Annotated in this window: 53 protein-coding genes (2 of these 53 cut by a window edge); 16 read left to right on the forward strand and 37 right to left on the reverse strand. The window is 46.6% G+C overall.

The features are described 5' to 3' along the window. The 8 genes from PG915_RS11175 to htpX all read right to left on the reverse strand — a co-directional run. Positions 1–409, reverse strand: the 5' portion of a protein-coding gene (locus PG915_RS11175; RefSeq protein ID WP_353496599.1) for a chalcone isomerase family protein. 146 nt of this gene lie to the left of the window's left edge; only the first 409 of its 555 coding nucleotides appear in the window; it begins with the start codon at positions 407–409; the stop codon falls past the left edge of the window. Then, positions 399–914, reverse strand: a complete 516-nt coding sequence (locus PG915_RS11180; protein WP_353496600.1) for a DUF2878 domain-containing protein — start codon at positions 912–914, stop codon at positions 399–401. The genes PG915_RS11175 and PG915_RS11180 overlap by 11 nt, the downstream gene beginning before the upstream one ends. Positions 915–940: 26 nt before the next feature. Then, positions 941–2,197 carry a cyclopropane-fatty-acyl-phospholipid synthase family protein gene (locus PG915_RS11185; protein ID WP_353496601.1) on the reverse strand — a complete coding sequence of 419 codons (1,257 nt, stop codon included), beginning with the start codon at positions 2,195–2,197 and terminating at the stop codon, positions 941–943. Between the two features lie 11 nt (positions 2,198–2,208). Beyond that, a complete protein-coding gene (locus PG915_RS11190; protein WP_353496602.1) occupies positions 2,209–2,982 on the reverse strand; it encodes a DUF1365 domain-containing protein in 774 nt (257 codons plus the stop codon). Next, entirely contained in the window at positions 2,982–4,280 is a 1,299-nt protein-coding gene (locus tag PG915_RS11195; RefSeq protein WP_353496603.1) for an NAD(P)/FAD-dependent oxidoreductase, read from the reverse strand. The genes PG915_RS11190 and PG915_RS11195 overlap by 1 nt, the downstream gene beginning before the upstream one ends. Before the next feature lie 18 nt (positions 4,281–4,298). Beyond that, a complete protein-coding gene (locus tag PG915_RS11200) occupies positions 4,299–5,024 on the reverse strand; it encodes an SDR family NAD(P)-dependent oxidoreductase (protein ID WP_353496604.1) in 726 nt (241 codons plus the stop codon). Positions 5,025–5,028: 4 nt separating this feature from the next. Beyond that, positions 5,029–5,448: a nuclear transport factor 2 family protein gene (locus PG915_RS11205; RefSeq protein ID WP_353496605.1), complete on the reverse strand. Its 420-nt coding sequence runs from the start codon at positions 5,446–5,448 to the stop codon at positions 5,029–5,031. Positions 5,449–5,634: 186 nt separating this feature from the next. After that, the gene (htpX, locus tag PG915_RS11210; RefSeq protein WP_112477852.1) at positions 5,635–6,510 is read right to left on the reverse strand and encodes a protease HtpX; all 876 of its coding nucleotides are present in this window, start codon (positions 6,508–6,510) and stop codon (positions 5,635–5,637) included. Between the two features lie 417 nt (positions 6,511–6,927). Between htpX and PG915_RS11215 the strand changes: the two genes are divergently transcribed. Beyond that, the gene (locus PG915_RS11215; RefSeq protein ID WP_353496606.1) at positions 6,928–7,095 is read left to right on the forward strand and encodes a hypothetical protein; all 168 of its coding nucleotides are present in this window, start codon (positions 6,928–6,930) and stop codon (positions 7,093–7,095) included. Positions 7,096–7,257: 162 nt separating this feature from the next. Here PG915_RS11215 and topA read toward each other — a convergent pair whose 3' ends face one another. After that, on the reverse strand, positions 7,258–9,894 hold the full coding sequence (gene topA, locus PG915_RS11220; RefSeq protein ID WP_353496607.1) for a type I DNA topoisomerase: 2,637 nt from the start codon (positions 9,892–9,894) through the stop codon (positions 7,258–7,260). Positions 9,895–10,228: 334 nt separating this feature from the next. Here topA and PG915_RS11225 point away from each other — a divergent pair, with 334 nt between their 5' ends. Continuing rightward, positions 10,229–10,474 (forward strand): YciN family protein, encoded by a 246-nt coding sequence (locus tag PG915_RS11225; protein ID WP_353496608.1) that lies wholly within the window; start codon positions 10,229–10,231, stop codon positions 10,472–10,474. Between the two features lie 131 nt (positions 10,475–10,605). On the opposite strand, the gene aroA is transcribed toward PG915_RS11225, so the two are convergent. Continuing rightward, entirely contained in the window at positions 10,606–11,886 is a 1,281-nt protein-coding gene (aroA, locus tag PG915_RS11230) for a 3-phosphoshikimate 1-carboxyvinyltransferase (RefSeq protein WP_353496609.1), read from the reverse strand. A gap of 192 nt (positions 11,887–12,078) precedes the next feature. Between aroA and aat the strand changes: the two genes are divergently transcribed. The 3 genes from aat (at position 12,079) to infA (ending at position 13,802) form a co-directional block, all read left to right on the forward strand. Continuing rightward, the gene (gene aat / locus PG915_RS11235) at positions 12,079–12,807 is read left to right on the forward strand and encodes a leucyl/phenylalanyl-tRNA--protein transferase (RefSeq protein ID WP_353496610.1); all 729 of its coding nucleotides are present in this window, start codon (positions 12,079–12,081) and stop codon (positions 12,805–12,807) included. Then, the gene (locus PG915_RS11240) at positions 12,804–13,502 is read left to right on the forward strand and encodes an arginyltransferase (protein ID WP_353496611.1); all 699 of its coding nucleotides are present in this window, start codon (positions 12,804–12,806) and stop codon (positions 13,500–13,502) included. Before aat ends, PG915_RS11240 begins: the two co-directional genes overlap by 4 nt. Before the next feature lie 81 nt (positions 13,503–13,583). Then, positions 13,584–13,802 carry a translation initiation factor IF-1 gene (infA, locus tag PG915_RS11245; RefSeq protein WP_001040192.1) on the forward strand — a complete coding sequence of 73 codons (219 nt, stop codon included), beginning with the start codon at positions 13,584–13,586 and terminating at the stop codon, positions 13,800–13,802. Positions 13,803–13,965: 163 nt separating this feature from the next. Here the strand turns inward: infA and clpA are convergent, their stop codons facing one another. Beyond that, a complete protein-coding gene (gene clpA / locus PG915_RS11250) occupies positions 13,966–16,248 on the reverse strand; it encodes an ATP-dependent Clp protease ATP-binding subunit ClpA (protein ID WP_353496612.1) in 2,283 nt (760 codons plus the stop codon). A gap of 41 nt (positions 16,249–16,289) precedes the next feature. Then, positions 16,290–16,610: an ATP-dependent Clp protease adapter ClpS gene (gene clpS / locus PG915_RS11255; protein ID WP_042501817.1), complete on the reverse strand. Its 321-nt coding sequence runs from the start codon at positions 16,608–16,610 to the stop codon at positions 16,290–16,292. Positions 16,611–17,195: 585 nt separating this feature from the next. On the opposite strand from clpS, the gene cspD reads away from it, so the two are divergent. Then, the gene (gene cspD, locus PG915_RS11260; RefSeq protein WP_162631321.1) at positions 17,196–17,417 is read left to right on the forward strand and encodes a cold shock domain-containing protein CspD; all 222 of its coding nucleotides are present in this window, start codon (positions 17,196–17,198) and stop codon (positions 17,415–17,417) included. Positions 17,418–17,507: 90 nt separating this feature from the next. Here cspD and PG915_RS11265 read toward each other — a convergent pair whose 3' ends face one another. Continuing rightward, positions 17,508–19,730 (reverse strand): NADP-dependent isocitrate dehydrogenase, encoded by a 2,223-nt coding sequence (locus tag PG915_RS11265; RefSeq protein WP_353496613.1) that lies wholly within the window; start codon positions 19,728–19,730, stop codon positions 17,508–17,510. Between the two features lie 311 nt (positions 19,731–20,041). Here PG915_RS11265 and PG915_RS11270 point away from each other — a divergent pair, with 311 nt between their 5' ends. Further along, on the forward strand, positions 20,042–20,755 hold the full coding sequence (locus tag PG915_RS11270) for a pseudouridine synthase (RefSeq protein WP_353496614.1): 714 nt from the start codon (positions 20,042–20,044) through the stop codon (positions 20,753–20,755). Between the two features lie 67 nt (positions 20,756–20,822). Here PG915_RS11270 and kdsB read toward each other — a convergent pair whose 3' ends face one another. From kdsB to PG915_RS11295, 5 genes are read right to left on the reverse strand one after another with little or no spacing between them, the layout of a single operon-like run. Next, a complete protein-coding gene (gene kdsB / locus PG915_RS11275; protein ID WP_353496615.1) occupies positions 20,823–21,575 on the reverse strand; it encodes a 3-deoxy-manno-octulosonate cytidylyltransferase in 753 nt (250 codons plus the stop codon). Further along, positions 21,576–21,755 carry a Trm112 family protein gene (locus PG915_RS11280; protein ID WP_006075338.1) on the reverse strand — a complete coding sequence of 60 codons (180 nt, stop codon included), beginning with the start codon at positions 21,753–21,755 and terminating at the stop codon, positions 21,576–21,578. After that, positions 21,745–22,749, reverse strand: a complete 1,005-nt coding sequence (gene lpxK / locus PG915_RS11285) for a tetraacyldisaccharide 4'-kinase (RefSeq protein WP_353496616.1) — start codon at positions 22,747–22,749, stop codon at positions 21,745–21,747. The genes PG915_RS11280 and lpxK overlap by 11 nt, the downstream gene beginning before the upstream one ends. Further along, complete coding sequence (gene msbA, locus PG915_RS11290; RefSeq protein ID WP_353496617.1) at positions 22,749–24,500, reverse strand: lipid A ABC transporter ATP-binding protein/permease MsbA; 1,752 nt, start codon at positions 24,498–24,500, stop codon at positions 22,749–22,751. Before msbA ends, lpxK begins: the two co-directional genes overlap by 1 nt. A 30-nt stretch (positions 24,501–24,530) precedes the next feature. Further along, a complete protein-coding gene (locus PG915_RS11295; RefSeq protein ID WP_353496618.1) occupies positions 24,531–26,813 on the reverse strand; it encodes a DNA internalization-related competence protein ComEC/Rec2 in 2,283 nt (760 codons plus the stop codon). 8 nt (positions 26,814–26,821) lie between these two features. Here PG915_RS11295 and PG915_RS11300 point away from each other — a divergent pair, with 8 nt between their 5' ends. Continuing rightward, complete coding sequence (locus PG915_RS11300) at positions 26,822–27,331, forward strand: DUF2062 domain-containing protein (RefSeq protein WP_353496619.1); 510 nt, start codon at positions 26,822–26,824, stop codon at positions 27,329–27,331. Between the two features lie 224 nt (positions 27,332–27,555). Here PG915_RS11300 and lolE read toward each other — a convergent pair whose 3' ends face one another. Genes lolE through lolC form a run of 3 tightly spaced genes read right to left on the reverse strand, consistent with a single transcriptional unit; the run spans position 27,556 to position 30,716 of the window. Further along, positions 27,556–28,794 (reverse strand): lipoprotein-releasing ABC transporter permease subunit LolE, encoded by a 1,239-nt coding sequence (gene lolE / locus PG915_RS11305; RefSeq protein WP_353496620.1) that lies wholly within the window; start codon positions 28,792–28,794, stop codon positions 27,556–27,558. A 13-nt stretch (positions 28,795–28,807) separates the two neighbouring features. Beyond that, complete coding sequence (lolD, locus tag PG915_RS11310; RefSeq protein ID WP_353496621.1) at positions 28,808–29,515, reverse strand: lipoprotein-releasing ABC transporter ATP-binding protein LolD; 708 nt, start codon at positions 29,513–29,515, stop codon at positions 28,808–28,810. Further along, entirely contained in the window at positions 29,508–30,716 is a 1,209-nt protein-coding gene (gene lolC, locus PG915_RS11315; RefSeq protein WP_353496622.1) for a lipoprotein-releasing ABC transporter permease subunit LolC, read from the reverse strand. Before lolC ends, lolD begins: the two co-directional genes overlap by 8 nt. A gap of 176 nt (positions 30,717–30,892) precedes the next feature. On the opposite strand from lolC, the gene PG915_RS11320 reads away from it, so the two are divergent. From PG915_RS11320 to PG915_RS11335, 4 genes are all read left to right on the forward strand, one after another. Beyond that, the gene (locus PG915_RS11320; RefSeq protein ID WP_353496623.1) at positions 30,893–31,462 is read left to right on the forward strand and encodes a PilZ domain-containing protein; all 570 of its coding nucleotides are present in this window, start codon (positions 30,893–30,895) and stop codon (positions 31,460–31,462) included. A 6-nt stretch (positions 31,463–31,468) separates the two neighbouring features. Next, on the forward strand, positions 31,469–34,924 hold the full coding sequence (mfd, locus tag PG915_RS11325; protein ID WP_353496624.1) for a transcription-repair coupling factor: 3,456 nt from the start codon (positions 31,469–31,471) through the stop codon (positions 34,922–34,924). A 124-nt stretch (positions 34,925–35,048) separates the two neighbouring features. Next, positions 35,049–35,849 carry a peptidoglycan binding protein CsiV gene (locus tag PG915_RS11330; RefSeq protein ID WP_353496625.1) on the forward strand — a complete coding sequence of 267 codons (801 nt, stop codon included), beginning with the start codon at positions 35,049–35,051 and terminating at the stop codon, positions 35,847–35,849. 132 nt (positions 35,850–35,981) lie between these two features. After that, positions 35,982–36,533, forward strand: coding sequence for a GNAT family N-acetyltransferase (locus PG915_RS11335; RefSeq protein ID WP_353498713.1), 552 nt, complete (start codon positions 35,982–35,984; stop codon positions 36,531–36,533). A gap of 98 nt (positions 36,534–36,631) precedes the next feature. On the opposite strand, the gene ptsG is transcribed toward PG915_RS11335, so the two are convergent. From ptsG to yceD, 14 genes are all read right to left on the reverse strand, one after another. Further along, complete coding sequence (gene ptsG, locus PG915_RS11340) at positions 36,632–38,065, reverse strand: PTS glucose transporter subunit IIBC (protein ID WP_353496626.1); 1,434 nt, start codon at positions 38,063–38,065, stop codon at positions 36,632–36,634. Positions 38,066–38,520: 455 nt separating this feature from the next. Next, entirely contained in the window at positions 38,521–39,288 is a 768-nt protein-coding gene (locus tag PG915_RS11345; protein ID WP_353496627.1) for a TatD family hydrolase, read from the reverse strand. Positions 39,289–39,421: 133 nt separating this feature from the next. Next, positions 39,422–40,375 (reverse strand): DNA polymerase III subunit delta', encoded by a 954-nt coding sequence (gene holB, locus PG915_RS11350; RefSeq protein WP_353496628.1) that lies wholly within the window; start codon positions 40,373–40,375, stop codon positions 39,422–39,424. 8 nt (positions 40,376–40,383) lie between these two features. Then, positions 40,384–41,034: a dTMP kinase gene (gene tmk, locus PG915_RS11355; protein WP_353496629.1), complete on the reverse strand. Its 651-nt coding sequence runs from the start codon at positions 41,032–41,034 to the stop codon at positions 40,384–40,386. Beyond that, positions 41,031–42,047 (reverse strand): endolytic transglycosylase MltG, encoded by a 1,017-nt coding sequence (gene mltG / locus PG915_RS11360; protein WP_353496630.1) that lies wholly within the window; start codon positions 42,045–42,047, stop codon positions 41,031–41,033. The genes tmk and mltG overlap by 4 nt, the downstream gene beginning before the upstream one ends. Beyond that, entirely contained in the window at positions 42,041–42,847 is an 807-nt protein-coding gene (pabC, locus tag PG915_RS11365; protein WP_353496631.1) for an aminodeoxychorismate lyase, read from the reverse strand. Before pabC ends, mltG begins: the two co-directional genes overlap by 7 nt. A gap of 83 nt (positions 42,848–42,930) precedes the next feature. Next, on the reverse strand, positions 42,931–44,172 hold the full coding sequence (gene fabF / locus PG915_RS11370; protein WP_353496632.1) for a beta-ketoacyl-ACP synthase II: 1,242 nt from the start codon (positions 44,170–44,172) through the stop codon (positions 42,931–42,933). A gap of 95 nt (positions 44,173–44,267) precedes the next feature. Further along, a complete protein-coding gene (gene acpP, locus PG915_RS11375; protein WP_004406112.1) occupies positions 44,268–44,501 on the reverse strand; it encodes an acyl carrier protein in 234 nt (77 codons plus the stop codon). Between the two features lie 162 nt (positions 44,502–44,663). Further along, positions 44,664–45,398: a 3-oxoacyl-ACP reductase FabG gene (gene fabG / locus PG915_RS11380; protein WP_353498714.1), complete on the reverse strand. Its 735-nt coding sequence runs from the start codon at positions 45,396–45,398 to the stop codon at positions 44,664–44,666. Between the two features lie 16 nt (positions 45,399–45,414). Beyond that, positions 45,415–46,338 (reverse strand): ACP S-malonyltransferase, encoded by a 924-nt coding sequence (fabD, locus tag PG915_RS11385; protein WP_353496633.1) that lies wholly within the window; start codon positions 46,336–46,338, stop codon positions 45,415–45,417. Positions 46,339–46,395: 57 nt separating this feature from the next. Then, on the reverse strand, positions 46,396–47,346 hold the full coding sequence (locus PG915_RS11390; RefSeq protein WP_112478343.1) for a beta-ketoacyl-ACP synthase III: 951 nt from the start codon (positions 47,344–47,346) through the stop codon (positions 46,396–46,398). Between the two features lie 5 nt (positions 47,347–47,351). Continuing rightward, a complete protein-coding gene (gene plsX / locus PG915_RS11395; protein WP_353496634.1) occupies positions 47,352–48,377 on the reverse strand; it encodes a phosphate acyltransferase PlsX in 1,026 nt (341 codons plus the stop codon). Positions 48,378–48,386: 9 nt separating this feature from the next. Continuing rightward, positions 48,387–48,557: a 50S ribosomal protein L32 gene (rpmF, locus tag PG915_RS11400; protein WP_031493499.1), complete on the reverse strand. Its 171-nt coding sequence runs from the start codon at positions 48,555–48,557 to the stop codon at positions 48,387–48,389. Positions 48,558–48,601: 44 nt separating this feature from the next. Next, positions 48,602–49,129: a 23S rRNA accumulation protein YceD gene (gene yceD / locus PG915_RS11405; protein ID WP_353496635.1), complete on the reverse strand. Its 528-nt coding sequence runs from the start codon at positions 49,127–49,129 to the stop codon at positions 48,602–48,604. 135 nt (positions 49,130–49,264) lie between these two features. Here yceD and PG915_RS11410 point away from each other — a divergent pair, with 135 nt between their 5' ends. Beyond that, complete coding sequence (locus PG915_RS11410) at positions 49,265–49,849, forward strand: Maf family protein (protein WP_353496636.1); 585 nt, start codon at positions 49,265–49,267, stop codon at positions 49,847–49,849. 76 nt (positions 49,850–49,925) lie between these two features. Here the strand turns inward: PG915_RS11410 and rluC are convergent, their stop codons facing one another. Then, on the reverse strand, positions 49,926–50,873 hold the full coding sequence (rluC, locus tag PG915_RS11415; protein WP_353496637.1) for a 23S rRNA pseudouridine(955/2504/2580) synthase RluC: 948 nt from the start codon (positions 50,871–50,873) through the stop codon (positions 49,926–49,928). A gap of 615 nt (positions 50,874–51,488) precedes the next feature. Here rluC and rne point away from each other — a divergent pair. Together rne and PG915_RS11425 are read left to right on the forward strand one after the other, a co-directional pair. Then, entirely contained in the window at positions 51,489–54,473 is a 2,985-nt protein-coding gene (rne, locus tag PG915_RS11420) for a ribonuclease E (protein ID WP_353496638.1), read from the forward strand. Positions 54,474–54,813: 340 nt separating this feature from the next. Further along, complete coding sequence (locus PG915_RS11425) at positions 54,814–56,373, forward strand: SulP family inorganic anion transporter (protein WP_353496639.1); 1,560 nt, start codon at positions 54,814–54,816, stop codon at positions 56,371–56,373. A 107-nt stretch (positions 56,374–56,480) separates the two neighbouring features. Here the strand turns inward: PG915_RS11425 and PG915_RS11430 are convergent, their stop codons facing one another. Further along, positions 56,481–56,762, reverse strand: a complete 282-nt coding sequence (locus tag PG915_RS11430) for a YeaC family protein (protein WP_353496640.1) — start codon at positions 56,760–56,762, stop codon at positions 56,481–56,483. Positions 56,763–56,903: 141 nt separating this feature from the next. Between PG915_RS11430 and PG915_RS11435 the strand changes: the two genes are divergently transcribed. Further along, on the forward strand, positions 56,904–57,671 hold the 5' portion of the coding sequence (locus PG915_RS11435; protein ID WP_353496641.1) for a DUF2989 domain-containing protein. The gene runs 45 nt beyond the window's last position; the window shows 768 of its 813 coding nt (coding positions 1–768); the start codon lies at positions 56,904–56,906; its stop codon lies off the right edge, out of view.

Genomic DNA, 57,671 nt, shown 5'->3' on the forward strand with positions numbered 1-57,671 from the left:
AGAAATTACCCGAAGCACCGTCGGTCACGTATATCAGCTGATGGCCATCGGCGACACTTGGAAAAATGTCATACAGCTTCGCAATCCAACGACTTCGTGTCTCTTTATCGATGCCCATTTTCTCCCATTGATCGAGCGTCGCTTCCAGTAACTGGTCTCGGCTAATATCACGCTGGTACTCAATGCGCAGCGCGATAGGATGAGGAGACACATCGCTTCCCAACGCATAAGTGCCTTGGGGCGCAAGCAGCTGTGAGCGGTATATATCAAAGAACAGCCATGAGAGCTGAGCCTCTCCGACGACTTTCCACTGTCCCCAACCTTCATAACTCACGGGTCTGTCGCTGGTTGCAGAGGCGCTGCCCACTGCCAACGCTAAACCTAATCCAAGTAACCCTTTAGCTTTCATGACTCACCTTCCGCTCCGAGTATGTGCTCAATCGAAGAACAACGAACACGATGGCAACCCATTGCAAAAAAAGTAGCGCCATCATCGTAAAAATAGAAAGGTGTGTATCCACAGCGCCGAGTTTGAATCCTGCGAAGTAACTTAGCGCTCCTCCCACACCACCCACTATTACTACGATGGAAATCGGATAAGATGTCAGAAAACTAGCAAGAAAGTTCGCATACCAAGAAAAAATAAGCCATAGAGCCACTAGCCATATAGGAATCAACGTCGAATCAAAGACCAACACACCAGCCAGTGCGTTCGCACTATCCACGACTAAACCCAGCCCAACAATAGCTCCCCAGATAGGCAGTGACAGGTTGAGCTGTTTGAAGGTAGTCACAACGGTGATCGCTGCGATGGCAAGTGCGAGCCATTGAAAACGCTCCTGACCCAATACGGATAGCGCCCACATCAGTTGGAACCAAGTACTCACTATCAACAACTTCCATCCACGACTCATGATCGCTCTACTCCATTTAGCTGATACTATTGGCCGCGCTGAAACGTGACATGGACAGTACTGATGCTCTTCGCTCTAAAGCCACCTTCGCAGTAGCAGAAGTAATAACGCCACATACGGATAAAACGTTCGTCGTATCCGAGCTCACGCACGCGTGTTAACGCCGCTTCAAAACGAAGGCGCCAGTCCACTAAGGTTTTCGCGTAATCCTGGCCAATGTCGAATAAGTCGCGGACGATCAAATCGGTGTGCTTAGTGGTGTTTGATGTTAGCGCGGTAATGGAAGGCAAGAAGCCACCAGGGAAAATGTATTTCTGGATAAAGTCGACGTTGTCAGAGTAATAATCATAGCGCTGGTCGGCGATAGTAATCGCTTGTATCGCCATCAAACCTTTGGGTTTCAGTAGCGATTGGCACTTCTTAAGGTAGGAAACTAAAAACTGCTTACCCACTGCCTCAATCATTTCAATTGAAACTAACTTGTCGAATTGCCCCTCAAGCAGACGATAATCTTGTTTAAGCAGGATAATTTTATCTGTCAGCCCCTCTTCGGCAACCCTTTGCTGCGCATATGCATACTGCTCTTCAGAGATGGTGGTGGTTGTGACACGGCAGCCATAATGTTTCGCCATGTAAATCGCCATGCCGCCCCAACCTGTGCCAATTTCCATCACATGGTCGCTCGGTTGCAGTTTCAGTTGCTGGCACAAACGATCCATTTTATTGATCTGCGCTTGCTCTAAGGTGTCTGTGTCTTGTTGATAGACGCCTGATGAGTACAGCATTCGGTCATCGAGGAAAGTTTCATAAAGGCTGTTCCCTAGGTCATAGTGCGCCTCAATGTTCTCTTTCGATTTAGTAACCGTGTTACGATTCACCCAGTGACCCAGCTTGTACATGATTCGGGTCAGCAGGCTCGATTTATCTTCAATCGAATCCAAGGCGGCAAGGTTAAGTGCCATCAGCTCCATTAACGCAGAAAGATCTGGGCTATCCCACCAATCATCCATATACGCCTCACCAGCGGCAATACTCCCACCTTGAAGCAAGCGTCGGTAAAATTCAGGATGCTTCACTTCGATGACGGCCGCTGGTTCATTTGATCGTGGTGAGCCAAAGCGCTCTTCCACTTGGCGTGTACTCGCACCGTCGCTATAAAAGCTCTCGATGATAGTTAACGTACCAATTTCCAATTTCTGCAAACACCCAAAGGCAACACCTTTCGCGGTTTTCTGTAAGCCTGTGAGCGTCTTTGGCACGTCTAGGGACGTAGTTTGTAACATTGGAATTCTCCCTAATTCTTAGAATTCGATTGCTGCGAAAATTCTTTTTTGGTTTTTCCTGGATGGTCGTATATTGGTACCCCCTTTCGCCATAGCTTAAAGGCGTGCCAATATATTCCAGCCACAACTTTTACGGCCATTATGGGTGTTTTGACCAATTGTTTTAGTAAAGAAGATGACGTGAACGGCTGCGCTTTCATCTGAAGTGTCGCGTCGAAGACTTTGTTGGGTTTATGACACTCCAAGTGGACAAATAGCCGTTCATTCAAAGGTTTAAGCTTCCAGTGGTAACGTTGGTCAACCGGATTAAACGGTGACACATGAAACGCTTTGTCATGCTGCCAATTGACGTTTTCGTCACCAGATTCAGCGGTTAAGGCATAATAATGTCTTTCATTCCAAGGTGTATTACTCACCTCTGCCAGTAAATATCGCCATTGGTTCTTCTCATCATATAAATAGTAGAAGTTGACCGGACTAAAATACAAACCCATGTAACGAAGGTGACATACTGCTATGACTTTGCCGCTAACCTTTTCGCCGGTCAGTTCAAGGACTTTGTCTTGAACCGCTAACTTTAAGTCACCATCACCAATGTAATCCTCACGCTTAAACCGAGCCCAATGCCACCAGCGACGTCCAAAACCCCACACTCGACGTTGGAGGGTATCGACCTCATCAAGATCGATAGCGGGCATAAACAGCGGATAAGAGAGGTGGTGCTTAGTCGGTGTAAACCGCCGATGTCCGACCTCACCAATCATCAAGCGGCTTGAAACAGACATTACGCCGCTCCTCGCGCCAGCGTTTCCGCAACTGGCGCTGTTTGCGAAGCCTCTTGTTCGATTCCTTTCACCACATCTAGTGCGCTGCGAACGCCATCCTCATGGAAACCGTTGTACCAGTAGGCACCACAGAACCAAGTGTTACTCTTGCCCCATAACTCCTCTCGTCGCTGCTGAGCGGCAATGCTCTCGGTAGTAAAGACTGGGTGGCTGTAATTGAAGGTACGCAGTATTTTATCTTGCTGGATCTTGTCTGCTGAGTTCAGAGACACGCAGAAGGTGGTTTCTGATTCGATGTGCTGCAAGATGTTCATGTTGTACGTTAATGTCGGTAAGCGTTGCTGCTCGCCCTCACCACCATCTAATGCGTAATTCCATGAAGCCCAAGCCGCTTGGCGCTTTGGCAATACGCTAGTGTCTCGATGCAGAACGACTTCATTATCTTGGTATGCCATTGCGCCTAGAATTTCGCGCTCTTCATCTGAAACATCCTCTATCATCGCCAAAGCCTGATCGCTATGACAGGCAAAGATGACTCTGTCAAAACGTTCGGTCTCGCCGTTTGATGTGACACTGACGCCATTATCATGACGTTCAACACGACTTACTGGTGAGTTCAGTCGTATGCATTCCGAAAAACCTCGAGTCAAAGGTTCAATGTATGCGCGCGAACCACCCTCAATCACATACCATTGCGGGCGATCCACCACGTCAAGTAAGCCGTGATTCAAGAAAAAGCGCAGGAAGAAGCGTAACGGGAACGCACGCATGTCTGCCAACGTCGACGACCAAATCGCTGCGCCCATTGGCAAGATATAGTTTTGAGTGAAGTAATCCGAAAAGCCGTTCGATTGTAAAAACTCACCCAGAGTTTGCTCTACTAAGCTGTCGTCATCGGCAGACGCTTTAGCCAGTTTGTTAAACCTTAAAATCTCGAAGATGAAGCGGTAGAAGGTTGGGTTGAGTAGATTGCGTTTTTGAGCAAATAGAGTTGGAATAGTATGCCCGTTATATTCAAGACCATTTGCCGCATTCTTTACACTAAAGCTCATTTGAGTTGGGTTACCTTTCACCCCAACTTCGTTCATCATTTTGATGAAATTTGGATAAGTGCGGTCGTTGTAGACGATAAAGCCAGTGTCAACAGCGTACTGCTTACCCTCGTGTTCAACATCGATGGTCGCTGTGTGGCCACCTATATAGTCGTTGGCCTCGTATAACGTTACTTCGTGGTCTTTATGTAGATAATGCCCGCACGTTAGGCCTGATATTCCGGTTCCTACAATTGCAATCTTCATTATTATCCTTAATTTCTTTTATAGAAGTTTAGCCACTATTTTGGTTTGCCAACGATAGGGCAAAGCTGCAATTGCCCTAAGAATAGAGGTAAACTTTTTCGGGAAGTAAATCGTCGCTTGGCGCTTATCAATGCCTTCACGTATTGCCACTGATGCCTCTTCTGACGAGACTATCATTGGCATGTCAAAATCGTTTTTGTCGGTGAGTGGTGTTTTTACAAAGCCAGGAAACACACAACTCACCAATACGCCTTTGTGCTGCCAATCAAGCTGCAATGTTCTGGTTAAATAAGTAATTGCGGCTTTTGATGCACCATAGGCTTCAGAGCGTGGCAAAGCCAATTCACCTGCAATAGAGCTCACGACAACAACGTGGTGACGTTCATCGAGTCTGTCTTGGATAGCCGCTAACACATTCACGCTGCCGTTGACGTTGACGTTCATCACTCGCGCAATCAGACCAGCATCAAGCGCGCCATTATCAATATATTCACAGTCCCCAGCGTTCACTAACCAAAGCGTCGGGGGATCTGTTAGAGCACTGATGGCTTGGTTGACCTGCTCTATGTCAGTCACGTCGAAGCTCAGGGTAGTAATATTGTCTCGGCCGGCTTTCACTTCTTCTAGTTTTATTTCCGAACGACCGCACGCGTAGACATGTATACCCGTTGCGGCATAGTCTTCAGCCAACTGCCGTCCTATTCCTGAGGAAGCGCCTGTGATGAATACCGACTGATGCTCCATAACGTTACTTCCCTAACCTTTGCTTAATATTTCTGATGACCACACCAAGCAGCGGTATGTTCTCATACAGCATTTCGCCTAAATCGAAATAATCGCGATGGTAAATCACGCGGTCTCCGCTAAAGCGGATCTGACTGACCCCGTTAACCTCAACAGGCTGCCCGCCGTTGAGTTTTGGGTGCTCAAGCTTCATCGTCCAAGTAAGAAAACCCGTGTCTTCTACTTGTTGGTGATGACGGATGTGAAAGTCGCATTGAATGACGTTAGTATATAGAGAGTCGAAATACGCAGAGAGCTGATCCCAGCCTTCGAAACGGTGAGCAGAGTCCTCAAACACCACGTCCTTGTGATAAATGTCTTCGAGCAAATACAGGTTGTCTTTGCTCAGTTTTCCGTAAACCTCACTGACGGCTTCGATATTCATAACAACCCTTTGTTAGTTATACATTTGTTCCTACTGTACACGTTAGTACATCCCAAAACTTATACAAGTTTTTGCATTTCCAATTTTTTGTATAACTATTACGGGTCGCAATTTTGAAAGGATCAAAAAAAAGCCTGGAAAATTTTCCAAGCTTTTTAATAGGTTCGAGTTGTTTGGGGTTCAGTACTAGTACTGTTCGCTACGTAGTGCGTTAATGCGTTTTTCTAGCGGCGGGTGGCTCATCAATAGCTCTGTGATAGAACGCTTACCATTGATACCAAATGCCATCATTGACCCCTCAAGCTGAGATTCTTGGCTCATTTTAAGACGTTCAAGCGCCGCAATCATCTTCTGCTTACCAACTAGGCTTGCCGCTCCAGCATCAGCATGGAACTCACGATGACGGCTGTACCACATGGTGATAAAGCTCGCTAGGAAGCCGAACACCATTTCAAGAACAAACGAGACGCCGAAGTAAACCATCATGTTGCTGCCACCCTCGCCTTCTTCATCCGAGTTGTTTGAAGCGACGATATTGGCAATAAAACGCGATAGGAAGATAACAAACGTGTTAACCACACCTTGCATCAGTGTCATGGTGACCATGTCACCATTGGCGATGTGGCTCACTTCGTGCGCAAGAACCGCTTCTGCTTCATCACGAGTCATGTTGTGCAGCAGACCTGAAGATACCGCGACTAGTGAATCATCACGCTTTGCGCCCGTCGCAAATGCGTTGATGTCAGGCGAGTCATAAATAGCAACCGTTGGCATACCAATACCCGCTTGCTGTGATTGACGGCTCACTGTTTCTAATAGCCAGTGCTCTGTCTCGTTGCGTGGGCTTTCAATCACCATTCCGCCTACTGAGCGCAGCGCCATGCTCTTTGACATCATCAAAGAGATAAACGAGCCACCAAAGCCAAATACTGCAGCCATAATGAGTAACCCTGATAGGCTGCCAGGCTGCATACCTGTCACCGCGTAGACGATATTGAGGACAATACTCAATACCAAAACTACAGCAAGGTTAGTCGCTAAAAAGAGTGCTACTCGCTTCATTTACATTTCTCCAGATTAAGAAGCTATTTTTCTATCTACTCAATGTTACTTGAGTATCATGCCTTTGTGTTTTTCTCTTGGTGATTGTTATCTTGCTCGCAGTATCAACACTACTTTGAGATCCAAGTGGCATTTTTCACATTCAATATATACATAGTGTCGTGGATTTGAAATTCAAGGTTAAGCTTTAAATTGCAACAAAGCATTAATCTTTTGACTACTTTATAAAGAATAACGTATTGAAATAGTGAAGCTATTATAGGCACATCCACTGCGTGCTGCACAAGTCACTTAATGCGGAATGCTTGTATGAGGAGATGCTTGGGAAAAGTCTTAGACTTTAGTCTTATTGTGACTCTAGCAATGACGAGATAAAGTCCGTATCAGTCCCAAAGCCCATAGGAAAAGGAAACCACCATGGTAGAGAACAACAACTTTCAGATGGCCATCGATTTGCTGTGCTGCCACTTGGGAATCAGTGAAGATGAGGCTCGTGAGCAACTAGGTATCAGCAATACTAGCGATATTGATGCTCATATTATGGAAACTCAGTCGGCGCTTGTTGGTTTGTCAGAAGACAAGTAACTCTGCTCGAAAGACAGAGCAAGCGAAACACAAAAGAGCCGCAGTGATGCGGCTCTTTTGCTTTTTGTGTTCTGTATAGCAGGATGTTTTCAATCCAATAAAAAACCTGATGTATCAAACGACACATCAGGTTTTTGGTCACTTTAGAATCACTAAGCGCTGTTACGCCTTTGACTCTTTTGGCTTCTTGCGTTTGTCAGTGATTTCCCACTTACCATCAACATAAAGACCAGTCCAGCCAGACGGCTTGCCATCGATCTCTGAACGAATGTAGTTCTCTTTGGTCTTACGACTGAAGCGAACGACGGTTGGACGACCATCAGGGTCTTCTGCTGGCGCATCGGCTAAGTAAACAAACTTAGGTGATAAACGCTCTTTAAAGCGAGCAAGCTCACTGACCAATGGCGCACGTGTTTCACGTGATTTAGGGAAGTTACTTGCGGCCATAAACAGACCAGAAGCACCATCACGCAATACAAAGTAAGCATCTGAGTTTTCACAAGGTAACTCAGGGAAATGCACAGGATCTTCTTTAGGCGGTGCGATTTCACCGTTCTTAAGGATCTTACGCGTGTTCTTACAGGTTTCGCTGGTGCAATCCATGTATTTACCAAAACGGCCGTTTTTCAACACCATCTCAGAACCACATTTATCACATTCAACGGTTGGGCCATCGTAGCCTTTCACCTTGAACTCGCCGTGCTCAACCACATAACCCTCACAGTTCGGGTTGTTACCACACACGTGAAGCTTACGTTTGTCATCAATCAAGTACGCGTCCATTGCCGTTTCACAGATTGGACAACGCTTCTTAGCACGAAGTGCAGCGGTTTCAACGTCTTCTTCTAGAACATTGATAATGCCTTCTTCATCACCAAGGTTGATGGTCGTTTTGCAACGCTCTTTCGGCGGCAGCGCATAACCAGAACATCCCAGGAATACACCAGTTGATGCTGTGCGGATGCCCATTGGGCGACCACAGGTTGGACACTCGATGTCAGTTTCAACGATATGATTTGGCTTCATACCGCCGTGGTCTTCATCAAGCTCCGCTTTGCCAAGATCGGTGGTGAACTCGGCAAAGAAGTCATTCAGAACTTGCTTCCAGTTCGTCTCACCTTCGGCGATTTGGTCTAGCTTCTGCTCCATACGAGCGGTGAAGTCATAGTTCATCAAATCGGTAAAGCTGTCATCTAGACGGTCAGTAACGATCTCGCCCATCTTCTCTGCGTAGAAACGACGCTGTTCCACTTTCACGTAACCGCGATCTTGGATCGTAGAGATGATAGAAGCATAGGTCGACGGACGGCCAATGCCACGTTTCTCAAGCTCTTTAACCAATGCAGCTTCAGTGAAACGCGCTGGCGGCTTGGTGAAGTGCTGTTTTGGATCCAGTGCGATTAAGTCGAGCTTATCGCCCAACTGAACAGCTGGAAGAATCGCATCTTCATTTTTGCCCATTGGACGCTGTACGCGAGTCCAACCATCAAACTTAAGAATACGGCCTTTCGCTTTTAGCGTGTAGTCATCCGCTTTAACACTGATGGTCGTCGAATCGTATTTAGCTGGCGTCATTTGACACGCAACAAATTGATTCCAAATCAACGCATACAGTTTATGAGCGTCCGCTTCCATCCCTGTCAGATCGTCAACTTTAACATTCACGTCTGATGGACGGATCGCTTCGTGCGCTTCTTGCGCCCCTTCTTTGCTACCGTAGAAGTTTGGCTTAGCCGGTAGGTAAGCGTCACCGAATTCACTATCAATAAAGCCACGTAACGCATCCACAGCTTCTGCACTGAGGTTAGTCGAGTCAGTACGCATATAAGTGATGTAACCCGCCTCATAGAGCCTTTGAGCGAGCATCATGGTCTTTTTCACACCATAGCCTAGACGTGTACTTGCCGCCTGCTGCAGTGTTGACGTGATATATGGCGCCGACGGTTTGCTCTGTGTTGGTCTGTCTTCACGTTTGCAAACTTCGTACACGGCCTTATCTAGTGTTGCGACCGCTGCTTTCGCTTCCGCCTCGTTAACAGGCTTAAACGCCTTACCTTGCTTCTGAGCAACAAGTAAACGGAAGTCGGTTTTATCTGTTGTTTTGGTGTCTGCATGAATATCCCAGAACTCTTCTGGAATAAATGCATTAATTTCACGCTCACGCTCTACCAACAGCTTTACTGCCACCGACTGTACGCGGCCAGCAGACAAGCCCCTGGCTACTTTTTTCCAAAGTAGCGGAGACACCATAAAGCCCACAACTCGGTCGAGGAAACGACGCGCCTGCTGAGCATTAACACCATCCATATTCAGCTCACCAGGATCCTGGAACGCTTGTTGGATAGCATTTTTAGTAATCTCGTTAAAGACCACACGCTTGTATCGCTCTTCATCGCCACCGATGATCTCACGAAGGTGCCATGCGATAGCTTCTCCTTCGCGGTCCAAATCGGTTGCGAGATAAACGTGGTCAGCGTCTTTGGCAAGCTTTTGCAGCTCTGCAACTACCTTTTCTTTACCAGGTAGCACTTGATAGTTTGCTGCCCAGTCGTCGAATGGGTTGATGCCCATCTTTTTGATGAGTGCCTTACGGTCTTTTTCTTTTTTAATGCGTGCTTTTTCTTCAGCACTTAAGCCTTTGGTAGACACCGCAGCCGCTTTTTTACCTGTACTCTGACCGGCAGTTGGCAAATCACGCACGTGACCCACACTCGACTTAACAATAAAGTCTTTACCGAGGTACTTATTAATGGTTTTAGCTTTAGCAGGTGACTCCACTATAACTAGTGACTTTCCCATAATGACACTAACGTCCTATATCACACTGCGACATTTAATCGCACGATGTTCGAAATGTATGCTTCTTTTTTTACTATTGAGCGAGAACAAAAGAAGATCAACCTGTTTTTTTACAATCAGAAGCTAATTGGTCGACAAATGTCCGATCGAAACAGGCTCGCTATTTGAAAAATGGCGCAATATTAAACTTCATTTACCCAGCTTGACCAGCAACATTAAGCAAAGTTTGTCGCAAATCACAAATTGCTGCTAACTATAGCTGAGATATTTACCCTTGCAAAATGTGCTGTCGCTCATACACTACGGCAAAGCCATATATATAGAGGACATCAATATGTCACAAAAAACGCCTATCTCGCCATTCGACCTATTGTTAATTGCCAACCAAGTCATCCAAGAGCATGACGACTACCTAGATGGCATGCGCGCAGATAGCGTGGAAGAGAAAGACGGAGTGTTGGTCTTTAAAGGTAACTATTTTTTGGATGACAATAGTTTACCGACAGAAAAAACGACCGCAGTTTTTAATATGTTCAAATACCTAGCTCACCATCTTTCTAAAGAGTTCACGCTCAAATAATTGTCGAAATCGGTAAAAACGAATTCTTTGAAAGCCACGTCTTTGAAAACAACGTCTTCAAAATCTAGGTCTTCAAAATCTAGGTTTTCAAAAATCAAAGCGCCCTATCTTTCGATAAGGCGCTTTAAAAATTACTGGCTAAGTCCGGCTAGTTTGTCAAAGTAATCCGGGAAGGTTTTTGACGTACATTTAGGGTCATTGATCGTCACGGGTGTATCGCTCAATGCGACCAGCGAGAAACACATCGCCATACGGTGATCATCATAAGTATCAATGGCTGCGTGTTTAAGATCCGATGTTGGTTCGACAATAATATAATCTTCCCCTTCTTCGACTTTGGCACCTACTTTACGTAGTTCTGTCGCCATCGCAGCGAGTCGATCGGTTTCTTTTACGCGCCAGTTGTAAACATTACGAATCGCCGTGGTGCCTTTTGCAAATAGCGCTGTTGTCGCTATAGTCATCGCAGCATCAGGGATATGGTTATAGTCCATATCAATGCCGACTAACTCACCTTTACGACACAAAATGTAATCATCACCCCACTCAATGTCTGCGCCCATTTTCTCCAGCGCGTCAGCGAAGTGAATATCACCTTGGATGCTGTTTTTACCAATGCCTGTGACTTTAATTTCACCGCCTTTGATTGCCGCAGCAGCAAGAAAGTAAGAGGCCGATGATGCATCACCTTCCACCAAGAACTGACCCGGTGAGCGGTATTGTTGACCACTTTTCACAACAAATTGCTGATAGTTTTGGTTTTCAACTTCAACGCCAAACTGCTTCATGATGTGCAGAGTAATATCAATGTATGGCTTAGACACTAAGTCACCAACAATCTCAATCGTCACATCCGCTTTCGCAAGAGGCGCCGACATCAAAAAAGCTGTCAGGAACTGGCTTGAGATTGAACCATCGATTTTAACGTGACCACCTTTCAAGCCGGTGCCGTTAATTTTTAATGGTGGGTAGTGCTCGTTTTCAAGATAGGTAATATCCGCGCCGGCTTCGACAAGTGCATCGACAAGATGACCAATTGGTCGCTCTTTCATGCGAGGCTCGCCAGTGAGTACAAACTCACCTTGACCTAGACAAAGCGCAGCAGCGAGCGGACGCATAGCGGTTCCCGCATTACCTAAAAACAACTCAGTCGCTGCATCTACGGTAAACGCCTTACCTAAACCTTTGACCACACATTGAGTTTTGTCGTCAGATAACTGATACTCAACGCCAAGTTGAGTAAGCGCGTTAAGCATATGACGAATGTCATCACTATCAAGTAAGTTAGTCAGTGTTGTCGTGCCCTCAGCGAGTGCTGCAAGAAGCAAGGCACGGTTGGAAACGCTTTTCGAACCAGGAAGATTAACGGTTCCCGATACTTTCTGAATAGGTTGTAATGTTAAGCTTTCCATTGGGGTGTTTAATCCTTTGTCGATACTTCGATCCTAACGTGAAGTATCCTCTATAATTCTTCGTACTGGCAGACTATCGAAAATAGTGACCAAGCGCTACCCCTAATCATGCCATTGCGGGTCAAAAATCAACCAAACAAATACTAGCTAACTAGTACACCGCAAAAACCGAGAACACAGAGCCACTTTCGTATGACCATTTATCTTCCAGAGTTGGATGTAGAAGACTTAAGCTTCCCCTCTCCATATGAAGCATTAGAGGAACCCAACGGACTGCTTGCCTTTGGCGGTGATTTGCGTCCAGAGCGTCTAATCAGTGCTTATAAGCATGGTGTATTTCCGTGGTTTGGACCCAATGAGCCACTTCTTTGGTGGAGCCCGTCTCCGCGCGCTGTATTTGAACCTCAAATCTACAAGCCATCAAAAAGCCTTAAAAAGTTTCAACGCAAGCACCAGTATCGCGTCACTATCAATCACAGAACTCAAGCAGTTATTGGTTATTGCTCAAGCACCCGTCCACTTGAGGAAACATGGCTCAACGCTGACATGCGCGCTGCCTATATCCAACTGGCCAAGATGGGCTATTGCCACTCTGTAGAGGTATGGCGAGACGACGAACTCATTGGCGGACTATATGGACTTTCAATTGGCCAAGTTTTCTGTGGTGAATCCATGTTCTCCCTTGCCCCCAATGCGTCAAAGATCGCCCTATGGTACTTCTGCCATCATTTTACCCAGTCAGGAGGGAAGCTGATTGACTGCCAAGTTATGAACCCGCATTTAGAGTCCCTCGGCGCGATAGAAATGAGTCGCGATGACTTCCTATCACGTTTGCAGCAACATCAACAATCTGCCTTGGAACTTTCCTGTTTTTCACCGCAAACGCTATCATTGGCTATAGACGGAGGTGAGAATCGATGACAATAGCCGTGCAACAAATCCGAATTGGGCTTAGCCGCAAACAGCCTTGCAGTTACATTAAATCCAAGGAAGAGCGGGTCGCTATCGTGCTTGAGAAAGAGATGCACAATAGAGACAATTTCGAAATGCTGCTCGCTAATGGGTTTCGTCGCAGCGGTAATACCTTGTACAAACCACAGTGCGACACATGTCAGGCATGCCAAGCTCTGCGTGTCTCAGTGCCCGACTTTAAACCAACGCAAAGCCAAAAGCGCTTGCGTTCTAAAGGCAAGCATCTGCGCTGGGAAATACGAACAGAGCTCGATGAGAATTGGTTCTCGCTTTACACTAAGTACATTGAAGCACGACACTCAAGCGGATCGATGTACCCACCGCGAGAAACGGAGTTTTTTGATTTTGCGCAGTGCCAATGGCTAACCATGCACTACCTACACATCTTTGATGACGATACCTTGATTGCCATCGCTATCACCGATGTTCTAGACAACAGCGCGAGCGCTTTCTATACCTTTTTTGACCCAGATTACGCACTCTCGCTAGGTACCTTCGCCGTACTGTGTCAGCTTGATTACTGTCAGCAATATCAAAAGCAGTGGCTTTATCTCGGTTATCAAATCGATGATTGTGCAGCGATGAACTACAAAACCCGCTTTGGACGTCATCAAAGGCTAGTAAATCAGCGTTGGCAAGGGTAGAATACACCGCAACTTTACTTATTAAGATTTTAACGGCACAATGCGCGCCGTTAAAAGCGCCACATTTCGAAAGAGGATTAAATGGCTAAAGAAGACGTAATTGAGATGCAAGGCACTGTCCTTGATACTCTACCAAACACAATGTTCCGTGTTGAACTAGAAAACGGTCACGTAGTAACTGCACACATCTCTGGTAAGATGCGCAAAAACTACATCCGTATCCTTACTGGTGACAAAGTAACTGTAGAGATGACTCCATACGACCTGTCTAAAGGCCGCATCGTCTTCCGCGCTCGTTAATCTACGATTGCCGAATGCAATAAAAAACGGAGCCTGTCGCTCCGTTTTTATTGCGCTTTGTCTTAAAAACTCTAAGTCTCGTCAAGACCTAACGAAAGCTGGGCACAAAAAAAGCGTACGATTTCTCGCACGCTTTTTGCAAATAGAGCTAGTCCAATTTCAATCAGTGATGAACTTCAGCTGCTTCTTTCGCTCCTACGTATTCGAACTCAAGATCATCATCTTTAAGCGATACGCGTACCGTCCCACCGTCAACCAGGCTGCCAAACAGAAGTTCGTTGGCCAGTGGCTTCTTAAGCTTATCTTGGATAACGCGACCCATTGGACGTGCACCCATGGTTTTGTCATAACCCTTAACCGCAAGCCAATCACGCGCTTCATCAGAAACCTCCAGCGATACGCCACGCGTATCAAGCTGAGCTTGAAGCTCTACAATGAACTTATCAACAACTTGGTGGATAACAACATCATCTAGGCTATTGAACCAGATAATTCCGTCAAGACGGTTGCGGAACTCTGGCGTGAACACACGCTTGATAGCGCCCATCGCATCCGGCTTGTGATCTTGTTGGATCAGGCCAATCGATTTCTTCTCAGTTTCCGTCACACCAGCGTTACTGGTCATGACTAGGATAACATTGCGGAAATCGGCTTTACGTCCGTTGTTGTCCGTTAACGTGCCGTTATCCATAACCTGAAGGAGCAAGTTGAAGATATCTGGGTGTGCTTTCTCAATTTCATCAAGAAGTACCACTGAATGAGGGTGCTTAATGACCGCATCAGTAAGAAGGCCGCCTTGGTCATAACCTACGTAACCAGGAGGCGCACCAATTAGGCGGCTGACAGAGTGACGCTCACCGTATTCAGACATATCAAAACGAAGTAACTCAATACCAAGCAGTTTCGATAGCTGAACTGTAACTTCAGTCTTACCAACACCGGTAGGACCTGCAAACAAGAAAGAGCCCACAGGCCTATCATCATTGCCAAGGCCTGCACGAGTCATCTTGATAGCCTCAGACAAGACATCGATGGCTTGGTCTTGACCAAACACCAGCATCTTCATCTTCTCATCAAGGTTCTGAAGAATGTCTTTATCAGACGATGAGACAGATTTTTCTGGAATACGAGCCATCTTAGCCACCATAGCTTCGATATCGGCAACACCTACCGTTTTCTTACGGCGGCTTGCTGGTACCAATCGGCTGCGTGCGCCCGCTTCATCAATCACGTCAATAGCTTTATCTGGCAAGTGACGCTCATTGATGTATTTAGCCGATAGTTCAACCGCCGCACGAAGTGCTTTATTGGTATAGCGGACTTCGTGATGTTCTTCGTATTTCGGTTTCAGACCCATAAGGATCTTCGTCGTGTCATCAAGAGATGGCTCAACCACGTCGATTTTTTGGAATCGACGAGACAGCGCACGCTCTTTATCAAAGATGTTGCTGTACTCTTGGTAGGTTGTTGAACCAATACAGCGAAGCTTACCGCTGCTCAATAGTGGCTTGATAAGGTTAGCGGCGTCTACTTGGCCACCGGAAGCGGCACCCGCACCGATGATGGTATGGATTTCATCGATAAACAGGATGGCGTCATCTTCTTTTTCAAGTTGCTTAAGAATCGTTTTAAAGCGTTTCTCGAAGTCACCACGATACTTAGTACCCGCTAGCAGTGAGCCGATATCAAGCGAGTAAATTATGCTATTGCTAATAACTTCTGGCACCTGGCCTTCAACAATTCTCCACGCCAAGCCTTCAGCGATGGCCGTTTTACCGACGCCAGCTTCGCCAACTAGCAGTGGATTGTTTTTGCGGCGACGGCAAAGTACTTGAATGGTTCTCTCAAGCTCTTTATCACGACCGATTAGCGGGTCGATGTTACCGGCTTTCGCAACTTGGTTAAGGTTAGTCGCAAAGCTTTCTAAACGGTCTTCACCATTCGCTTCTTCAATGCTCTCGCTGCTTCCACCTAGTGAACCACTTGACGGTTCATCACCTGAAGGCCCTGCATTTTTAGTAATGCCATGGGAAATAAAGTTAACGATATCTAGGCGGCTAATGTCGTTCTTTTTGAGGAGGTAAGCGGCATGAGATTCTTGTTCACTGAAAATAGCAACAAGCACGTTAGCACCAGTGACTTCACTGCGGCCAGAAGACTGAACATGGAAAACAGCGCGCTGAAGCACTCGTTGGAAACTCAACGTAGGTTGAGTTTCACGTGTGTCGTCAGAGTCGGGAATAAGCGGCGTCGTTTGGTCGATGAAAATATCAAGCTCATTGCGCAGCGTTTCAAGATTAGCGTTACAAGCAGTAAGGGCCTCTTTAGCCGAGTCATTTTCCAACAAAGCTAAAAGGAGATGCTCTACGGTCATGAATTCATGTCTTTTGTCACGGGCACGAGCGAATGCGCCGTTCAGACTCGATTCTAGTTCTTTGTTCAGCATAAGTACCTCCTAAGGAATGGCAAACGCCATTCAAGCGAAAATTAGGCTTTTTCCATGGTACACAATAGTGGGTGTTCATGTTCCCTTGAATACATGGTCACTTGAGCAACTTTCGTTTCAGCAACTTCGGCGGTGAATGTGCCACAAACAGCTTTGCCTTCGTAGTGCACAGCCAACATCACCTGCGTTGCTCTATCTTCGTTGAGTGAAAAAAAGCGTTCCAAGATTTCTACAACAAAGTCCATCGGAGTGTAATCATCGTTATTGAGGATAACGTTGTACAACGCCGGTGGCTCAACCTTAGTTTTTTCTTTCTCCAATAAGTCTGAGTCTGGAGTCACCCATTCAAAATTTTTACTCATGGCCAAATGTTTGAGAGTTTTCTTTAAAAGTCAAAACACTGTGTCAGTCAAAGGAGGCTTAGCTAGAGCTAACGTGCTCTCGGTGTCTGTCACTCGAAAAACATCTCTTATAAAGAGACTAATGCACCAATTGTATCGCTGCAAACAAAACAATGCTATTAGAGTGTGTCACATATGAGCCAAGTTGAAAAAACTTATTCCTCCTTTTGCCTAGCATACATTAAGAGCATGTAAACAAAAGCTTTCCATTGCACATTTGTTAAAACCAAAGCGCATATGTATAGATTATGTGGTTATTTATGCCTTTTTCCTATTGACTACGCTCAATGTTTGACTAGAGTGGTTAACTAGTGACTAAAATTTAACAAGTTATGAATCACTATGCCCCAGGGAATGGGAATTTTCTCACAACCACATGCTTCTGTTTGAGCTCTCAGCTCTCTCATGAGGATGACAAAGTTGGAAAGTCCTCAGTTTAAGGTACGTAGGTTCACAACAAATAGTCTCAATGAAGTAAGTAGATTTACCAACGGTCAGTATCTTCTACCGCAACTTCAGTTACAAAATGCATGAGGGATGTATAGCATGGCGATAGGTACAGTAAAATGGTTTAACAATGCCAAAGGATTTGGCTTTATTTGTCCAGAAGGTGAAGACGGCGACATTTTCGCTCACTACTCGACAATCAAAATGGACGGCTACCGCACTCTAAAGGCTGGCCAGCAAGTGAACTACGAAGTAGAAGAAGGTCCAAAGGGCTATCATGCCAGCGTAGTAACACCGGTAGAAGGTGATCTAGCGAAGTAGTTGTCATTTACTAATCAATACGAATTACCCGAAAATACTGACCGTAAGATATAAAAACCACCGCTAGGTGGTTTTTATATCTAAATGCTATTAGCCAATGATGCTATTTAGCGTTGCGCTTGGGCGCATCAACGTAGAAGCTTTCGCGTCACTTGGCTGATAGTAGCCGCCAAGGTCACCTGCCTCACCTTGAGCATTGTTTAGCTCAGATACGATGATGCTCTCATTGGATGCCAGCTGCTCTGCAATTGGAGCGAACTCTTCTGCCAATGCTGCATCTTCAGTTTGCACTGCTAGAGCCTGAGCCCAGTATAGCGCTAGGTAGTAGTGAGAGCCGCGGTTATCAAGCTCACCCACTTTGCGCGATGGCGACTTGTTGTTATCTAGGAACTTGCCTGTCGCAGCATCCAGTGCTTTCGCCAGTACATTCGCTTTCTCTTTACCAGAAACAACCGCTAGATGCTCCAGAGAAGCAGCAAGAGCCAAGAATTCACCTAAAGAATCCCAACGTAGGTGGTTTTCTTTTTGAACCTGTTGAACGTGCTTAGGAGCGGAACCACCAGCACCAGTTTCAAATAGACCGCCGCCGTTCATAAGCGGTACGATAGACAGCATCTTCGCAGAAGTACCAAGCTCAAGAATCGGAAATAGATCCGTCAGGTAATCACGAAGTACGTTACCTGTGACAGAAATAGTATCTAGACCTTCTTTGATGCGCTCTAGCGAGAATAGCGTAGCTTCTAATGGCGACTTGATGTGAATTTCAAGGCCAGCGGTGTCGTACTCAGGTAGGTACTGGTTAACCTTCTTGATAAGCTCAGCATCGTGTGCACGGTTTTCATCCAACCAAAATACAGCTGGTGTGCTAGAGGCACGTGCACGAGTCACTGCCAATTTCACCCAATCTTGAATTGGCGCATCTTTCACCTGACACATACGGAAGATATCACCTTCCTCAACCTGCTGCTCAATAAGCACATTGCCTTCAGCGTCAACAACTGAGACAGTACCGTCAGCATCCAAGATAAATGTCTTATCGTGTGAACCATACTCTTCAGCTTTTTGCGCCATCAGACCGACGTTAGGCACGCTGCCCATTGTCGTCGGATCAAATGCACCGTGCTGCTTACAAAAATCAATCACAGCTTGATAGATGCTCGCGTAGCTGCGATCAGGGATCATTGCTTTAGTGTCTTTTTGCTTACCGTCTGGTCCCCACATTTGACCAGAAGAGCGCAGCATTGCTGGCATAGACGCATCAACAATGATGTCGCTTGGTACGTGCAGGTTAGTGATACCACGGTCAGAATCAACCATCGCAAGTGGTGGTTGCGTCTCGTACACGGCCGCTAGATCAGCTTCAATTTCGCCTTTTTGCGCCGCTGGTAGCGAAGCAATTTTCGCGTATACGTCACCAATACCGTTGTTAACGTCTACACCTAGTTCATCAAACAGCGCAGCGTATTTGTCAAAGACGGTTTTGTAGTAAACTTTTACTGCATGACCAAAGATAACCGGGTCAGAGACCTTCATCATGGTCGCTTTCATGTGCAGCGACAACAATACATCTTGCTTCTTCGCTTCTTCAATCTGCTCTTCGAAGAAAGTAACCAGTGCGTTTTTGTTCATCACTGAAGCATCAATGATTTCACCTGCTTGGAGCGCAACTTTGTCTTTAAGAACTTTAGTTTCGCCTGACGCCGATGTGAATCGGATCTGCACGTCTGTTGCGCTTTCTGTTGTCACCGATTTCTCGCTGCCAAAGAAGTCATTACCAGACATGCTAGAAACGTGTGACTTAGAATCTTTAGACCACGCCCCCATTGAGTGTGGGTTTTTCTTCGCGTAATTCTTAACAGACAAAGGAGCACGACGGTCAGAGTTACCTTCACGCAACACTGGGTTTACTGCACTGCCTTTAATTTTGTCGTATGTCGCTTTTACCGCTTCTTGCTCTGCATTCGCAGGTTCTTCTGGATAATTTGGAAGAGCATAACCATTCGCTTGCAGCTCTTTGATAGCCGCTTGTAGCTGAGGAATTGAAGCAGAAATGTTTGGAAGTTTAATGATGTTTGCTTCTGGCGTTTTCGCCAATTCACCGAGTTCGGTCAATGCATCACCGATGCGCTGCTCTTCTTTTAGGTAGTCAGGGAAGTTAGCAATGATACGCCCTGCTAGTGAAATATCTCGTGTATCAACATCAATACCTGAAGACGCGGTGAAAGACTGAATGATCGGTAGCAATGAATATGTTGCCAGCGCTGGCGCTTCATCAGTAATGGTATAGATGATTGTCGGCTTTTCTGTAGGCATGAAATTTCCCTATCGTTCTAATCGGGCTGAGCACCCTTATCAATTAACGCCATCTTTTAGATAGCGTAAACGTTGCGACTGGACACCAAACTGCGGGCAAATCTAAGACAGTTTCAGATGAAAACCCAAGGATTTGGTGTAAATTTACTCAGTCGAACGAAATCCTAAGCACTTATAATTAAACAAAATTGGTCAATTAGTCTATTATCTTGTGCGTTATTCCTGTTTTTGAGCGCGCTCATGATAGCTCAAAACACTCGTAGACAAAACTAAACCACACAGTTTGTTTACATTTTTGCAAGGTAGTTAACATGACAATTAAAACAGCGCGTAAAGGTTCCCCTCGCCCCAATCGCTCATCATCAGGTCAATTCAAACAAAAAAGCCAACAAAAACACCAGAAAACTGGACAAACCAGAAGACGTAAACCTGGAGTTACTTCAAAACCAGAGAAAAAGCGCCCGGCGCCAGGCGATCGCAAAGTCATTTTGTTTAATAAGCCCTACGATACGCTGAGCCAGTTCACCGACGGAGAGGGAAGAAAAACGCTGGCAGACTATATCCCAATCAAAGATGTCTACGCAGCCGGTCGACTCGATCGCGATAGCGAAGGTCTAATGGTGCTTACCAATGACGGCGTGTTACAGGCTAGACTCACTCAGCCCCAATCGAAGTCAGAAAAGACATACTGGGTTCAAGTTGATGGCGAACCAACAGAGTCTGATTTAGATAAACTGCGCAATGGCGTCGAACTCAAAGATGGCCCGACATTGCCCGCCAAAATTGAGCGCATGAAAGAGCCGAGCGTATGGGACAGAGAGCCTCCTGTGCGCTTTCGTGCCAATATTCCAACGACCTGGTTGAGTATTACCATTATCGAAGGACGAAACCGTCAGGTGCGCCGTATGACAGCCAACATTGGCTTTCCGACGTTGCGCTTGATTCGCGCTAGTATGGGTAAGTATGCGCTAGACGCCCTTCAGCCCGGAGAGTGGCGTGAAATTCCGGCGACAGACTTGTTTTAAAAAACAGAGCTTTTAACAAACAGAGCCCAAAACAAAACCACCGACCTAAGTGGTCGGTGGTTAGAAGTTAGTTGGCTAGTAACGCTCGAACTTGCTCGAGATCTTCAGGGGTATCAACACCCGCAGGTGGTGCGTCGATAGCAAGCGCCACGTGTATACGCTCGCCATACCAAAGCACTCTTAGCTGCTCTAATGACTCAATTTTCTCAAGTGCGCTAGGTGCCCAATTAATATACGTATTAATAAAGCCCGCTCGGTAAGCATAGATACCAATGTGGCGCATCAAGGGTTGCTTGGCCGCTAATTTAGGTTCATTTGCGTATGCATCACGATCCCATGGGATAGTAGCTCGGCTAAAATAGAGCGCAAATCCATTTTGATCCGTGACCACTTTAACTGCGTTTGGATTGAACACTTCGGCTTCATGCTCAATCGCCACGCCAAGTGTCGCCATTGGAGCTTGGCTTGATTGAAGATTTTCCGCTACCTGAGCAATGATGCTCGCTGGAATCAACGGCTCATCCCCTTGTACATTAACAATGGTGTGATCATCATCGATACCCATCAGCTTAACCACTTCGGCCAAGCGCTCTGTACCTGATTCATGATCGGGTGACGTCATGCACACTTCACCACCAAAAGCTTGCACTGCCGCTTCAACACGCACATCGTCCGTAGCAACGACAACACGCTCTGCGCCCGATTGTTTCGCGCGCTCATAGACGTGTTGCACCATAGGTTTACCAACGATGTCAGCCAAAGGCTTGCCCGGCAGACGCGATGAGTTGTAACGAGCAGGAATGATAACCGTGAATGCCATTTAGCGACCCTCTTCCATGCTCATTTGGCGCGCTTCAGGTTCGAGTAACACCGGAATACCCTCTTTGATAGGGTAAGCAAGGCGGTCTAGCTTACAAATAAGCTCTTGTTTATCTTTATCGAAGGTTAGCTTTCCTTTGCATACTGGGCATGCGACGATCTCAAGTAATCTATGATCCATAACTCTCTATTACCTTGTTGATTTCTTGTAGTATTTGCTCACCATCTTGGCGATTAAACTGTGCCGAGACTGGCAAATACCACCAATTATCCTTTGAAAATGAGCGGCATTTTACCGCATCTTTCTCGGTCATAATGACGTTTTCCACGCCATGACTAAATTCTGCTAGCTTAGTCTCATCAAACGCTTGGTGGTCAGCAAACCCTTGCGTTTTTACAAGGTTTGCTCCGAGTTGACTTAAGGTGTCGAAAAAGCGCGGAGGGTGCCCTATCCCGGCAAATGCAGCCAAGGTACCCAGTTGTTCTACCGAAGCAGTTTGACCGTTGTTCAAATTGATCGCCACATTCGGAGCAAGCGTGAATCGCTTTTCGCGTTCATTAGCCTCAACGTCCCCACCATTAACGACTAGCAGGTTGACTTCATCAAGCCTAGATAGTGGCTCTCTCAGAGGGCCGAGTGGAATAGGCTGCTGATTACCAAACCGCCTCACACCATCAATCACCACGATTTCATAAGCTCGCTCGAGGGCATAATGCTGCAAGCCGTCATCGGTAATGATGACATCAGCCCCAAGTAATTCTAAATGCTTAACCGCATTGGCTCGAACCGGATCCACACAGACCGGAACCTGCGTTCTTTCGAAAATAAGCTTAGGCTCGTCACCACATTCGCTTGCGGCAGTGTCTGAGGTAACCAGTAGCGGGTAAGCACTCGCTTTTCCGCCGTAACCACGAGAAACCACGCCCGGTTTTTTACCCTGATTTAGAAGCTGTTCAACGAGCCACACCACCATCGGAGTTTTACCGTTGCCGCCCGCTGTAATGTTACCTACAACGATCACAGGTACGTGGGAACGATAGCTTGGTTTGTCACCCGATGAATACGCTTTACGACGTTTGGCTGAGATAAAGCGATACAGTCTGCTCAGTGGCCACAGCAGAGGCCACAACAGCAATCCCAGCGGATGTCTACCAAACCAGATCTGCTCTATCACTAGTGCTCACCAAACTGAATTTTGTGTAGCTGAGCATAAGCACCTTGGTGATCTAGCAGAGTCTTGTGATCTCCACGCTCGATGATCTCGCCATCATCGACGACTAATATTTCGTCCGCTTCTTCAATTGTCGACAGACGATGTGCAATCACTAATACTGTTTTGTCTTTTTGTAACTCATCGAGTGCGGCTTGGATAGCACGTTCCGATTCAGTGTCTAGTGCCGAGGTTGCTTCATCTAAAATCAAGATAGGTGCATCTCGGAGCAGAGCTCTGGCAATCGCAATGCGTTGACGCTGGCCACCGGAAAGACTTGCGCCATTCTCACCAATGACGGTATCCAAACCTTGATCTAGGTTGCTGATAAACTCCATTGCGTGCGCCAACTTAGCCGCGTGCTCAATCTGCTCTCGAGAGAATTGGCCATCTGTCGCATACGCAATATTGTTGGCAATGGTATCGTTGAACAAGTGTACATTTTGCGATACCAGCGCAAAATGCTTACGCAGGTTGGTCAGTTTAATGTCTTCAATTTTGTAACCATCAAGCTCAATACTGCCGCTATCAATGTCGTAAAAGCGTGTAAACAAGTTAGCGATGGTGCTTTTTCCTGAACCCGAACGTCCCACTAGCGCAATGGTCTTTCCTGCCGGCAAATCAAAACTCACGTTGCGAAGCGCGGGCTTCTCAGTGCCTGCGTACGTGAAAGTGATGTCTTTCACTGCTAGATCGCCTTTTGCCTTCTCAATTTCGACCGTGCCATTATCGCGCTCTACTTCGAGATCCATAAGGCTAAACAAGGTATGACTCGCTGCCATACCGCGCTGGAATTCTGCCGTCACACCAGTTAGTGCTTTGAGTGGACGCATCAATGAGAACATAGCAGAGAAAATGACCGTAAAGGTACCTGCGGTAAGCTGTTCACGAACTTCATCAAAGCTCGCTAGATACAATACGGCGACAAGCGCAAGAGACGCGATCATTTGAATCACAGGGTTCGCAATCGCAGATGCAGCAACCATCTTCATAGTCTGCTGGCGCATTTGATTACTCATTTCATCAAATCGCGCCTTTTCAACCTGTTGACCGCCATAACTCAACACCACTTTATGGCCTTTCAGCATCTGCTCTGCCGAGGTAGTCATATGACCCATCGACGTCTGCATGCTATGAGAAATCTTGCGAAAACGCTTAGAAACGAAGCGAATTGCCCAGGCGACAACCGGCGCGACAACCAGTAGAACCAGTGAAAGCTGCCAACTGCTCCAAAACATCAGGAACAATAGGCCTAAAATACTTGCCCCTTCACGAACAATGCTGACCAGCGAGCGGCTCGTAGCCCCGGCTACTTGTTCTGAGTCATAGGTAATTCGAGACAGTAGCCCACCCGTCGATTCTTTATCAAAAAACGAGACTGGCATATGCATGAAATGATTGAAGATGCCTCTTCGAAGGTGCATAACCACTTTGCCCGATACCCAGCTCAAACAGTAGGTGGAAACAAACCCGGACAAACCTCGAATCAACATCATGGCTATAATGATCAGCGGAAGGATTTTTAGAAAATTAGATTCAACATCACCAAATCCTTCATCAAGGAGGGGTTTCAGCAACGAAAGCATGTAGGTATCTGCGGCTGCGTTGATGACCAATGCGATCACCGCCACTACTAAACCTGTCTTGTATTCACGGATATACGTCCACAATCGCTTAAACGTTTGTAGCGTAGTTTCGTCTTGATTTTGCGACATAATTCTTTATCGTTTCTTTTTACTATCCTTTCATTCTACTCTGCTTCGTAACATCTGCCTATACCAAGGGTCGAGGTATTCGGACCTCGTTGTGGAAACGATGATTTCTTGACCAGAAAAGTCAAATATGACATGCCCATCTACACCCGTTTCAAACCAAGTGCTGCCATTTTGTTGATACTGTGCTCTAACCTCTGGACTCGGCAACGCCCATCTTGAATTAAATCGAGTCGAGGCCACGACGTTTTTTGCGTCAATCGTTCTATGCAGAAAAGAGGAGGAGGATGTACTACTGCCATGGTGAGGCACACTCATGACATCGATTGACAGAGGCTCTAGGCGTCTTGCCAACAATATCTCACTCACTTTTTCTATATCGCCTGTCAATAACAGTCGCTTAGATTGATTACCTTTTTCAAAGGTAACCAGCACGACACAAGAATGGGGGTTATAAGCCCGAGGAACTCGCTTCGGTGGCCAAAGCACCGAAAACTCCAGTGCCTTCCAACGCCAGTGAGTACCTTGAACGCATCGTGTATCCGTTGTGTCTCCCTCTGGACGGCGAATCCATTTTGGATTCCAGCGCTTTTGCAGTGCCAATTCTCCACCCGCATGATCATTGTCACCATGACTAAGAATCAGTCCATCTAAATGTGTTACCCCAGCGGCAATCAAGTTTGGTGTTACAACCGTGTCTACCATTGAAAAGTTGTCATTGGCGCTTCCAGTATCATAGATAACGGCTTCATCTCCTTGAATAATGGCCACCGCTAAACCATGCCCCACATCAAAAAACTGCACTGAAACGTCAGACTCTCGCTCCAGGCCAAGCCTTATCAATATCGTTAGTAGCGTCAGGGTATACAGCGCTTGTCGAGACAGCCATCTATAGAGCAGCACCAAAACAATCAACGGCAGCAAAAGCCCAAGATCTCCAACGCCAATATCCAACCAAAACAAAGGGGCGAATCCAATGGCAAATTCTAGTGGCGTCAACGCAATATCGAGCATCTTCCATAGCCAATCGAAACCTGTCGTCACCGAAGCTAGCAATGCAGCAAACAAAGATAGCGGCACAATACACACACTAAACCATGCGACAAATAAGACGTTGTAGAGCGCCCCAATCAATGACAAACCTTGGAATAGATAGCCAATAATCGGAATGAAGCACAGCGACAGCGCTAAGTGGAGTGAGAGCACTTTTACGACAACGTTTTGCCTTGTTGCCAACCATGCGTGGGTCATCACGAGTAGCGTAACGGCAGAGAATGAAAGCCAGAAACTAAGGCTTGCAGCGGAAAATGGAACTAGGGTTAATACCGTTGACGAGGCTAAAAGGATGATCGTTAAGCGATGAACTCTTGCTTGCCATAATAGCAAACCGCTTATGACGACCAACATAATCAACGCCCGTACCGTTGAAATCGCAAAATAGCCCAAGGCGCAATAGAGCAGAGCGATAAGAAAGCCACTAAGCAAACTTAGCGGCAAGCCATAAAGCGTCAACCAAGCTCTTGCTTTCGGGCGAAGCAGAACTTTAGTGAGCGTAAAAACTATACTTGCTATCGCATACCCCAAAGCAAACACGATACCAACATGTAATCCTGAAATCGCAATAAGATGAGAAAGGCCACTATACTGAAGCTGACGCCGCATCTCATCGGCAAGCTCACTGCGATCTCCAAATATTAGAGCGAGGTAGAGTCCCTGAAATCGGCTTTTCTGGGTTGCATGGCGAACGGCATCGTGAAAGGTCGCTCGCCAATGGGGACGACTAACCACAATAGTGTGATTTTTGGCGGGCAGAGTGACTTTAGCGACGATACCTTGTGAAAATAGATGCTTTTCTCGGTCAAATCCTGCGTTATTGAGCGTGCCTGAGATACGACTTGCGGACACTGACGCAGTAACAAAAATGCCAGGAGCTAGCGCAGACTGGGATTTTAACAGCACTTTAGGTCGTAAAAACAACGAGATTTTCTGATCATTAATCGTAAGCACAGTGGCTTGAACTTCATAGCCATGAGTTATTTTCTTAAAATAGCTGTCAACTCGCGCTTTTATGGTAATATCTGTGCCAAATTGAAAAAGTACCCTAGATTGGTACTTGTAAAGGTTCCCTTGTATCAACGCTAAGGACATTGCAATAAACGCCGCAGAAAGGATCCAGCGACGTGTTATTAAGCAAGCGATACTCACTAAGGACGCCGGGATCGACCAAACCGTACTTGGCATCACAGGCCACCAGACGGCGCTAATCAGTACTAATGAATAGCAAAGTGGAACTGCGATGCTTGTTAACAGAGCCATGTTTTCCTATGCCAAGAAAGTTTATTAAACGTTTCATGCCTGATCACGAGATGATCAAAAAACAAAAGGCATTGAAAGTGTTCGGCAATGTCCTCTACAACCCGAACTTATGGTGCCTAAACCGTCGCTCTGCGGCTGGCGCGTTTGCGGTTGGCCTGTTTATGGCGTTTGTACCACTACCAAGTCAAATGATCATGGCTGCCGGCCTTGCGATTCTATTTGGGGTGAACTTACCTCTTTCTGTTGCTCTCGTTTGGATCAGTAACCCCGTGACAATGCCGGTGCTGTTCTACTTCGCATATAAAGTTGGCGCATTCTGCATGAATACACCGCCACAGCCGTTCCACTTCGAATTATCGTGGCAGTACCTCTCAGAACAAATGGCAACCATTGGACCTCCATTCCTACTCGGCTGCACGATTTGTGGTGTCGTTAGTGCACTTGCTGGTTATTTCGGTATTCGAGGTCTTTGGCGCTATTCAGTTGTACGCAGTTGGCAACAGCGCTCAACACGTTAATTGGATAGCTCTCCAAGTACAACGAATCTCACTGACTCTGTGAGCCAGACAAAGTATCGTTGAAACTGACAAGTCAGACAGTAACTACAGACAAATAGTCACTAAAGACAAAATGTAACGAAAAACAGATGGCAATGAAAAAGGACCACATTATGTGGTCCTTTTTGTGTTTCAGTCTGTGATAAAAACAAGTCAGTGATAAACTCACCTTCCGCTTGAGACAACTACTTAGCACTGAGTACCGTAGCCGGATTGAGTTGGCTGGCTTTCGTCGCCGGATACCACGTCGCGATAAGGCTGAGCAAAGTTGCAGTACCCGCTACCAGTAACACGTCATTCCAAACCAGTTGTGATGGCAAAAAGTCAACAAAGTAAATATCCCCAGATAGGAACTTGTGACCAAGCAGATTCTCCAAAGAGGAAATAATTGGCGTTAAATTAAGCGCAACAACACTGCCGACGATGCCACCGACAACACTCCCCACCACTCCGGAAAATACGCCCTGCCAGACAAAGATTCGTTTGATCAAACCGTCCGTCGCACCCATGGTGCGCAGAATCGCAATTTCAGAGGCTCGATCTTTCACCGCCATCATGAGCGTCGATACAATGTTAAAACACGCAACCCCAATAACCAGAACCATCACAAGGTACATAATGGTTCTAACTAACTGAATGTCACGATACAAGAAGCCATACTTTTGTTTCCAACTACGAAGATACACATACTCGTTCAGTGTATTGCCGACTTCACGTACTACCAATGGCGCATCAAACACGTTATCCACTTTTATTGATACACCAGTGACTCTGTCACCCAGTCGCGCATAACTTTGTGCATCTTCTAAAGGCACGATAGCCAAGCTATGGTCAATCTGACCGTTGAGCTCCAGTAATCCGGTTGCTTTTACTCGGACACGTCTTGGTGATTGTACTTTGCTAGCATCGCCACTGGTTGGGATCATTAATGTCACATAGTCTCCGACATCCACGCCCACTTGCTGCGCAACACCTTGACCTAAAATGACTTGCTGTTCACCCGCTTTGAATTCAGCCCACGCGGCTTGCGAAACAAAGCTTGGCAGTGTCGAGACTTGACTCTCAAGCTCCGGCGATACGCCCCTGAGCTCTACCGCTTTTAGCTGAGCGCCTTTTTCCACCAGCGCCGTTAAACGCACATAAGGCGCAGCCCCTTCGACCCGCGAGTGACTGAGCGACGCGTCAACGACATTTTGCCAGCCACTAATGGGCGCGTTGACACCTTCAAACTCACCATGGGCAATAACCGACAGCACTCGGTTTTTAAGCTCTCGCTCAAAGCCGTTCATCGCTGATAGACCAATAACAATGACCGCAACCCCCACAGCAATTCCAACGATGGATGACATGGAAATAAACGATACCATTTTGTTGCGCTGCTTGGCCTTACTAAAGCGTTTACCTATAAAAAACGATAATGACACGACTGCTCCTTATCTATGCGCCAACTGTCGCAGCATTTGTTACTGCGTCGACCAGAAGGCCGTCTTGCATGTGCAACTGTTTGTCCATTTTAGCGGCCAGTTCATTATCATGTGTGACCACCAAAAATGCCGTACCATACTCTCGATTCAAGGTGCGCATCAGGTCATAAATCGACAGCGCTGTTGCATAGTCTAAGTTACCCGTCGGCTCATCAGCCAGCACCAAGTCTGGCTTGTTCACCAAAGCCCTGGCAATAGCAACACGTTGACGCTCACCACCAGATAGCTCAGAAGGACGATGTTTTAATCGATGTCCAAGCCCCACACGCTCCAAAAGATCGCTCGCTTCTTGATGTGCCTGACTCACCTTAACACCACCAATCAGTAGCGGCATCGCCACATTTTCGACAGCTGTAAAGTCACTCAGAAGATGATGGAATTGATACACAAAGCCCAAGTGTTGGTTGCGTAATTTGGCTTGCTGGTTACCCCCCATATCAAGCAAAGACTGACCGAGAAACTCTACACTTCCTTCGCTTGCTTCATCGAGCGCACCTAACACATGCAATAGGGTCGATTTACCCGAGCCAGACGAACCAATAATCGACACCAACTCACCTTTTTCAATGTCGAAGCTCACCCCTTTTAGCACTTCCGTATCAACTGCGCCGTCGTGGTAAGTTTTACGAATATTACGACACGCGATTAATGGATTACTCATATCTAAGGGCCTCTGCGGGTTTTACTGACGATGCTCGATAAGAAGGAAATAAGGTTGCGACTAAGCTGAGCAACACTGCGCCAACCACAACAACAATAATTTGATATGGGTTAATCACCACTGGCAATTGACCACCAAAACTAAACAGGGCGACGCCCATCGCATCTAAGAGGCTATTGAGATTCGTGGCAAGTAACACGCCCAGTAGGCCACCAACGACGGCTCCCACGACGCCACTGCTCGCGCCTTGAACCATAAAGATAGCCAGCACCTGTCGGTCACTCATCCCTTGCGTTTTCAGGATAGCCACCTCAGACTGCTTCTCCATCACCACCATAATAAGCGCAGAGATAATATTGAATGCAGCGACACCAATAATGAGTCCAAGCATTAGCCCCATCATGTTCTTTTCCATGCGCACAGCTTGGAACAACTCGCCTCTTTGCTCACGCCAATCACTCCAACGCCAGTCCTCTGGAAGCGGCTGACTACTCAGCTCCGAAACAATAAACGGGTCGTCAAAGAACAGTCGCCAGCCACTGGCCTGACCCGCTTTGTAACGCATGAGCTTGCCGGCGTCGGCAATATGGGTAACCACGAGTTGGCTATCTACATCAGAGCCCGTACTATAGAGTCCAGCAACAGTAAACATACGCTGACTTGGGATCCGGCCTAATGGTGTGTACTGGCTGGCGCTCGTAACCATTAAACGAACTTTATCACCCACACGAACGTCTAGCTCACGCGCTAAGCTATGACCAAGCAACACTTGATACTTGCCTGCGCTTAGCCTTTCCAAACTGCCACTGACGATGCGAGAGCGAATCGGGTCATCACTGTCAGGCTCAATACCGATCATCATTGCTGCAGCAAGTCCTTGGTGACTTTGTAATACCGCTTCACTTCGAACAATAGGGACAGCAGATTGACTGCTGCCGTATTGAGAGAGCAATTCAACGGGCTCTTCATCGATAGAAATTCGGCCACAGTCGTGACTGATGACCGCCTGTGGCAAGACGCCCAAAATCCGGCCTTTAAGCTGGGCTTCAAAGCCATTCATCACCGACAACACCGTTACCAGAGATAACACACCAATCGTGATACCTGCGGTAGACATGTAAGAGACAAATCGACTGAATCGGTCGCCGGAACGGCCTCTGAGATAACGCAACCCAATAAAAATTGGCAAGGGGTGAAACATAGTGTTCGCCATAGAAAGATAACTACTAGCTAATGTAACCAGAAAACTGTCAGGGTTGTAGCCCTGGATGTCATTTTCCTTTTAAATTACCGACTTTTGCCGAATTCATCGGCCGTTTTCTTGATAACTCACGGATACACAGAGATAATTAACAGATGTTGATTTAGGGAAAAACTATGCAGCACAACGACTTCTTTACCGTAAACGGACCGCTGAAAGCAAACATTGAACCACTCGCTATTGGCTCACAGCTTCCTGAATTAACGGACTATATCGCGGAGATCCCGCCTTCATTCGTCGCGTCAAGCGAGTTCAGCCAGCTTGATCAAAAAACGGATGCCGCTCAGCATGAGCTTAACCAGCACAATATGAAACATGTCGCAGAGCTGCTTGAACAACAAAATAGCAAGCTCAATTTGCTGCTCAACTACATGATCGCACAGCAAGACGAGCCGGAGCTCCGTTATATCACCAAAAGCTTTGGCGCCAGCCAGTTAAGCTACGTTAATAGCGACGCCTTGCAGGTTGGACAATACGCCAAACTGAAACTGTTTTTAGATCATCCGCCTTCTGGCGTCTATTGTTATGCTGAAGTTACTCAAGTAGAGCCGCAAGACGACGGTTTCCTCATCACGCTTTCCTTTGTTCGTATTTTGGAAGAGCATCAAGACCTTCTTATTAAGGCAGCCTTACATCAGCAACAAAAACTGCTTCGTCAGCGCTCATTAGATAGAGAAAACAATTAATCCATTATGAGTCATTCTCCACTACTTCCACTGAATGCCCCGCAAGGCAAAGGTGATAAAAAACATCTCGGAAATCTGATTGGTGGCGCACTGGCGCTATCTATCGGTGAACACGCGTTAGCCCATAACCAGCACACCTTACTGGTAGTGCCGGATCCGCAGTTGGCGCTGAAACTTCAAGGTGAGTTAGAGCAGTTCTACCCGGGAGATGTTGCTCTTTTCCCGGATTGGGAAACACTGCCTTATGACAATTTCTCGCCGCATCAAGATATCATCTCCGATCGTATCGCCAGACTGTACGCCCTGCCGCAACAAGCCAACGGCATCACCATAGTGCCCGTGAGCACCTTGCTACAGCGCCAAAGCCCACGCGACTATCTGATGCAGCACACCTTGATGGTGAAAACGGGCGATCTGTTCTCTCTCGATAAGCTCAGAGTACAGCTAGAAAACTCAGGCTATCGTCATGTTGACCAAGTGTTTGGACCAGGTGAATACGCTAGCCGCGGATCGATTTTAGATCTCTACCCAATGGGCAGTTCTGCACCGTATCGCATCGATTTTTTCGATGATGAAATCGACACTATTCGCACCTTTGATCCTGAAAATCAGCGCTCAATTGAGGACATTTCAGAGATCCGCCTACTCCCAGCGCACGAATTTCCGACCACCAAAGAGGCCATCGAAGAGTTTCGAACTCGTTGGCGTCAGCAGTTTGATGCCAGACGAGAACCTGAATCCATCTACATGCAAGTCACGAAAGGGACTTGGCCTGCGGGTATCGAATATTGGCAACCGCTATTTTTTGATCACACGGAAACCTTATTTGATTATGTCAGTGATGACGCACAGGTCATCATGGTGGGAGAAGTAGAAACCGCCGTCGATAATTTCCTTGCCGATGTCGATAGCCGTTACGAGCAGCGTAAAGTCGACCCACTTCGACCATTGCTAGCACCCACAGAGCTATGGCTAGAAAAAGATGAGTTCTTTAGCCGCCTTAAGCAGTATCCACAGCTGCAATACCATACGGATGCGATCAAAGAGAAAGCAGGACGCAACAACGCCCCTGTTGAGGCGCTACCAGACATTACAGTGCAGCATCAGCTTAAAGAGCCGATGGCGCAGATCCGTCAATTCACCGAGCAGTTTAGCGGCAATATTGTCTTTTCGGTCGAATCTGAAGGTCGTCGAGAAGCACTACTTGAGCTACTGCATCGCATTAAGCTTCGCCCAGTTGAGCAGAGCAATCTGTCTGAAGCCCTTGCCAGTAATGAACGCTTCACTCTGATCATCGGCCAATGCGAGCATGGATTTCGCTACCAAGACAGCTTTGCACTTATCTGTGAAAGTGACATGTTGGGTGACCGTGTTATCCAACGCCGCAAGAAAGAAAAACGCTCCATAAACAGCGACACGGTAATTCGAAACCTCGCCGAGCTAAAACCAGGACAACCTGTGGTACACATCGACCACGGTATTGGCCGCTATGTCGGTTTACAGACGCTTGAAGCCGGCGGCATGACCACAGAATACGTAACGCTTGAGTATCAAAACGACGCCAAGCTCTACGTACCTGTTGCGTCACTTAACCTTATTGGTCGCTATTCTGGCGGCGCAGAAGAGTCCGCACCGCTGCACAAACTTGGTGGCGAGGCTTGGGCGAAAGCGCGCCGTAAAGCGGCAGAAAAAGTCCGTGACGTAGCCGCAGAACTGCTTGATGTCTATGCCAAACGTGAACTCAAGCCTGGCTACAAATTCAAGCTAGACCGTGACCAATACGCTACCTTTAAAGCTGGTTTCCCATTCGAAGAAACGGACGATCAAGCTCAGGCGATAAATGCGGTCATGTCGGACATGTGCCAACCAAAAGCGATGGATCGCCTAGTTTGTGGTGACGTAGGTTTTGGTAAAACAGAAGTCGCCATGCGAGCAGCCTTTGTCTCCACGGACAATGGCAAACAGGTTGCGGTTTTAGTCCCGACTACCCTACTCGCTCAGCAACACTTTGAGAACTTCCGCGATCGCTTTGCCAACCTGCCAATCCGAGTGGAAGTACTCTCGCGCTTTAAGTCGGCCAAAGAGCAAAAAGCGATTCTACAAGATGTCGCAGATGGCAAAGTCGATATCGTGGTGGGTACCCACAAGCTGCTGTCCAGTGATATTCGATTCAAAGATTTAGGTCTGCTGATCGTTGACGAAGAACACCGCTTTGGTGTTCGTCAGAAAGAGAAAGTAAAAGCGATGCGAGCGGATGTCGATATTCTGACGCTGACTGCAACCCCTATTCCAAGAACGTTGAATATGGCCATGAGTGGTATGCGAGACTTGTCTATCATCGCTACACCACCAGCCAGACGACTTGCGATTAAAACGTTTGTACGTCAAAGCGAAGATAGCGTGGTTAGGGAAGCGATTCTTCGTGAGATCATGCGTGGTGGTCAAGTCTACTTCCTACACAACCAAGTAGAAACCATCGAGAAAGTGGCCGCTGATCTTGAAAAACTGGTTCCAGAAGCCCGCGTCACGGTCGCTCACGGTCAAATGCGGGAACGCGAACTAGAGCGCGTGATGAACGACTTTTATCATCAGCGGTTCAATTTGCTAGTGTGTACCACCATTATAGAAACTGGCATCGATGTTCCAACGGCTAACACCATCATTATGGATAGAGCCGATAACTTGGGTCTTGCGCAGCTGCACCAACTTCGTGGCCGTGTGGGTCGTTCGCACCACCAAGCTTATGCATATATGCTCACTCCGCATCCTAAAGCCATGACCAAGGATGCTATCAAGCGTTTAGATGCTATCGCTTCACTCGAAGACTTGGGCGCTGGTTTCACGCTTGCCACACACGATTTAGAAATACGTGGTGCGGGTGAATTACTGGGTGATGAACAAAGTGGCCAAATTCAGTCTGTTGGCTTCTCACTGTATATGGAAATGCTTGAACAGGCAGTTGAAGCGCTTAAAGAAGGTCGAGAGCCTTCGCTAGACGATCTGCTGCGTGAGCAAACCGAAGTTGAGCTGCGGATCCCTGCGCTACTCCCAGACGATTACATTCCAGACATTAACACCCGCTTGTCGATGTATAAACGCATTGCGAGTGTGGGCAATGAAGATCAACTTAACGAACTTAAGGTCGAGCTTATCGACCGCTTTGGTCTACTTCCTGATGCAGCGAAACACCTACTGGAAGTTGCCAAAATGAAGCTTCGTGGCGGGTCGCTGAAAGTGAAGAAAGTAGAAGCGCATGAGAAAGGCGGCTATATTGAGTTTTATCCAGACGCTGACATTAACCCAGCCTTCTTAGTTAAACTACTGCAAGCTCAACCGACCAAGTTTGCGATGGAAGGGCCAACCAAGTTTAAGTTTATGGAGTCATTGACCGATCGCCGTAAGCGCTTGAACTACTTAAACAGCATGCTTGATGAGTTTGAAGCCAATCGACTACCGGCCTAAACGACACAAGTAGAGCCTTGCCGAAACATAAAGCTGATGAATGGCACAAATTGTTTCGGCAACACTTTGTATTAATTGATATACTGGATCCCACTCACCGACAGTGGCCATCAATGGAGAAACAATGAAAAAACTGATCCCACTGCTACTCCTATTGGTCTCTATGCCAAGCTTGGCACAGAGACAATTTGACATAGAAGTGATCGTTTTTAAGCGCGCCATCAATCCTGAAAAAGTGAATGAGTCATGGCCAAACGATGTGGCAGACATTGACTTTAGTCGCGCCGGCTCTCTTAACGATGCGAGTTATCGCGCGTCAAAAAATGTCACCGTGTTGCCGACAGCCTCTTTTCAGTTAAACGAAGAAGCCAATAAGCTTAAGAATCATGCGGGTTACACTGTATTGCTTCATAAAGCCTGGCGCCAAGGCGACAATGGTAAAGGCTCTGCACCTATCTTCCATCTTCGAGCAGGTAAAGACTACTCCACTGAGTTTTACTCTGACGGCTCTGAAAAAGGCAGCCTAAGCAACACATCATCACCCGTTGAAGGCGTAACTGAGCAAGCCATCGATAAACCACTGTATGAGCTTGATGGAAAACTGCAGATTTATGTTCAGCACTACCTCTATGCAGAGGCGCAACTTGACCTTAAATCACCAAGTACCAAACAAGTAGTTGTTGAAGCACCATTAAACGAAGCTCCAATAGAAATTACAAACACAGAAACAACCACCGATGCCGCGCAGCCAGACAGTAATGTTATCGCTGGTAATCTCGAAGCCATTGAGCCACAACGTGAAACATTGACCTTCTTGAAAGACTATCGCCTGGATCAGAAACGTCGTATGCGCAGTAGTGAAACTCACTATCTCGATCACCCATTAATGGGAATGATCATTCAAGTACGACGTGTTCAAAACTAGTCGATACACAATCTTCTAGATACACTCTCTTCTAAAGACTCGCATTGCGAGTCTTTTTTTATTTCATTTCCCCAACTCTCAAAAAGCCAATAGAGCTGTGAACTCACTCGCATAAACGTTTATACTTTGGCTATGAACGTCAATTACACCATATACACCAAGCGCTTATGCTTACGTCTGCTAACACCAGACCATGTACCGCAGTTTGCAAACGCGATCCAAACCTCACCGTCACTTCATCAGTGGATTGATTGGTGCCACTCCAATTACACCGAAGAAGAAGCATTGGAGTTTATTAGTGCCACGCGGCTCAATTGGGTAAAAGCGTCGGCATTTGGCTTTGCACTGTTTAGTCGCGATAGTGACGAGTTTCTCGGTATGGCCGCATTCAATGAGTTTTATCATACCTTCAACATGGGAAGCCTAGGCTACTGGCTTAAGGATTCGGCGCAGCACCAAGGCTACGCCCTGGAGGCGATGGATGCGATTATTGAATTTGCCTTTGCTCACCTACTCCTAACGCGCTTAGAGATTGTCTGTGACCCGGACAACTCGCCTAGTCACCATCTTGCAGAGCGTTTGGGGGCAACCTTCGAATGTGTCGCGCAGAATCGCTACATCTTTAACGGCAAGCCGAAAGCAGGAATGGTCTACTCGATTACACCAAACACGCGCAGGGTATAGAGCCAACTTCAATTAGCATCTTATCTAACGGGTCAGATTCGAAACAAAAAAAAAGGAAGCTTACGCTTCCTTTTTTCGTTCATTTTGGATTGAGCTGATTAGCCGTGGTTGCGAATCCACTCATCCATGTCTGTTTTCAGGTTGTCAGACTTGGTACCGAAGATAGCTTGAACACCACCAGATACTACAACTACACCTGCAGCACCAAGTTGCTTAAGCTTGTCTTGGTCAACGATTTCAGTGTCTGCTACAGCAACACGTAGACGTGTGATACATGCATCTAGACCTGTGATGTTCGCTTTACCGCCGAACGCTGCAACTAGTTCACCAGCCATTTCGTTACCAGAAACTTCTACACCAGCTTCTTCAGTTTCGTCTTCACGGCCTGGAGTCTTAAGGTCCATTGCAGTGATTACTGTGCGGAATACGAAGTAGTAGATTGCTGCGTATACTAGACCAACACCAATCATTAGACCAAGTTTCTGAGAGTTACCAGACAGAACTAGGAAGTCAATTAGACCGTGTGAGAATGAAGTACCGTGTACAAAACCTAGAGTGTTTGCAACAACGTATGCAGAACCAGCTAGTAGAGCGTGGATTCCGTATAGTAATGGAGCTACGAATAGGAACGAGAATTCGATTGGCTCAGTGATACCTGTTAGGAACGATGTTAGAGCAGCAGAAGCCATGATACCCATAACTTTAGCGCGGTTCTCAGGCTTAGCACAGTGTGCAATAGCGATTGCAGCAGCTGGTAGACCGAACATCTTGAACATGTAACCACCCGCTAGCTGACCGAAGCCATTACCAGCAGCACGAGACGCTTCGTCTGCAACTAGGTAACAAGTTAGTACGCCGTTTTGAGTTTCGCCTGCAGCGTTAACACAAGTACCTGCTTCGAAGAAGAACGGTACGTTCCAAACGTGGTGTAGACCGAATGGGATTAGAGAACGCTCAACAACACCGTAGATACCGAATGCTAGTTGTGGGTTTTGCTCTGCAGCCCAGTGAGAGAATGCACCGATAGCAGCACCGATTGGTGGCCATACGATAGATAGGATGATACCTAGTGCAATCGCAGTGAAACCAGTGATGATTGGCACAGCACGCTTACCAGCGAAGAAGCCAAGGTACTCTGGAAGTTGGATTTTGAAGAAACGGTTGAATGCCCAAGCAGCCACACCACCGACAAGGATACCACCTAGTACACCTGTATCGATTTTCTCAACGCCCATAACACCAGCCATAACGCTTAGCGTTGCAGTCATGATGCCGTAACCAACGATAGCAGCTAGACCTGCAACACCGTCGTTGTTAGTAAAGCCAAGTGCTACACCTACAGCGAATAGCAATGCCATTTGGCCGAATACTGAGCCACCAGCTTGTTCCATAAGGTTAGAAACTACTTCTGGAATGAAGCCAAGGTTGGCAGCACCTACCCCAAGAAGAATACCTGCAACTGGTAGTACCGATACTGGCAGCATCAGAGACTTACCAACTTTTTGCAGGTTAGCAAAAAGGTTCTTAAACATGTTTATGCTCCTGATAAAGTTATTAGTATTTATGGGCTCTAACGGCACACCCCCGTAGCCTAAATGTTAGCACCCATAGAAAATGTAACCACGATTCGAATTATATTTTCTGCCTCTAAATATATCTTGATGGCACTCAAGGTTTCTACACACTTACGAAATTTAGTTTCAAAACTACGCATAGATCACGTTTCGAATCACCTTGTGTAATGGTTTTCAGGCGCCTTAAATAATTGAAATGTAAAGGAATTATAATTATATCAATTAATTTCACTGAGTGAATAAAATAGGCTTCTAAGTTATTTTACGTAACATAATTACAGTTTGTGCAGAATCACCTCTTTTTTCTCAACAGAAATCGTTAACATTAAATTTATTTGAACTTTTCAATTTTTTTCGACAAAAAAGGCGCAAATTGCGCCCTTAGTAACCACATGTGTCAAAGTTGTTATTTCCTAGCTCAAAAAAAGATCGCGGTAATTTTTGCTGGTTTTTTCAGCGACCTCAGACAATGACACCCCTTTGAGCTGCGCGATATAGGCTGCAACTTCGACAACATACGCTGGTTGGTTCTCTTTTCCGCGGTGCGGAATAGGCGCAAGATACGGAGAGTCCGTCTCAATAAGCAGGCGTTCTAACGGTAATTGTTTCACGACTTCTTTGAGTTCTTTTGCTTGTCTGAAGGTAACAATACCTGAAATCGAGATATAAAAGCCCAGCTCCATAGCCGCTTTCGCGAAAGGCAAGTCCTCAGTAAAGCAATGGATCACGCCACCACAACGCTCTGCATGACCATTTTTTAGTATATCAAGAGTGTCTTGACGTGCGTTGCGAGTATGAATGATGAGCGGTTTATTCACGTCAACCGCAACGTCAACTTGCTGCTCAAAGCGACGTTTCTGAAGCTCTGCTGTGTCTGGTTGGTAGTGATAGTCCAGCCCAGTTTCACCAACAGCCACAACACGTTCGTCAGCCACATAACGTTTAAATTGTTCTAGCGAAAAATTACTTTCTACGTCCAGAGGATGAACGCCACAAGATGCCATAATTTGCGGGTATGGCTTGATAAGCTCCATCATCGCTGGAAAAGAATCTAGCGTAACACCTACGGATAAGAGCTGTTCGACGTTCGCTGCTTTGGCTTTATTCAGTACGTCTTGAATACCATCGTGTAGCTCGTCGTAGTTGAGCTTATCAAGATGACAATGTGAATCTACAAACATAATAATTTACTTAATTAACTATGAAAAATTTGAGGAATACGGAGCTGGTATGGAGTTAGACAATCGGTTTGGCCTAACCCATAGGGTAGACCAAGACCGTGTGTAAGGTTAGAACGAGACGAAAATTAAGCAACTAAAAACGGTATAACCAGTTCGTCATCAAGAGTTCAGTATTGAGGCCACTAGAGATCGACAGCTGCTGCTTTAGCTCAGCGAGAGCCTCCGCCTGTTGAAACAAGGTTTGATAGTCGAAATGTGCCGCTAACCGCTTCGCCTCTGATATTGTCGTGTCATCGGTTACACCAAGCGCCTGTTTTTGCGCACTCACCAACACGAGCCAAAGCCAAGAAAGCTGAACGTCGACAGCCACATCGCTCTTTACTAAGCTCGTCATCAATGACGACACGTCCGTTTGACCACTAATCACGACTTGGATAAAGGACTCAAGCAGACTATTAAAGACTTTCTCATGACCTTGCTCTATAAAAGCCTTCATCACTAAAGGCTCGCTCTGACAGAGGTAGGCAGCCTGAGGTGATACGTCTTTATTAAGTTGCTGACTCACCCACTCACAAGCAGCTTGCTGTGTCGGAGCAGCAATTGGCCAAGCCTCACAACGACTTCTTATCGTCGGCAGCAAACGTTGTGCGTTGTCCGTTGACAGAATAAACACACAGGAGCTTGATGGCTCTTCGAGCGTTTTTAACAAAGCATTAGCTGCAGAGGCATTCATACGCTCTGCTTGTGGAATCACAATCACTCGGTAGCCCCCAAATTGGGAGGACTCTAGTGCCCACTTATTAGCTTGGCGAATTTGTTCAACAGAAAGCGTCTTTTTATCCTTCTCAGGCAGCACCATATGCACGTCAGGATGTGATTCTGAACGGATTAAGCTACAGGCATGACAAAATCCACACGGCTCAGACGCATCATTCTCGCACATCAGCCCGCTAACATAGCGATCAATCAATGCTTGAGGTGCAAGACCCGGTTTAGCCTGTAATAGCATCGCCCCCGAGATGTGAGCTCGTTCTAAGTTGGACTTAAGTTGCTGCCAAGTGGTCGTGTGCCAAGGATACGCGTACATAACCTTTCCTATTGCTGTGCTAACCAAACTTTAACCGCTTGGCGAATATCCGCTTGAACCGAATCGATATCTTGGCTGGCATCAATAGTCACAATGCTCGAATCCTCACTCGCTAAATTCAAGTATCGTTCGCGAGTGCGCTCAAAAAAGCTAATGTCCATTTTTTCAATGCGATCCAATTCACCACGGCCACGAGCACGCTCAAGACCGAGACGTGGCTCAATGTCTAAATACAAAGTAAAGTCTGGCTTAAAGCTACCAAGCGCGATCTGCTTTAACGACGACATAATATCGGCATCAATTTGACGACCGCCGCCCTGATACGCCTGCGATGACAGATCATGACGATCCCCTATCACCCAAGCGCCCTTTTGCAGCGCTGGCTTAATCACGGTTTCTACAAGCTGAATACGAGCAGCATACATCAATAGAAGCTCTGAGCGATCTTGCAGCGCTTCACCTGGCTGTTCTTCTTTAACCAAGGCACGCATTTTCTCTGCCAACAAAGTACCGCCTGGCTCACGGGTGTTCTCTATGTGCTCAATACCGGCAGCGTCGAGCTCTTCACGAAGAACATTAATCGCAGAGCTTTTACCTGCGCCTTCCAGACCCTCAATAACTATGAATTTACCTTGAGGAATGAATTTACCTTGGTTCATTTTCGACTTCTTAACTGTTTTAAATACTGTTGGACCGCACGATTGTGGTCGCGTAAGTTCTTAGAAAACACATGGCCGCCAGTGCCACTAGCAACAAAATAGAGATAGTTGCTGTCTTCTGGATTCACTGCCGCCATGATAGATGCTTTGCCTGGCATTGCAATCGGTGTTGGTGGCAGCCCATTGATAACATAGGTATTATAAGGCGTGCGCTCACGAAGATCTTTCTTACGAATATTACCATCATATCTATCGCCCATGCCGTAAATTACAGTTGGGTCAGTTTGAAGGCGCATACCTTTGTTCAAGCGGTTCACAAACACTGATGCGACACGTTCACGTTCAGACGGAACAGAGGTCTCTTTTTCAATGATTGAGGCTAAAATTAAGGCTTCGTACTGATTATTTAACGGCAGTTTCTCTTGTTTCTGCTCCCAGCTCGCGTTGAGTATTTTTTCAAGCTTACTGTTAGCACGTTTTAAGATATCTAGATCGCTATCACCAACCGAATAATGATACGTTTCTGCAAGGAACAAGCCTTCAAGCTTTTCATGTTCAATACCCAGAGCCTTGGCAATTTCAGCCTCTGTCATTTCCTCTGTCGCATGCTTTAAATGCTCAGCAGTTGTAAATTGCTGGCGCCATTCTTTAAACGTTGAGCCTTCGATAAAGGTAATAGCGAGTTGATACTCTTGACCATGGATGATTTCGCTTATCGCCTGTTCGAAACTCATGCCCGGTCTAAGCTCAAATGTTCCAACTTTAATCTTGGTAAGCTCAGGGTGAAAACGACGGATCAATGGCTCAAAATCTGTTGGCTTTATCCATTGGTTGGTGACGAATTTACCTATTATCGTATTGAGACTATTCCCACGCTGAACAGTCACCAACTCAGGCTGTTCTATATTGAGCGGTTGAGTGATAAATGTTTCAACACTGTTCTTCACATATACAAAGCCGCCAGCGGCTATCGCACATAGCACGATGACGAGTAATACAAACTTCTTTAGCACAGACTTAACTTCTCCTGGATCTGTTTTGTTAGTGAGCCTTTGACAAACTCAACTTCCCTAATTTTTATGACGGGCGCAACCCCTAGAATACAATTGGTAACGAAAACCTCATCGGCATCTAGAACCGTCTCGAGACGAAACTGACCCACGGTCACTGAGTAGCCAAGTGAGCTCATCGCTTCAAGCACTTGTTCACGCATAACGCCGGAAACACCCGCAAGCGAAAGATCAGCAGTAAACAGTTGCTGAGACTTAACCCAAAACAGATTCGCCATTGTGGTTTCTATGACATTGGCCTCCAAATCGAGGACGATGCCATCTAGATAGCCCGCATCTTCTACATTGGATTTCGCTAGAATTTGTTCGAGTCGGTTATTGTGTTTCAAACCGGCCAATAATGGACTGTGCCCCAACACAACGTCTGAAACCGTCATTTCGACGCCATTTTGTCGAAGTTCGTTATATTTTTCCGGATATTCAAAGCAGCTTACCGTTACGAAAGGGCCATGGTTGACCTTGGCACTGTAGCCTCGACCACCTTCTCCTCGACTTACGTGTAGCTTGATGCCTGCTTGGGCATCGGGCAGAGCTAGGCTTTCAATATCGTCACGCAAAGCGTGCCAATCCATGGGTTCAATACGCAATGCTTCGAACGCCTGTTCCATACGCTTCACGTGCTGCGCCCACAGTTGAAGTTTGCCATCTCGCGTCAAGATCGTTGTAAAGCAGCCGTCACCGTATTGAAAACTTCTGTCACTTACCGAAATCCTTTCGATAGGCTGACCATCACGCCAATGCATACTGTTCCCTTAAAATAACAAAACGGCTCAATGCTAAGCATCAAGCCGTTTAAATACAAGTCTCTTATCTCAACGAGTAGATATTACATCTTTTTGAAGATTAGTGAGCCGTTTGTACCGCCAAAACCGAACGAGTTACACAATGCGTATTCCATTTCCACTTTACGTGCTGTATGTGGTACTAGATCCACATCGCACTCTGGGTCTGGATTATCGAGGTTAATCGTTGGTGGCACGATTTGGTCAACCAAAGACATGATTGTGATAATTGCTTCAGCTGAGCCTGCAGCACCAAGAAGGTGACCTGTCATCGATTTTGTAGACGATACCAATACTTTCTTCGAGCCTTCTTCACCAAGTGCACGTTTAATGCCTTTGATTTCAGCTACGTCACCCGCAGGTGTTGACGTACCGTGTGCGTTTACATAACCGATTTGCGCGCCAGTAAGGCCTGCATCACGAAGTGCCGCTTCCATTGCTAGTGCGCCACCAGAACCATCTTCGCTTGGAGATGTCATGTGATAAGCGTCACCGCTCATACCGAAACCAACAAGCTCAGCATAGATCTTAGCACCGCGCGCTTTAGCGTGTTCGTACTCTTCAAGTACGATCACTCCAGCACCATCACCAAGTACAAAGCCGTCACGATCCACATCCCAAGGACGAGATGCTTTCTGAGGTTCGTCATTACGAGTTGACAGAGCTTTCGCAGCACCAAAACCTGCCATACCAAGAGGTGTAGACGCTTTCTCAGAACCGCCTGCAACCATAGCTTCAGCGTCACCGTATGCGATCATACGAGCCGCATGACCAATGTTGTGTAAGCCAGTAGTACAAGCTGTTGAGATGGCAATGTTAGGACCACGTAACCCAGCGAGAATAGAAAGTTGACCAGCAACCATGTTTACAATAGTCGAAGGGACAAAGAAAGGACTTACGCGACGAGGGCCTTTCGATACCAACGCTTGATGACCCGCTTCGATGAGATCAAGACCGCCAATACCAGAACCGATCGCAACACCGATACGGTGTTGGTTATCTGGCGTGACGTCTAGACCAGAATCTTTAAGAGCGTGCATACCTGCCACAATGCCGTATTGGATAAACAAATCCATTTTCTTGGCATCTTTTTTAGACACGTACTCACTGCCGTCAAAGTCTTTAACTAAGCCTGCGAAACGAGTTGAGAAATCGGTTGTATCGAAATGTTCAATATTTACGATACCACTCTTGCCCTCAAGAAGGGCTTTCCATGAAGATTCTACGGTGTTGCCTACCGGTGACAACATACCCATGCCAGTGACAACAACACGACGCTTGGACACGATTTTTTCTCCGGGATATTTGTGATTCTATTTGAAAGGATAGAAGACGTTTAAAAAAAACACAGGCGGCCATGGTGGCCGCCTAGAAAGAGATATTACTGAGCGCTGTTTACGTAGTCGATAGCAGCTTGAACAGTAGTGATCTTCTCAGCTTCTTCATCAGGAATCTCAGTGTCGAATTCCTCTTCTAGAGCCATTACTAGCTCAACTGTGTCTAGAGAGTCAGCACCTAGATCGTCAACGAAAGAAGCTTCGTTTTTAACTTCTGCTTCGTCTACACCTAGCTGTTCAACAATGATTTTCTTTACGCGTTCTTCGATGTTGCTCATTTTAATTTTCCTTTACAGATTTCGCTCTATGCGATGTTTCCGTAGTTTATTCGAACTGTTGAAAGTTGCAAGGGGGTCCTTGCTGGTCAAACCACAATTTTAGCGAATTTAACCGAAATTCAGCACATTTTTGACTTAAATCATGCACAAATGTTGCACAGATCAAACCATGTACATGCCACCATTTACGTGAAGAGTCTCACCTGTGATGTAAGCCGCTTCTGGCGATGCAAGAAATGCAACAGCCGAAGCGATTTCACGAGGGTCACCTAAACGGCCAGCAGGCACGTTCGCTAGTGTAGCAGCTCGTTGCTCATCATTCAGTGCTTTTGTCATGTCTGTTTCAATAAAACCAGGTGCAACTGTGTTGACTGTTACACCACGTGAAGCTACTTCACGTGCCATAGACTTGGTAAAGCCGATAACGCCTGCTTTTGCTGCTGCGTAGTTTGTTTGACCTGCGTTACCCATAGTGCCCACAACAGAGCCTACGTTGATAATACGGCCTTGACGTTTCTTCATCATGCCACGCAGTACCGCTTTAGATAGGCGGAAGATAGACGTAAGGTTCGTGTCCATGATATCCGTCCACTCATCGTCCTTCATACGCATTAGAAGGTTGTCACGAGTGATGCCTGCATTGTTAACCAGAATGTCGATAGCACCGAATTCTTCGTTAATTTGCTTTAGAACAGCTTCGATTGAGTCGGTATCTGTCACGTTAAGAGCTAGACCCTTACCGTTATCACCTAGATATTCACTGATTGCTGCTGCGCCGTTCTCTGACGTAGCTGTACCAATTACCTTTGCACCGCGCTCTACAAGTAGCTCAGCGATTGAGCGACCAATACCACGGCTTGCACCTGTTACTAGGGCAATTTTGCCTTCAAGGTTCATCATTATTGGATTCCTTTTATTTTGCAGCTTCAAGTGACGCAGCGTCGTTTACTGCTGCAGCACTTAATGTCTTAACGATACGCTTAGTTAGACCCGTTAGAACCTTACCTGGGCCAAATTCTAGCAGTTTCTCTACACCTTGCTCGCTCATCTTCTCTACACCTTCAGTCCAGCGAACTGGGCTGTGTAGCTGACGTACAAGTGCGTCTTTAATTTTTGCAGGATCAGTCTCTGCTGCCACATCAACGTTATTGATAACTGGAACAGATGGTGCGTTGAATTCAATCGCCTCTAGAGCAACGGCTAGCTTCTCTGCTGCTGGCTTCATCAGCGCACAGTGAGAAGGTACCGACACAGGAAGAGGAAGTGCACGTTTCGCACCCGCTTCTTTACACAATACACCAGCACGCTCAACTGCCGCTTTGTTACCGGCAATCACGACTTGACCAGGTGAATTGAAGTTTACTGGAGAAACCACTTCACCTTGCGCTGCTTCTTCACACGCTTTAGCAATAGATTCATCATCTAGACCGATGATCGCGTACATAGCGCCAACACCAGCTGGTACGGCTTCTTGCATTAGCTGACCGCGCAGCTGAACAAGCTTAATGGCTTCTTTGAAGTCAATCACACCTGCACAAACTAGTGCAGAGTATTCACCTAAGCTGTGGCCTGCGACGAGCACTGGCTGAGCAAGGCCTTGCTCTTGCCATACACGCCAGATAGCGACAGAGGAAGCTAGCAACGCTGGCTGTGTACGATGTGTCTGATTAAGATCTTCAGCAGATCCATTTTGAACCAATACCCAAAGGTCGTAACCTAGTGCATCTGATGCTTCTGCAAATGTCGCTTTCACGATCTCATGTTGCTCGCCAAGCTCTGCAAGCATGCCAATTGTTTGTGAACCCTGACCTGGGAACACGATTGCAAAATTACTCATCGTTATTTCCTTAAACAACGCAATCTATGACTTTTATACCGTTTGGTTTGGGCAGAGTTAGAAGCGAACGAGCGCCGAACCCCAAGTAAACCCACCACCAAACGCTTCTAATAACAGGTTTTGTCCACGCTTAATTCGGCCATCACGCACTGCTTCATCGAGTGCAGTCGGTACCGTAGCGGCTGACGTATTACCGTGACGATCAAGTGTCAATACGACTTGATCCATCGACATACCAAGTTTCTTCGCTGTTGCGGCAATAATGCGATAGTTCGCTTGATGAGGCACTAGCCAATCGAGATCTTCTTTACTCATCCCATTGGCTGCTAGTGTGTCTTTCACCAATTTAGATAGCTGGGTTACCGCTACCTTAAAGACTTCGTTGCCTGACATGTTGAGCCATTTATCTAGCTCACCACCACGAACTGGCATTTCAAGGCTAAGCAAATCGCCAAAACGGCCATCTGCATAAAGATGTGTCGAGATAATTCCTGGTTCTTCGCTTGCACCAAGAACCACGGCGCCTGCAGCATCGCCAAACAAAATAATAGTAGAGCGATCAATCTCTTCAACAGTTTTTGATAGACAATCTGAACCGATCACCAATACGTTTTTACACATACCAGAGCGGATATGCTGATCGGCAACTGATAACGCATAAACAAAACCAGTACATGCTGCCGCCATATCGAATGCAGGACAACCTTGAATACCAAGTTTTGCTTGAACTTGACATGCAGACGACGGAAACGCGTGGCTGCTACTTGTCGTTGCAACAATGATCAGATCGATATCGTTTTTATCGATACCTGCCATTTCAATCGCTTTTAGCGACGCTTCATAGCCCATATCCGCGACGGTTTCGTCTTCGGCGGCAATGCGACGCTCTTTAATGCCTGTGCGAGTGACAATCCATTCATCTGTCGTGTCTACCATTTTCTCTAGATCGGCATTGGTGCGGATCTGAGATGGCAGGTAGCTGCCCGTACCTAAAATTTTGCTATACATGAAGACTAATACTGCCTCTCGAGTAACACTGCTTCTAGACGATCGCTTATTTGGTTTGGCACTTGGCGCTTAACCTCGTGAACCGCTTCGCCTATTGCATTAACAAGCGCCGAAATATCAGCGCTTCCGTGGCTTTTTATGACAATGCCGCGCAATCCTAACAAACTTGCTCCGTTATACTGGTCGGGGTTCAGTGCTTTTACTTCACTTAACATGTCAGAAAACAGTAATCTGGCTATCCATCCTTTGATGGTTGACGTAGCCAACTTCGCTTTAAGTTTGTCCAAAACAAACTGCGCAGTTCCTTCGCACGCTTTCAATGTGGTATTACCAACAAATCCATCGCAAACGATAACATCAGCACAGTCGCTCAATAACTCATTACCCTCAACGAATCCAATATAGTTAATGGATGGGCATTGTGTCAGCATTTCTGAGCAACGTTTGACCAAATCATTACCCTTAATTTCTTCGGCACCAATATTGAGAATGGCAACGCGAGGGCAGCGTCCCAAATGTTGCTGTGCAAGTGCACTACCCATGACAGCGAACTGAAATAGAGAGTCTGCATCAACCGACGCGTTTGCGCCCAAGTCGAGCATCCAGGTTTTTGCACCGGATTGGGTTGGCAGTGCCGTAACTAAAGCGGGTCTATCAATGCCTGGGAGAAGTTTGAGACGATATCGTGACAACGCCATCAATGCGCCAGTATTTCCGCCACTAACACATGCGTCAGCGTGCTCAGATTCAACTAAATCCAAGGCAATACGCATCGACGTATCGTGACTGTTTCTTAAGGCGAAGGAAGGCTTTTCGGAATTCGAAATGACTCGGTCACTATGCATCACCTCAAGGCGAGGGCTGCGTTGGTAACCTAAATGTTTGAGTTGCGTGTTTATTGACGGCGTGTCGCCAACAAGCACCACTTTTAGCTCTGGGAAATGCGACAGTGCCTGCACGGCGGCAGGCACTGTTACGGAAGGACCGAAGTCCCCGCCCATTGCATCAAGTGCAACGGTTATATTATGCAAAGGTCAACCTTACTTGTTGATAACCTTTTTGCCACGGTAGTAACCGTCAGCAGTCACATTGTGACGTAGGTGAGTTTCACCTGAAGTTGCGTCTACAGATAGTGCAGCTGAAGTTAGCGCATCATGTGAACGACGCATGCCACGCATAGAACGTGACTTCTTGCTTTTTTGTACGGCCATGGACCCTACTCCTATGTTAGTAATTTAAACGTCAGTAACTTTAGTTACTCACGCTTTAAGCTCTTTAAAACATCAAATGGATTTGGCTTTTCTTCTGGAATCTCTTCCGGAATATCTCCAAACACCATGTTGTTTGAGTCAACGCTACAGTCTGCTATATCGTGCATTGCGACTTGAGGCAGGTTTAAGATGAACTCGTCTTCAACTAGTTGTATGAGATCAACCTCACCGTACTCATTAAGATCTACCAAATCATAATCTTCCGGTGCTTCCTCTTCACTCTTCTCACTATAATAAGGAGTATAAGTGAATTGGACTTCACACAAGTGTGTGAAAATCTCATTACAACGCTGACATTCCAAATCAACTTCGATGTTAGCTTTACCAGAGATAACAACAAGTCGCTGTTCATCATGCCCAAAGGACAATGTCACTTCAGCATCGCGTTTTACGCTACTAACTGACTCGTGCAAACGCTTAAAAAGGCTGACTTGGATGATGCCATCATAGTCGAGTCTTTTTTGTGCCGTCTTACCCGGGTCAACACTTCGCGGTATTTTTACCTTTTGCATAGGGCGCGAATATTATCTTCCAAAACGGATTTAGTCAAAGAAAAAGGCGAAAAAGTTGTACTTTTTTTGCCTACAGATTAAGAATCTATCAATATGTCTAGAAACTGCAATTATAATAGAAAAACTGAACCGAAAATGAAATCCATAAGACTCATTTTAGCCTCAACTTCTCCTTATCGTGCCGAGCTATTGGCGAAGTTAGGTCTACCCTTTGAGGCCATCGCCCCACAAGTTGATGAAACCGTCCATTCTGATGAGTCAGCTACGCAGCTGGTTCAACGACTAGCAGAACAAAAAGCACGTGCACTGCAAAATGAGCCCGACGCGCTTGTTATCGGCAGTGACCAAGTTTGTGTTATCAACGGCCAAATTATTGGTAAGCCTCTTGATCGCGAAACAGCTATTGCTCAGCTTAGCCAGCAGAGTGGCAAAACCATTCGATTCTATACAGGCCTCGCTGTCGTCAACACCAACACAAATGAGTGTGACGTCACCGTCGATACCTTCGATGTTACCTTTAGAACGCTAAACCAAGCGCAGATTGAGCGCTACGTTGATCTCGAGCAGCCCTATTACTGTGCCGGCAGTTTCAAAAGTGAAGGACTTGGCATTAGCCTATTTAGTACATTGGAAGGAAAGGATCCAAACACATTAGTGGGTCTGCCTTTAATCGATCTAGTAACTATGCTCGATAAACACGGGCTCTCACCTTTAGGCTAGTTTCAGCGCTATTCTTTCTAAGAGTTCAAAAAAGCGAAGCCAACTCGGCTTCGCTCATCAATAGAACAAACTAACCTCAAGACATCGTCTTAAGCTTGTCCAATGCTTTTTGAAGCTTAGGCTCCATTTCGGCGTCGATTTCCATTCGCTCTTCTTTACCCGGGTGGGTGAAAATAATGTTTGCAGCATGTAGGAATAAACGATCCAATCCTGCTTTGGCCGTGTAAGCATCAAATCGGCGATCACCGTAACGGTCGTCCCACGCAATAGGGTGACCGGTATATTGAGCGTGCACTCGTATCTGGTGAGTACGCCCGGTAATCGGACTTGCCTGAATTAACGTCGCTTGCTCAAAAGACGTCAGCACTTTGAAACGTGTTTCTGATGGCTTGCCGTTAGGGTTCACTCTGACAATACTGTTCACTTCGTTTTTAAGAAGTGGTGCTTTGACGACCTTGCAGCTCGGCTTCCACTTGCCCATTACCAAAGCATAATAATATTTCTGAACGGTTTTCTCTCGGAACTGAGCTTGCAAGTGGCGCAGCGCTGAGCGCTTTTTCGCTACCAACAAAATACCGGACGTATCACGGTCGATGCGGTGCACAAGCTCAAGAAAGCGCGCTTGTGGTCTCAAAGCGCGTAACGCTTCAATAGCACCAAACTTAAGGCCGCTGCCACCGTGAACGGCCAGACCCGAAGGTTTATTAAGGATGAGCATGTGGTCATCTTCATAGATGATCTTCGATTCCAGCTCAGCGACACGACTTAGGTTGGTATTGAGCGGCGCTTCTTGCTCTTTTTCTTCCAGAGTTACCGGCGGAATGCGCACCAAGTCACCCGCTTGCAGCTTGTATTCGGCCTTAACGCGCTTTTTGTTGACTCGCACTTCGCCCTTGCGCACGATTCGATACACAACACTTTTTGGGATGTTTTTAAGTTGGTTACGCAAAAAGTTATCGATGCGTTGACCAGCCATATCGTCATCGATGTCGACGAATTGGACTTTTGTTCTAATTTCACTCATTTCGCTATTATAACACTCAAAGTATCAAGAAAAGAACGCTTTCTATTTTCCGTATCCAATTCGGAAACTTGTGAACTGTGCCAAAACAGGTCAAGTGGTACTGGCTGGACAAGTTGTGGATAAATTTTAACCACGATTGGATCCATTTTCACAACCCTCTAATTTTGACGATTAAAATCAGTACATTAACTGTACAGACCGCGCAAAAGCTTGGTTTTTTTCTGTGGTTTACAATAAAGCTGATTGCTGATAATTCGTTGCGCTGCTATAGTTCACAGCTGCACAGGGTAATTAGAATCGATTTACCATTTATCGCTATTATCCTTGAGCAATTATATCTTGAGTAGATCGCTTAGTATTGAAACGCAGCAACTGGCATAAGACGTTGAAAGCTAAGTCTTCCTTGTCACCTACTCACGTACTCGTGTTTGAGTAATACCGCTAGATACGCGGATCACACAGCCTCAGCCTTGTGTGATGACTGTAGTGCCCACGAGCATCCCTTCCAGCCGGGAGGTTGCATTAAATAAAGCCATGGGATCAGGCACCGCGAGTTACGAAACCTGTGACAAGAGCAATGATGAAAACAAAGAAAATACAACGAGAATTTCTGTAATGAAAAGAATGTTAATTAACGCAACTCAAAAAGAAGAGTTGCGTGTTGCTTTGGTTGACGGCCAAAAGCTTTTCGATCTTGATATCGAAAGTCCTGGTCATGAGTCAAAAAAAGCAAATATCTACAAAGGACGTATCACTCGAGTTGAGCCTAGCCTAGAGGCCGCTTTCGTTGACTACGGTGCCGAACGCCACGGTTTCCTCCCTCTTAAAGAAATTGCAAAAGAATACTTCCCAGAAGGTTATACCTATCAAGGTCGCCCAAGCATCAAAGATGTATTGAGCGAAGGCCAAGAAGTGATCGTGCAAGTTGAAAAAGAAGAGCGTGGCAGCAAAGGCGCTGCTCTGACAACGTACATCTCTCTAGCAGGTAGCTACTTAGTTCTAATGCCAAACAACCCTCGCGCCGGCGGTATTTCTCGTCGCATCGAAGGTGAAGAGCGTACTGAACTAAAAGCTGCACTGAGTACTCTTGAACTGCCACAAGGTATGGGTCTTATTGTCCGTACTGCAGGCGTTGGTAAGAGTGCAGAGGAACTTGAGTGGGACTTACGTTTCCTACTGAACAACTGGGAAAACATCAAAGGTGCTGCAGACCAAAACCCTGCACCATTTTTGATCCACCAAGAAAGTAACGTGATTGTGCGCGCTCTGCGTGACTATCTACGTCGCGATATCGGTGAAATCCTTATTGATAGCAACACTATCTATGAGCGTGCTCGCCAGCATATCCAATTGGTACGCCCAGACTTCGTTAATCGTGTTAAAAAGTACGACAGCGAAATACCATTGTTCAGCCACTACCAAATTGAAAGCCAAATCGAATCTGCATTCCAACGCGAAGTGCGCCTACCTTCAGGTGGTTCAATTGTTATCGACCCAACAGAGGCACTTACCTCTATCGATATCAACTCAGCGCGCGCAACCAAAGGCAGCGATATCGAAGAGACGGCACTGAATACCAACCTAGAAGCAGCAGATGAAATTGCACGTCAATTGCGTCTTCGTGACCTAGGCGGTCTAGTGGTTATCGACTTCATTGATATGACGCCAGTTCGTCACCAACGTGAAGTAGAAAACCGTCTACGCGAAGCGGTTCGTATTGACCGCGCCCGTGTTCAAATCGGTCGTATCTCTCGCTTTGGTCTACTAGAGATGTCGCGCCAGCGTCTAAGCCCATCGTTGGCTGAAGCTAGCCACCACATCTGTCCGCGTTGTAGCGGTACTGGTGTGGTTCGTGACAACGAATCACTTGCACTTTCTGTATTGCGTCTGATTGAAGAAGAAGCGCTTAAGGACAACACATCGCAGGCTTTAGCGATTGTTCCTGTGCCTATCGCCTCTTACCTACTCAATGAGAAGCGCCGCTCAATTAACCACATCGAGCGTGTTCAAGAAGTGAAGATCACTATCGTCCCTGATTCAGACATGGAAACACCACACTTTGAGGTGATCCGTGTTCGTGAAGGCGAAGAGCAAGATCTATTGTCTTACCTACTGCCTAAGAAGCTTGAAGCACTGCGTGAAGCAGAAGCAAAAGAAGCCGGCGAGTCAGAGGTTAAGCCACGTAAAATAGAACAACCAGCACTGCAAGGCTTCGCGACACCAACGCAAAGCGCTCCATCTCCATCTACATCTTCGACTCCAGCGCCTAAGACGCCAGAGAAGAAACCAGTGGTTGAGCCAAAGGTTGAGAAACCTGGTCTGTTCTCACGTATTCTTTCTGCAATTAGCTCACTATTCGCGTCTCCAGAACCTGAAAAGAAAGAGCCAGAGAAGAAAGAAGACAACAACAAGAATCGCAACAATCGTTCACGCCGTAACCGCAACAACGATCAGCGTCGTCGCAACAACAAAGAGACTCGTGACAACGATCGCAACAAGAATCGTCGTAACAAGCCTAACCGTGACCACGATGAAGAAAAAGAAACGCAAAGTAACGAACAAGAGCCGCGCAAACCTCAAAACCGTCGTAACAAGCAGCAAGACCGTCGCAACAAGAAGCGTGACGAAGCAGCTAACAACTCGAAGGTAGAGGAGCAAGGCAAGCAAATCGCTGCTGATGTTCAAGCTGAGAAGAAAGCACCTCGTGCGGAAGAGAAAACAGCGAAAGTGAAAGAACGTCGTCAGCGTCGTAAACTCACTAAGCAAGTTCGTGTGAAAGATCAAAACGCGAAGCAAGAAGAACTCGAAACGCAACAAGAAGCCGCTGTTGTCGCCCAAGCTCCGGTAGAAAAACCGCAAGCTCCAGAAGCGTCAAACGAAGCAGGTGCTAAAGAGGAAGGCAAGCAACGTCGTAACCGTCGTTCACCACGTCACCTACGTGCAAGTGGTCAGCGTCGTCGTCGCGGTCGTGATCGTCGCCCTAACCCATTCCGCCTGCGCAAAGGTGGTGTTGCATCACCAGAGATGGCAATGGGTAAAGTGATGCCAAGCTACGGTATTGTGAAACCAAAACCGAAAGCGAAACCTCAAGAAGAAGTAGCTGAAACACCAGTACTAGCTGTAACAGGTATGGCAATGCCAGAAATGGCGATGGGTAAAGTCATCGTTATGCGTAAGCCAGAGCCCGTCGTTGCGCCAGAGCCAGTAGAAACTGCAGTCGTTGAAGCGGTAACAACTGAAGCACCTGCTGTTGCTGAAGCTGTCGTTGTAGAAGCTCCGAAAGCAATTGAAGCTGCTCCAGAAAGCACTCCAGCACCCGTCGCTGAAACTGAAGTTTCTGCAGAGCCTGCAATCGAAGCGGTAGCTCCTGCTGCAGAAGCGCCGGTTGAAGCTGCAAAGCCTAAGCAAGCGGCTCCTGCGAAAACAACGGTTAAAGGTCACGCAAGTGCACCAATGGCTAAAGCGGAAGGCAAGCAAGAGCTAGGTGAAATCATCATCAACGCAGCGCCTGCTAAAGCAGAGCGTTACCAGCCAAAAGGCGCTGGCAGTCAAGCTGCGTCTAACGCTGCTTCAGCGGTGATGACCAAACCAAATTACTAACCCTTTGCGGTTAGAAATTGACAACAACGAAAGGGCTACCAACTGGTAGCCCTTTTTTTATTCTTCATTCCACCCAGTGTATTATTCGGTGCTTCCTAATCTCGACACTATTTATGCATAACAATTTGTTTCAATATTGAACTTCTGGAGACAATTAGGTAGCATGCCCGACTTTGATTATTTCATTAGCAATGCACCTCACCTATGAGTTAACACTCATAGCTCATGACGCTCACTTACTCTTTTTTGCTCGCTGTTAATACAGTTGAAACAGTTTAAATGTCGAATGTGTGCTGGATGAAATGGATGTTAACCCAACAACATAAGTACGATTAATTTCATGTTTGAATTCCCACAGTTTTCTAAACACTCTGTAAAGAATGACGTTTTGTCAGGTCTTACAGTGGCTCTAGCACTGGTACCAGAAGCGGTGGCATTTGCCTTCGTAGCTGGTGTTGACCCTATGGTTGGCCTTTACGCTGCGTTTATCGTTGGTTTGGTCACCTCTATCTTTGGCGGCCGCCCGGGTATGATTTCCGGTGCAACCGGCGCGATGGCTGTGGTCATGGTTAGCTTGGTAGCGACTCACGGCGTCCAATACCTCTTTGCAGCCATCATGCTTGCTGGTTTGCTGCAAATTAGTGCAGGCCTTTTCAAGCTCGGTAAGTTTATCCGCATGGTGCCTCATCCAGTGATGATTGGCTTCGTAAACGGTCTCGCCATTGTCATCTTCCTTGCTCAGCTTGGTCAGTTTAAAGCGCCTGACCTATCCGGTGCACTCACTTGGCTACCACAAGACCAAATGATGCTAATGCTAGGCTTAGTCGCACTGACTATGGGTATCATCCACTTCCTACCAAAGATCACGACAGCGGTACCTTCTTCTCTAGTTGCGATTGTGACTGTCACTCTGCTGGTTCAAGGTTTAGGTCTTGATACGCGCACGGTTGTAGATTTCCTACGCTCAATGTCTGGTGATGAAGCTGCGACGCTTGCAGGCTCGCTACCATCATTCTCAATCCCAGCGGTACCACTAACGTGGGAAACGCTGCAAATTATTCTTCCTTACGCAATCATCCTTGCGGCTATCGGTCTTATTGAGTCGCTACTGACGCTTACCGTTTTGGATGAAATGACGAACACTCGCGGTCAATCAAACCGTGAATGTGTAGGTCAAGGTCTAGCAAACGTAACGTGTTCCGTATTCGGTGCAATGGGTGGCTGTGCGATGATTGGTCAGTCGATGATTAACGTAAACTCAGGTGGTCGTGGTCGTCTATCAGGCATCGTCGCTGCCGTTGCGCTACTGATGTTCATTCTGTTCGCCGCAGCACTGATTGAAATGATCCCGCTTGCTGCGCTTGTTGGTGTAATGTTCATGGTGGTTATTGGCACCTTTGAATGGGCTACATTCAAACTTGCACGTCGCGTACCTAAGAAAGACTTCTTTGTTATTGTTCTAGTAACTGTAGTTACTGTATTGACTGACCTTGCTGTCGCTGTTGCTGTGGGTGTTGTAGTATCGGCACTTATGTTTGCTTGGGAACACGCTAAACACATTTATGCGAGCAGCTGCATTAATGACGAAGGCTCAAAAGAGTATATGGTGAATGGTCCGATTTTCTTTGGCTCTGCCGCGAACTTCCTAGAGCTGTTTGATGCACCAAACGATCCTCAGGATGTTATTGTAGACTTTGCTAACTCACGAGTAACTGACCACTCTGCCATTGAAGCGATTGAGACGGTGGCTGAGCGCTATTCAGCTGTAGGCAAAACCCTACACCTGCGTCACCTCAGCCCAGATTGCCGCAAGCTACTCGATAAAGCAGGTAGCTTAGTGGAGATCAACGTGAAAGAAGATCCAAGCTATAAAGTTGCAACAGATGTACTTGCTGGTTAATCAGCAGGCACGATGAAAAGGGGTGGCGACACCCCTTTTTGCTATCTATCATTTGCCAACTATCTGGTGCTTTACCAACTATAGTTTGCAAGTACTAGCGCTCAATCTTATTGGGCGACTTTCACTCGCGCTATTTCATTGGAATTGTCAGCGAACTGGTTTTTAAGGTCAGCTTTACTTTTGAAAGTAATGTCTCCACCAGCAGCCACCGACATGTGTTGCGGATCAACATTATGCTTTGACTGATACAGCATAACGGCCTGCATACAAGAAGAGCGTTGTTCATCAGAAAGACGACTGCCCTCTGGCCAGCGGCCTGTTTCTGTGGCGTAAAGTAGCCTTTCGTATACATCTGGTGTCATTGCAGCTAATAATTGCTCTACATCCATAATAAACCTTCTTGTTCTAAAGATAACAGCCCCGCAATTTTGCGGTTCTGAGAGGTTAATTCATTACTCGAACCATAACCTGATGGTACACTGAGTCAAGTTAAGCTAGATAAATCAGTGTATTCGATCACAAGTAGTAACATGAATTTACCCCACTCTTTGCTCGTTCTTTTAAGTGCGTCTCTTTTAAGCGGCTGTTTTGAAACACGCAAGAATACAGATCAATTGTGCGAACAAGAACCCGCATTGAATTGTGCAGTAATGAATACGTCAGATGGCCAATGTCGGATCCCAAGAACCAACCTAATTTGGCATCGCTACGATATGCTAAGTGCACCAACTGAAGCAAATACTGTCCAAGATTATTATCTGCTCAAGGAGTATCGTAAGTGCTTGGAACTTGCTTCACAGATACAGCCTATCGAGCAAGCTGATCTTAAAGCGCGTCGATTCAATGCGCTTATGTTTACGATCAACGAACAAGAGCGTGTGACGCAGTCACTGAGTGCAACCACTTCACCTGACACTTTATACTTCTTGTGGAGTGAAACGGGAGACCACGCAGCAAGAAGGCGCTTTCTCGCAATGGAAGGGTCGCCTCAGCTAGACACACCACAGCTCCAGTACGCCTTGGCGACGTACTACATTTCCCGTGATAAGACCAAAACTTATCAACTGCTCAATCGTTCTTTGATGTTGTCTGAAGGGGTTAGTTCAGTAAACAATGATGTGATCCAAGCGCTAGCCAGCGTCACGCAGAGTCTTGACCAGCCAGAGCAGTCTTACCTGTGGGCGATGGTTGCAACTCAGTTTGATATCCCTATCGCATCGGAGAATGAACTTCGATTAATGTTCAACTTAAGTGATAGCACTTACAAGCGATTGCAAAAACAAGCTGACGACGTCACC

Origin of the sequence: Vibrio sp. CB1-14 (assembly GCF_040412085.2) — a bacterium.
Taxonomy (GTDB): domain Bacteria; phylum Pseudomonadota; class Gammaproteobacteria; order Enterobacterales; family Vibrionaceae; genus Vibrio; species Vibrio chaetopteri.

What these genes read in the sequence shown, in the direction of transcription:
- rpmF (WP_031493499.1), bottom strand. Translation starts at nt 48,557, where the DNA reads ATGGCCGTACAAAAAAGCAAGAAGTCACGTTCTATGCGTGGCATGCGT.
- clpA (WP_353496612.1), bottom strand. Translation starts at nt 16,248, where the DNA reads ATGCTGAACAAAGAACTAGAATCGAGTCTGAACGGCGCATTCGCTCGT.
- PG915_RS11200 (WP_353496604.1), bottom strand. Translation starts at nt 5,024, where the DNA reads ATGGAGCATCAGTCGGTATTCATCACAGGCGCTTCCTCAGGAATAGGA.
- lolD (WP_353496621.1), bottom strand. Translation starts at nt 29,515, where the DNA reads ATGAGTAATCCATTAATCGCGTGTCGTAATATTCGTAAAACTTACCAC.
- infA (WP_001040192.1), top strand. Translation starts at nt 13,584, where the DNA reads ATGGCTAAAGAAGACGTAATTGAGATGCAAGGCACTGTCCTTGATACT.
- PG915_RS11270 (WP_353496614.1), top strand. Translation starts at nt 20,042, where the DNA reads ATGACAATTAAAACAGCGCGTAAAGGTTCCCCTCGCCCCAATCGCTCA.
- holB (WP_353496628.1), bottom strand. Translation starts at nt 40,375, where the DNA reads ATGTACGCGTATCCTTGGCACACGACCACTTGGCAGCAACTTAAGTCC.
- rluC (WP_353496637.1), bottom strand. Translation starts at nt 50,873, where the DNA reads ATGAGTGAAATTAGAACAAAAGTCCAATTCGTCGACATCGATGACGAT.
- PG915_RS11195 (WP_353496603.1), bottom strand. Translation starts at nt 4,280, where the DNA reads ATGAAGATTGCAATTGTAGGAACCGGAATATCAGGCCTAACGTGCGGG.
- aat (WP_353496610.1), top strand. Translation starts at nt 12,079, where the DNA reads ATGACCATTTATCTTCCAGAGTTGGATGTAGAAGACTTAAGCTTCCCC.
- lolC (WP_353496622.1), bottom strand. Translation starts at nt 30,716, where the DNA reads ATGTTTCACCCCTTGCCAATTTTTATTGGGTTGCGTTATCTCAGAGGC.
- msbA (WP_353496617.1), bottom strand. Translation starts at nt 24,500, where the DNA reads ATGTCGCAAAATCAAGACGAAACTACGCTACAAACGTTTAAGCGATTG.
- PG915_RS11215 (WP_353496606.1), top strand. Translation starts at nt 6,928, where the DNA reads ATGGTAGAGAACAACAACTTTCAGATGGCCATCGATTTGCTGTGCTGC.
- acpP (WP_004406112.1), bottom strand. Translation starts at nt 44,501, where the DNA reads ATGAGCAACATCGAAGAACGCGTAAAGAAAATCATTGTTGAACAGCTA.
- PG915_RS11430 (WP_353496640.1), bottom strand. Translation starts at nt 56,762, where the DNA reads ATGGATGTAGAGCAATTATTAGCTGCAATGACACCAGATGTATACGAA.
- PG915_RS11265 (WP_353496613.1), bottom strand. Translation starts at nt 19,730, where the DNA reads ATGCCTACAGAAAAGCCGACAATCATCTATACCATTACTGATGAAGCG.
- PG915_RS11330 (WP_353496625.1), top strand. Translation starts at nt 35,049, where the DNA reads ATGAAAAAACTGATCCCACTGCTACTCCTATTGGTCTCTATGCCAAGC.
- mfd (WP_353496624.1), top strand. Translation starts at nt 31,469, where the DNA reads ATGAGTCATTCTCCACTACTTCCACTGAATGCCCCGCAAGGCAAAGGT.
- PG915_RS11180 (WP_353496600.1), bottom strand. Translation starts at nt 914, where the DNA reads ATGAGTCGTGGATGGAAGTTGTTGATAGTGAGTACTTGGTTCCAACTG.
- ptsG (WP_353496626.1), bottom strand. Translation starts at nt 38,065, where the DNA reads ATGTTTAAGAACCTTTTTGCTAACCTGCAAAAAGTTGGTAAGTCTCTG.
- rne (WP_353496638.1), top strand. Translation starts at nt 51,489, where the DNA reads ATGAAAAGAATGTTAATTAACGCAACTCAAAAAGAAGAGTTGCGTGTT.
- kdsB (WP_353496615.1), bottom strand. Translation starts at nt 21,575, where the DNA reads ATGGCATTCACGGTTATCATTCCTGCTCGTTACAACTCATCGCGTCTG.
- PG915_RS11390 (WP_112478343.1), bottom strand. Translation starts at nt 47,346, where the DNA reads ATGTATAGCAAAATTTTAGGTACGGGCAGCTACCTGCCATCTCAGATC.
- fabD (WP_353496633.1), bottom strand. Translation starts at nt 46,338, where the DNA reads ATGAGTAATTTTGCAATCGTGTTCCCAGGTCAGGGTTCACAAACAATT.
- topA (WP_353496607.1), bottom strand. Translation starts at nt 9,894, where the DNA reads ATGGGAAAGTCACTAGTTATAGTGGAGTCACCTGCTAAAGCTAAAACC.
- PG915_RS11185 (WP_353496601.1), bottom strand. Translation starts at nt 2,197, where the DNA reads ATGTTACAAACTACGTCCCTAGACGTGCCAAAGACGCTCACAGGCTTA.
- PG915_RS11205 (WP_353496605.1), bottom strand. Translation starts at nt 5,448, where the DNA reads ATGAATATCGAAGCCGTCAGTGAGGTTTACGGAAAACTGAGCAAAGAC.
- yceD (WP_353496635.1), bottom strand. Translation starts at nt 49,129, where the DNA reads ATGCAAAAGGTAAAAATACCGCGAAGTGTTGACCCGGGTAAGACGGCA.
- PG915_RS11425 (WP_353496639.1), top strand. Translation starts at nt 54,814, where the DNA reads ATGTTTGAATTCCCACAGTTTTCTAAACACTCTGTAAAGAATGACGTT.
- PG915_RS11225 (WP_353496608.1), top strand. Translation starts at nt 10,229, where the DNA reads ATGTCACAAAAAACGCCTATCTCGCCATTCGACCTATTGTTAATTGCC.
- PG915_RS11240 (WP_353496611.1), top strand. Translation starts at nt 12,804, where the DNA reads ATGACAATAGCCGTGCAACAAATCCGAATTGGGCTTAGCCGCAAACAG.
- PG915_RS11320 (WP_353496623.1), top strand. Translation starts at nt 30,893, where the DNA reads ATGCAGCACAACGACTTCTTTACCGTAAACGGACCGCTGAAAGCAAAC.
- aroA (WP_353496609.1), bottom strand. Translation starts at nt 11,886, where the DNA reads ATGGAAAGCTTAACATTACAACCTATTCAGAAAGTATCGGGAACCGTT.
- PG915_RS11300 (WP_353496619.1), top strand. Translation starts at nt 26,822, where the DNA reads ATGCCAAGAAAGTTTATTAAACGTTTCATGCCTGATCACGAGATGATC.
- PG915_RS11345 (WP_353496627.1), bottom strand. Translation starts at nt 39,288, where the DNA reads ATGTTTGTAGATTCACATTGTCATCTTGATAAGCTCAACTACGACGAG.
- tmk (WP_353496629.1), bottom strand. Translation starts at nt 41,034, where the DNA reads ATGAACCAAGGTAAATTCATTCCTCAAGGTAAATTCATAGTTATTGAG.
- PG915_RS11410 (WP_353496636.1), top strand. Translation starts at nt 49,265, where the DNA reads ATGAAATCCATAAGACTCATTTTAGCCTCAACTTCTCCTTATCGTGCC.
- PG915_RS11190 (WP_353496602.1), bottom strand. Translation starts at nt 2,982, where the DNA reads ATGTCTGTTTCAAGCCGCTTGATGATTGGTGAGGTCGGACATCGGCGG.
- pabC (WP_353496631.1), bottom strand. Translation starts at nt 42,847, where the DNA reads ATGCATTGGCGTGATGGTCAGCCTATCGAAAGGATTTCGGTAAGTGAC.
- clpS (WP_042501817.1), bottom strand. Translation starts at nt 16,610, where the DNA reads ATGAGTAAAAATTTTGAATGGGTGACTCCAGACTCAGACTTATTGGAG.
- PG915_RS11335 (WP_353498713.1), top strand. Translation starts at nt 35,982, where the DNA reads ATGAACGTCAATTACACCATATACACCAAGCGCTTATGCTTACGTCTG.
- cspD (WP_162631321.1), top strand. Translation starts at nt 17,196, where the DNA reads ATGGCGATAGGTACAGTAAAATGGTTTAACAATGCCAAAGGATTTGGC.
- htpX (WP_112477852.1), bottom strand. Translation starts at nt 6,510, where the DNA reads ATGAAGCGAGTAGCACTCTTTTTAGCGACTAACCTTGCTGTAGTTTTG.
- fabG (WP_353498714.1), bottom strand. Translation starts at nt 45,398, where the DNA reads ATGAACCTTGAAGGCAAAATTGCCCTAGTAACAGGTGCAAGCCGTGGT.
- PG915_RS11280 (WP_006075338.1), bottom strand. Translation starts at nt 21,755, where the DNA reads ATGGATCATAGATTACTTGAGATCGTCGCATGCCCAGTATGCAAAGGA.
- PG915_RS11295 (WP_353496618.1), bottom strand. Translation starts at nt 26,813, where the DNA reads ATGGCTCTGTTAACAAGCATCGCAGTTCCACTTTGCTATTCATTAGTA.